Origin of the sequence: Mycobacterium gordonae (assembly GCF_002101675.1) — a bacterium.
GTDB classification, from domain to species: domain Bacteria; phylum Actinomycetota; class Actinomycetes; order Mycobacteriales; family Mycobacteriaceae; genus Mycobacterium; species Mycobacterium gordonae.
Genome location: NZ_LQOY01000025.1, coordinates 1 through 57,671, shown reverse-complemented (window position 1 = coordinate 57,671; position 57,671 = coordinate 1). Strand labels below are relative to the sequence as shown.

Genomic DNA, 57,671 nt, shown 5'->3' with positions numbered 1-57,671 from the left:
TTCCGGTGCCGTTGACGCCGACGACGAGCAGCACCGAGGGATGGTCGGCGTGCGGCAGTGCCCGAATCGAGCGATCCATCTCCGGGTGGAGTTCCTTGATGAGCACGTCACGCAACACCGCGCGGGCGTCGGCTTCGGTACGGACGTTGCTGCTGGCCAGCCGGCCGCGCAGCGCAGACACGACCGCCTCGGTCACCACCGGGCCCAGATCCGCGACCAGCAGGGTGTCCTCCACGTCCTGCCAGGAGTCCTCGTCGAGGTCGCCGCCACCGAGCAGACCCAGCATGCTGCGGCCCAGTGCGTTCTGGGAGCGGGCCAGCCGGCCGCGCAGCCGCTCCAGCCGCCCTTCCGGCGGCTCGATGGCTTCGATCTGCGGCGCTTCGGGTTCGGGCTCCGGTACCGGCTCCGGTTCGGGTACCGGCTCCGGTTCTACCTCCGGTTCGGCCTCTAGTTCGGGAAGGTGAACCTCGGAGATCGGGCGTTTGGGCGCGTCGCGGGGGATGGTGGCGTCGTCGCCGACGGCGGGCAGACCGGTGGTGTCGATCCGCTCTTTCGGCAGCGTGGGGGTCTGACTGAACGTGATGCCCGACGATGCGGTGTATCCGCCTGAGCGGTCCAGCGCCTCCGGCGTGGCTTTGGGAGCCAGCCTGATCCGGCGCTTGCGGTAGCGCACCAGGCCGAAGACCAGCGCGGCGATGATGGCCAGGGCGGCGATGACCGCAATGGCGATCCATAGTCCGTGCGACACAGTGCCATCCTTCCAGGACGACCGTGCAGCGCTGACAGGCCCCGCAGCAGCGGGCTCCGCCGGCCGGTCACCACCGCGGTCCCCGACGCACGCCCCGCGAGCTCCCGGCTGGTGCGGACGGGGGCTTCCGCGCAGAAGTCCCGTTTATGAAGATTTATTCAGAAACTCTTGACGAATGCCTCCCGTCATCTGAAGATATCTTCAACTCCTGCCGCCCAGCTCGCATTGACTGCGCTACGCGCCACCGCCACCAGCAGATCTGGCTACCAACGAAGGGAACGAGAAAATGACGACGACGTCTGGCCTCACTTACACCGAACCGCCGCAGCGGATAACCGAAGCCCTGCAAGACGGCTTGGCCGCCGCCGTGATGTCCGCCGAACAACGGGTCAGCGCGCTGGGCGACATGGCACCGGCTCACCCCAATCACGACGGTGAGACCGAAAAGCTCGGTGACGTGGACGTCATACACCGATTCGTCGATGCGCCCGGCGACAGCGAAACGGTTCGCTGGCACCTCGTGGAATCCGGGTCTCCCTCGAACCCCACGGTGGTGCTTCTGCACGGCCTGCCCGACTCGTGGTGGCAATGGCACTACGTCCTGGAGGCCCTCAGTGCGCGCTACCACTGCCTGGCCATCGACCTCAAGGGTTACGGCCAGTCCGACAAACGCAGCGGCGACTACCGCCAGGCCGGCGTTGCGGAGCAGCTCGCCTCCCTGCTCGACACGCTGCAAGTCGGCGAATTCACCCTCATCACTCACGACCGCGGCACCCCCATCGGTGACCACCTCGTTGCTACGATGGGCGACCGCGTCCGCGGCTACGGCCGTGGGCAGCAACACTTCTGGCATCTGCACCCACGTCTGCACCCACAGCAGCAGCTGATGCAGTCACCAGACGCACCGGCCATGCTCACTGAGGCCCGCCGCTTCGTCCTGACCGTGTACTCGTGGCTGACCGAGCGGCCCGTCTCCCAAGAGGATCTGCTGCGCACCTGTGCAGAATTCAGCTACCCGGGAATCGCCACCGCGGTGCCCCGCTACTTCCACTCGTCGTCGTTTCGTCAGGAGTGGGTAGACCGGCGTACCCGGCTGATTCGGTCTTGGACTGCTCCGGTGCTGCTGCTGCAGGGCGCCCACGACCCCCTGCAGCCACGCGAATTCTACGAAGACGCAACGCTACTGGGCATGCTGCCACCGGGTAGCGACCTGCACCTGTTCGACACCGGGCACTTCTGGCCGTTCGAGGCGCCGCAGGAAACGGCTCGCGTCGTCGCCGAGTTCTGTGACCAAGCGTTCTCGACGCGACCGGCCCAGATCGCGAGCCGCTAACGTCAACCTGTCGTCATTGTGGCAGGCGAGGGCACGGCCGAAGGCGGCGGCAACGGAGGCTGAACGGCCGCCTGCAACTGGCTGAATCCATCGCCAAGTGGCAGGGAGCACAGGCGGTGAGCCTCGGTTGCCGACATCCCCCACATCCGCAACAGGTCTTCGGTGACCTGGTCGGCGGTCTGCGCGACGTCGCGTTCCGGTTCGGCCTGCAGTAGTTCGCCCAGGCCCAGGATCACTCCGGAGGCGACGGCCATCGCCAGTTTCGGGTCTGCCACCCGAAGCCTGCCCGCGGTCGCCGCGGCCGCAATGTCACGCTGCGCGCGCGGCGCGAGCCCTCGTTCCGCGTTGATCAAAGCCAACCCGTGATTGAGGACGATGCGACTTTCTGGCTGACGAAACATCCGCCCGGTCAGCCGGAAACTGAAAGCGAACTTCTCTGCCGGATCTTCAATAGATGCGGTGAGTGCGTCGAGCAGTGCCCCGTGTGCGTCCAAGATCTCGTTCATGGCCGTCTCGAACAACTCTTCTTTGGTTTCGAAGTGGTTGTAGAACGAGCCGACTCCGACGTCGGCGTCTTGGCTGATGTCCTGGATCGGTACGTTGAGTTTGCCGGCGGCCATGAATCTTTGCGCCGCCGCGATAAGGGCGGCGCGGGTGCGCTGCTTCCGCCGCTGCAGGCGGTTGGACGGGTTGTGGACGTCTGCCACTCGTGGTCTCCCCTGTCTCCGGCGGAAAACGCAGAACCGTAGTCTACCTCGGTTCTGAAGATTCCCTCAGACAAACGGGGGCTTCGTGCGGCTGGCCCTTCAGATGGGCATCGGCGAAACTGCTGGCGGGCGCATGCTCAGCCGGGCGGTCAATGGGAGCTATTAGCCACCAGCCGGTCCACCTGCTGACCGCGAATGCGTTGCGAGATGACGGCGGTGATTCCGTCGCCCTGCATCGTCACCCCATACAGCGCGTCGGCCACCTCCATGGTGGGCTTCTGGTGGGTGATGATGATCAGCTGCGAACGGTCCCGCAGCATCTCGAACAGGCTGATCAGCCGGCGCAGGTTGGTGTCGTCGAGCGCGGCCTCGACTTCGTCCATGATGTAGAAGGGCGAGGGCCGGGCCCTGAAGATGGCGACCAGCATCGCCACCGCCGTCAACGCCTTCTCGCCACCGGAGAGCAAAGACAGCCGGGTGACTTTCTTGCCCGGTGGGCGGGCCTCGACCTCGATGCCGGTGGTGAGCATGTCGTCGGGCTGAGTCAGCCGCAGGCGCCCCTCGCCACCGGGGAAAAGCGTGGTGAACACCGTCTGAAATTCGCGCTCGACGTCGACGAACGCTTCGCTGAACACCTGCAGGATGCGGGCATCGACGTCCGCGACGACGTCGAGGAGATCTTTGCGGGCGGCCTTGACATCCTCGAGCTGGGTGGACAGGAAGTTGTAGCGTTCCTCCAGGGCAGCAAACTCCTCGAGGGCAAGCGGGTTGACCCGGCCCAGCTCGTTGAGCTCCCGCTCGGCGCGTTTGGCCCGCCGTTCCTGGGTCATGCGGTCGAACGGCATCGGGGCCGGGGCGACGACCTGCTCGCCCCGCTCACGGGCCTGTTCGAACTCGGACATCTCCAGCTCGGTCGGCGGCAGCGGGACATCAGGGCCGTATTCGGCGATCAGGTCGGTCGGTGCCATCCCGAACTGCTCCAGAATCATCTGCTCGAGCTGCTCGATCCGCAGCGCCGCCTGTGCGTTCGCCACTTCGTCGCGGTGCAGCGAATCGGTGAGGGCTGCCACCCGAGCGCTCAGCTGGTTGGTTTCTTCGCGTACCGCGGCCATCGCCGCAGCCCGCTGCTGCCGCTCGGCGGCCAACTCGTCGCGCATCAACGACGCCGCGTCCACGACCCGGTTGAGCCGCCAGGCCAGCAGGCGACCCGACTCGGCCACGGCTGCGGCCACCGCCGCGGCACGCAGCCGAGCCGCCGCCGCCTGTTCGGCCCGGATACGCGCCTCCCGTTCGGCCGCCGCCGCGCGACGCAGCGAATCGGCCCGTCCCCGGACCGCGTTGGCCCGCTCCTCGGCGGTACGCACGGTCAGCCGGGCCTCGACCTCGAAGCTGCGGGCCTCGTCCGCGGCAGCCGCGATCTCCTGCCGGTTGTCCGGCTCGGCGTGTTGGACGTGCTCCGTCTCTTGGGCATTGCGTAACCGGGTCTCGAGTTCCACGACCTCGTCGAGGGTCCGCGCCCGCCCGGCTTCCAGCTCCTCGCGCTGCGCCAGCAGCCGGCTCCACTCCTCTTCGGCCGTCCGGGCTTCCTGCCCCAACCGGCCGAGCTGGTCGTACATCGCCGAGATCGCGGTATCCGACTCGTTCAGGGCGGCCAGCGCCTGCTCCGCGGCGTCCTGACGGGCGGACTGCTCGGTCAGCGCGCCGGATAGCGCCGCGGTCAGCTGCGCCACCTGCAACTCCGCGGCGGCCAGTTCGTCACGCGCCTTCTCGATCTCCGACGCGATCTCCAGGGTGGACACCTTGCGGTCGGATCCGCCGCTCACCCAGCCGGCACCCACCAGATCGCCGTCGAGTGTCACCGCCCGAAGCTGGGGATTGGCGGCGACCAGATCCAGGGCCGCGCCCAGGTCGCCGACCACCGCGACACCCGACAGCATCGCCACCATCGCCCCACGCAACCGCGGCGGCGCCTCGACCATGTCAAGCGCCCACACCGCCCCGCCGGGCAGGCTGATCGGCGGGTGCGGCGAAGCCGGCCAATCGCCGAGCACCAGCGCCGCGCGGCCGCCGTCGGCCTGTTTGAGTGCAGCGACCGCGGTTCGAGCGGCACCCAAGCTATCCACGGCCAACCCGTCGGCCGCCGACCCCAGCACCGTGGCCAGCGCCGCCTCGTAACCCGATCGCACCTTGACCAGTTCCGCGACCGAACCGAAAAGCCCTGCGGCACTGTGGTTTCGCGCCAGCCAGGCGGTGCCGTCCTTGCGCTCCAAGCTCACCGACAGCGCGTCGATACGGGCCCGCAACGACGCCACCTGCCGTTCAGCGGCACGCTCGGCGGCCTGCAGTTCGGTGACGCGTTCGTCGGTCAGGCGCAGCGCGGCCATCGTCCGCTCGTGCTGATCGTCGAGGCCGACCTCACCCTGGTCCAGCTCACCGACCCGGCTCTGCACTCCTTCGAATTCAGCACGAGTCTGCTGCACCCGGGCGGCAGCGTACTCAATCCGCTCGGACAGCCGCGCGACGCTGTCGTCGATGGATTCAACGCGTGCCCGCATCGTCTCTACCTGGCCGGCAAGCCGGGCCAGGCCCTCCCGCCGGTCGGCTTCCGCGCGGACCGCCGCCAGGTGCGCCCTGTCGGCTTCCACCGCACGACGCTCCCGCTCGGCCAACTCGGCCCGCGCCGCGTCCAGTCGGGTGCGGGCCTCGGCCAGTTCGGCCAGCAGCTGCTCTTCGAAGAGTGCCACCTGCTCGGCCTCCGCTTCCAGCGCATCGGGGTCGGTGTCGCTGGTCCTCGACGGCTCGATATCGAGGTGGTGGGCGCGTTCACTGGCGATGCGCACAGTCGCGCCGACCCGTTCGGCAAGGGCCGACAACCGGAACCACGTCTGCTGTATCGCCTCGGCGCGTTGCGACAGCTCGGTCAGCGATTCCTCGTGCGCGGCCAGCTCCTCGGAAGCCACCGACAGACGGGCGGCGGCCTCGTCGTGCTCGCGCCGCATGGTGGTCTCGGTGTCGAAGATGGCCTGCCGCTCGGAGCGCCGGTTGACCAGGTCGTCGGCGGCCAGCCGTAGGCGGGCGTCACGCAGGTCGGCCTGGATGGTCTGAGCGCGACGAGCCACCTCGGCCTGGCGGCCCAGCGGTTTGAGTTGGCGTCGCAGTTCGGTGGTGAGGTCGTTGAGGCGGGCCAGGTTCGCGGCCATCGCGTCGAGCTTGCGCAGCGCCTTTTCCTTGCGCTTGCGGTGTTTGAGAACGCCCGCGGCTTCTTCGATGAACGCCCGACGGTCTTCGGGACGCGATTGCAGGATTTCGTCCAACTTGCCCTGGCCGACGATGACGTGCATCTCGCGGCCGATCCCAGAGTCACTCAGCAGCTCCTGCACATCCATCAAACGGCAACCGCTGCCGTTGATTTCGTACTCGCTGGCGCCGTCACGGAACATCCGGCGGGTGATCGAGACCTCGGAGTAGTCGATCGGCAGCGCATTGTCGGAGTTGTCGATGGTGACAGTCACCTCAGCCCGGCCCAGGGGCGCGCGCGACGAGGTCCCGGCGAAGATGACGTCTTCCATTTTCCCGCCACGCAGGGTCTTGGCGCCCTGCTCCCCCATTACCCAGGCCAGCGCGTCGACCACGTTGGACTTGCCCGATCCGTTGGGCCCGACGACAGCGGTGATGCCCGGCTCGAAACGCAGAGTCGTTGGCGCGGCGAAGGACTTGAAGCCCTTGAGCGTCAGACTCTTGAGGTACACGAGGGGCCAGATTACCGGTGCGGGCGTTCGCGTCTTCCCGCTCGGGGCGTGTCAGAGGAGGGTCTTCAACCCCTTTCACACCCCTGGCCAATCGGGTCGCTCTGACCCCATCCGCACCAGGCGTCAACGCTCCACGAAACCGGTGAACTCCTCGGTGGGCTCTGACCAGTCGGCGACCACCTTGTCCACCCGGCCCGGCGTGCTGTCACCCCGTAGCAGTTCGAGCAGCCGTTCGCCCGCTTCGCGCGGCCCGTTGGCGACCACCAGCACCCGGCCGTCGGCCTGGTTGGCCGCATAGCCCGTCAGACCCTGCTCCAGTGCCCGACAACGGGTCCACCAACGAAATCCCACGCCCTGGACGTGACCGTGCACCCAGGCCGTCAACCGCACCTCAGGCATCGACCACCTCGAACGTGACGCTTGTTCCGGCCTTCAAGGTGCGCCCGACGGTGCAGACCGCGTCGATGGCCCGGTTGACGACCGTGATCAGGCGCTCCTTCTCCTGCTGCGTCAGGCCGGACAGGTCCAGCTCGAGTTTCTCCTCGAGCAAGGGATAGATTTCGTTGTCCCGATCCGCGGCGCCTGACACTTTGACCACCGCCCGGTAGTCGTCCCCGAGGCGGCGGGCCAGTGGCTGATCGCTGGACATCCCACTGCACGCGGCGAGTGCGATCTTCATCAACTCACCAGGAGTGAACACGCCGTCGACGTCCTCGCCGCCGATCAGCACCTGCGCCCCACGCGAGCTTCGACCGGTGTACCGGCGCGTGCCGGTGCGCTCCACCCAGAGTTCCGTCATGGGTCCCTTTTTACTGGGTGCGGTTCTGTGGCCGTGCGCCGAGCATGCACCAAATGCCGGCCGCAGCGGCGTGTCGACGTACCGGAGCGCACCCTCGTCGCGAGCGGGGTGCGGCCGCAGTTCGCGAGCGTCCGCAAAATGCCAGCCGCAACGGCGTGTCCCCGGCAACACGCGGACGCTCACCAAGCTGGGGGTCGAGCGGCCCAACACCCCACGTCGCGAGCGTCCGCAAAATGCCAGCCGCAACGGCGTGTCCCCGGCAACACGCGGACGCTCACCAAGCTGGGGACCGGCCGCTAACCCCGGGGCCTCGGCTGACATCGCGGGCAGTAGAACGAGGAGCGGTTCATGAACTTCTCCCGGCGCATCACCGCTCCGCACCGACGGCAGTTCTCGCCTTCCCGGCCGTAGGCGTCCAGCGAACGATCGAAGTAGCCCGATTCGCCGTTGACGTTGACGTACAGCGAATCGAACGACGTGCCACCCTTCGCCAGCGCCTCGCGCATCACTTCGGCCGCGGCGTCCAGCACGGCCGTCAGCTTGGGCCGCGACAGACTGGCGGCGATCCGCGCGCCGTTGACCTTGGCCCGCCACAGCGCCTCGTCAGCGTAGATGTTGCCGATCCCCGAGACGACCTGTTGATCCAGCAACTGACGCTTGATCTCGGAGTACTTGCGCCGCAACACATTAACAACGGCTTGGGTGTCAAATCGGGGGTCGAGCGGATCACGGGCCAGGTGTGCGACGGGTTCGGGAACCACGCTGCCATCGATGGCCACCAGGTCGGCCAGCATCCACCCGCCGAAGGTTCGCTGGTCGGCGAAGCTGAGCACCGTCCCGTCGTCCAGCAACGCGGATATCCGGACGTGCTCCGCCCGCGGCACCACGCCCAGCAACATCTGCCCACTCATGCCCAGGTGTACGACGAGCGCCATGTCAGGCTCGGCCTCTTCATCATCTCCGGTACCCAGGGTCAGCCACATGTACTTGCCGCGCCGATCGGTTCCGGTGATGCGGGCGTCGAGAAGGCGCGCCGCCAGATCCGCAGGGCCGGCTTCGTGCCGACGCACGGCGCGGGGATGGTGAACCCGGACACCGGTGATCGTCTTGCCCACCACGTGGGTCTGCAGACCGCGCCGCACCACCTCGACTTCAGGCAGCTCGGGCATCTAGTGATGATCGCAAGCGCGGCGAAGCCGGGCGCAGCGGGTCAGCACCATCGAACCCGTGATGATCGCAAGCGCGGCGAAGCCGGGCGCAGCGGGTAAGCACCATCGGACCCGTGATGATCGCAAGCGCGGCGAAGCCGGGCGCAGCGGGTCAGCACCATCGGACCCGTGATGATCGCAAGCGCGGCGAAGCCGGGCGCAGCGGGTCAGCACCATCAACTGCGTCACGCCGACGATTTCTCCGCAGTGTTCAGCGCTTCCACAGCTTCCAGCGCCTTATACGCCGCTGAGGCGGCCTTCTGCTCGGCCTCCTTCTTGGAGCGCCCCACCCCTGACCCGTATTCGGTCTCCATGACCAGGACCACCGCGGTGAACTCCTTGTCGTGGTCGGGGCCGGTGGAAGTCACCAGGTACGACGGCGGCCCCAGGGCACGAGCCGCGGTCAGCTCCTGCAGGCTGGTCTTCCAGTCCAGTCCGGCACCCAGCGTCGGCGCCGCGTCCAGTAACGGGCCGAACAGCCGCAGGATCGCTTCGCGCGCCACCTCGATTCCGTGCTGCAGGTAGATCGCTCCCAGCAGGGATTCCATCCCGTCCGCCAGGATGCTGGACTTGTCGGCGCCGCCGGTGTTTGCTTCGCCGCGGCCCAGCAGCACGTATGCACCCAGTCCCTCCTCGGTCAGGGTGCGTGCTACATCGGCGAGTGCGTGGGTGTTGACGACGCTGGCGCGCAGTTTGGCCAGGTCACCTTCGGAACGGTCGGGGTGCCGGTGATACAGCTCATCGGTGATGGTCAGCCCCAGCACCGCGTCGCCGAGGAACTCCAGCCGCTCGTTGGTGGGCAACCCACCGTTCTCGTAGGCGTAGCTACGATGCGTCAGCGCCAGTGAGAGCAGCTCGTCCGCGAGATCGACCCCGAGAGCGTCGAGCAGTGTCTGTCGCGACTGGGTCACTGCTCACCTCGCTGTTCGGTGCCCTGGTCGTCCCGATCCGGCAACATCTGAGCCAGCTTGGCCCACCTCGGGTCGAACTGTTCGTGCTGATGGCCGGGCTCAGCGGCGAGCGACACCCCGCACTGCGGGCACAGTCCCGGGCAATCGGGCGAACACACCGGTGAGAAAGGCAGCTCAAGGCCAACGGCATCGATGATCGGTTGCTCGAGGTTGATCGTCTGGTCGACGACGTGGCCCACCTCGTCTTCCTCGGTGGTGGCCTCGGTGGCGCTGTCCGGATAGGCGAACAGCTCGGTCAGCCCAACCTGCACCCGCCCCTGGATCGGCGACAGACACCGGGAGCACTCGCCTGAGGTCGGAGCGTCCACCGTGCCCGTCACCAGCACGCCTTCGGACACCGACTCCACTCGCAGGTCCAGGGCCAACGGCGCACCGGGCCGGATGGCGATCAGCTCCACACCGATGCGCAAAGGGCTGTCCACAGTGTCATGAATCTCGAACATGGAACCGGGCCGTCTGCCCAGCCGGGCGACGTCGATGGTCAACGGTGTGATGGCGCGTCGCTGCGCCGTCTGGCCGTGCTGCCTTGCCATACGGGAATCCTACGGCGCGCAGCGCCCAGGTCCACTGCTTATGGCCGCCGGGGGCTACCGGGTCACGTAGTCGTGCGTTCCCGCCGCGGTGCGAAGCTGGTGACGGCCCCGGCCGACCGAACGCAGCGTGCCGTTGAGGAACTCCTCGAATTCGGCCAGCTTGTTGTCGACATAGATGTCGCATTCGCCCCGCAACCGGTCAGCCTCGGCGTGCGCGGTGTCGATCAGCCGGGTGGATTCCGCATGGGCGGCCTGAACCACCTCGTTCTGCGACACCAGCCGCTGCTGCTCCTTGATGCCCTCCTGCACGGCCTTCTCATAGGAGATGTTGCCGTTCTCGATCAGCCGGTCGCATTCGGTCTTGGCGCGGCTGACGCTGGCCTCGTATTCGCGCTTCGCCGAGGCGGCGATCCGCATCGCCTCCTCGCGCGCTTCACCGACCATCCGCTCGCTGTGCTGACGGGCCTCGCTGACCATCCGGTCGGCTTGAGCCTTCGCGTCGGAAAGCAGCCGGTCGGCCTCCGCACGGGCGTGATTGACCATCGACTCGGCTTCGGTGGTCGCCGAGGACACCATCGAGTCCGCGTGCGACTTTGCGTCGTGCAGCATGGAGTCGCGCGCGTCCAGCACATCCTGTGCATCGTCGAGCTCGCCCGGGATCGCGTCCTTGATGTCGTCGATCAGCTCCAGCACATCGCCGCGGGGTACGACGCAGCCCGCCGTCATAGGAACGCCACGGGCTTCTTCGACAATGGCGCTCAACTCGTCCAGCGCTTCAAAGACTCGGTACACGGCCATACCCTCCTGGCGTCAACTGTTGTTACCAGTGTGCCTGGTGTTACGTCTGTGACAGCGGTGATGCCGCCGGTGTGTCGGGCTCAATTTTTGGCCGCTCGTCGTGCTCACAGTCCCCATGGCCCGCAGACGATCCCCTACTCACCTGGTCTGCCCTTCAGCCTATCGCCGCAGATCCGACCAGGCAGCACCTTGGCGGCCCCCACTTCGCGCCGAGCCTGATTCTCGAACCACGCTATGCTGGCTCGGTGCACGGAAGTTCGACAAACAGCAACAAAGGTGAAAATAGCGATAAACCTACGCTGTATATTTTTCCGCACGCCGGTGGTACCGCCAAGGATTACGTTCCCTTTTCCCGCGAGTTTTCCGGCAGCTTGACGCGCATTGCGGTCCAGTATCCCGGTCAGCGAGACGGAGCCGGACTGCCACCGCTGTCCAGCATTCCCAGTCTCGCCGACGAGATCTTTGCGATGATGAAGCCGGCCGCCCGCCCCGATGTTCCGGTCGCCTTTTTCGGGCACAGCATGGGTGGAATGCTTGCATTCGAAGTGGCATTACGTTTCCAGTCGGCCGGTTATAACGTATTGGCTTTTTTCGTCTCGGCATGTTCGGCACCCGGCCATATCCGGTACAAGCAGATCAAAGGAATGTCCGACAACGAGATGTTGAATTTGATCGCTCAGATGACGGGCATGAACCCGGAATTCTTCAACGACGAGGAATTTCTGGTGGGAGTGTTGCCGACGCTGCGGGCGGCGCGTGCTATCGCCGCCTACGACAGCCCGCCGGAGACGAAGCTGGCGTGTCCCATCTACGCCTTCATCGGCGACAAGGACTGGATAGCGACCCAGGAGGACATGGCGCCATGGGTCGACCGAACGACGTCCGAGTTCGCGCTTCGCGTGTTTACCGGCGACCACTTTTATCTGAACAGCAATTTGCCGGAGCTGGTCGACGACATCGAGACCAAGACGCTGGAGTGGGCCGACTGAACTTAGCCGTGCAGTCAGGACGGCCTGCGCATGACGGCTATCTCTTCACGACCGATACCCCGGTGGCAAAGTACACCCGCACCGGCAGCGACCCCACTGCCCGCTGCGGCCCGCAGTTGTGCGAGCCGGGCGGCCGGCGCCGATCCAACAGAAGCCGTCCGGCCACCCGCATCCGAGGTGTTACTCTCGTCACAACGGGACGCCGGTCCCAAAAATCGGCCGGTAGCGGGATCGAGAACATCAGGCTCAGAACTCACGACACCAACATCTGCCACCGATGTATCACAAGTCACATCAGTCACAGTACCTGGCAGGAGTGAATAAGATTCAGCGCAGATCAGCCAACTGCGCCGCAAAGCGACGGACCTCTGCGATCGCTGTGGGATGCGTGTGGATTTTCCAATAATGCCCCCGCCCGTACCGGGAGATGATTACCGTTGAACACGCGACTAGTTGTTTGGGGAGCGGAATTAGTCCAGGGGCGATCATCAGGCGGCACACAGTGGTGCTTCGGTGGGGACGGAAGTAATCGTCGACGCGGACTAGGCAACTCAAGCGTGCGGTTTTTCGGCACTGGACGCACCGCTATGCGGCCCCACTTCTTGCGAAGTGAGGCCGCAATAGTGCACAAGGGCAAACGTTCGAACGGGAGTGTAAAGCGATGCCGGTGACTGACGGGTCCCTACCCGCTTTGCTGAAGCAGCGGGCCGATCAGCAGGCCGATACCGCGGCGTACACATTTATCGATTACGGATTGGATCCGAACGGCTTTGCTGAGACGCTGACCTGGTCCCAGGTTTACGGGCGGGCTTGCGTCATCGCCGAAGAACTGAAGCTGTGTGGCGCGCCGGGTGACCGGGTCGCGATTCTGGCCCCGCAGGGCTTGGAATACGTCATCGCATTCCTTGGCGCCCTGCAGGCCGGATTCATCGCCGTCCCATTGTCGACGCCGCAGTATGGGATCCACGACGACCGCGTCTCCGCGGTGTTGCGCGACTCCAAACCGGTCGCCATTCTCACGACGTCGTCCGTGGTGAGTGACGTGACGAAATACGCGACCGCACAGAACGGCCAGTCCGCTCCCTTCATCATTGAAGTCGATCTGCTCGATCTGGACTCGCCCCGGGACTTATCGGCCGTCCCCCGGCCAGCCAGTGGGGCGGCCTATCTCCAATACACATCCGGGTCCACCCGCACGCCGGCCGGTGTCATTGTGTCGCACAAGAATGTCATCGCAAATGTGACGCAGAGCCTGTACGGCTATTTCGGGGACCTGGCCAAAATTCCTAACGGAACCGTGGTGTCGTGGCTGCCCCTTTTCCACGACATGGGCCTGATACTCGGAATCTGTGCACCGATGGTCGCCGAGCGCAGCGCGGTGCTGCTGAGCCCCATGGCATTTCTGCGCCGCCCGGCCTGCTGGATGCAACTGCTTGCCAGTAACCCGTCGCCTTTCTCCGCAGCGCCGAATTTCGCTTTCGAATTGGCCGTGCGCCGAACGTCCGACGAGGACATGGCGGGCCTCGATCTGAGCGACGTGGTCGGCATCGTCTCCGGCAGCGAACGAATCCACGTGGCGACCGTGAAGCGTTTCACCGAACGATTCGCCAAGTACAACCTGAGCCCCACCGCGGTGCGGCCCTCCTACGGCCTGGCCGAAGCGACGTTATACGTGGCCGCACCCGAACCCGGGACCGCACCCACCACCGTGCGCTTCGACTACGAACACCTGACCGCAGGCCAGGCCAAACGCTGTGGCTCCGAAGGATCGGTCGGCACCGAACTCATCAGCTACGGCTGCCCCGACCCGTCTGCGGTACGGATCGTCAACCCCGACACCATGGTCGAGAACATGTCCGGCGACGTCGGCGAGATCTGGGTGCACGGCGACCACGTCGCCCTGGGTTACTGGCAGAAGCCCGAGCAGACCAACCGCATCTTTAACGCCCGCATCGTCGACCCGGCGCCGGGCACCCCGGAAGGGCCGTGGCTGCGCACCGGGGATCTGGGCGTGCTGTCCGAAGGCGAGCTGTTCATCATGGGCCGCATCAAGGACCTGCTCATCGTCGACGGCCGCAACCACTACCCCGACGACATCGAGGCGACGATCCAGGAGATCACCGGCGGCAGGGTCGCCGCGATCTCGGTGCCGGACGACATCACCGAGCAGCTGGTGGCGATCATCGAGCTCAAACGGCGTGGCGCTTCGGCAGAGGACGCGATGCTCAAGCTGCGCTCGGTCAAACGTGAGGTCACCTCCGCGATTTCGCGCTCACACAGCCTGCGGGTCGCCGATCTGGTCTTGGTGTCCCCCGGCTCCATTCCCATCACCACCAGCGGCAAGATCCGACGGTCGGCCTGCGTTGAGCGATACCGCAGCGACGGGTTCAAGCGGCTGGACGTGACCGTATGACATCCGGCATCAGCGGCGAGGCTGACCTGCGTCACTGGCTGGTCGATTACCTGGTCACCAACATCGGATGCCGGCCCGACGAGGTCGACCCGGATCTGTCCCTGGCGGACCTCGGCGTGAGCTCCCGCGACGCGGTCGTACTGTCCGGTGAACTGACCGAGTTGCTGGGCAGGACGGTCTCCCCCATCGACTTCTGGGAGCACCCGACGATCAACGATCTGGCCGCGTACCTCACCGCCCCCGAGCCCGAACCCGACGCGGGTGCCGCGCTGCACCGTCCGGGCCGCAACTCACTCGACGAGCCGATCGCGGTGATCGGCATCGGATGCCGCTTCCCCGGCGGCATATCCGGGCCAGATGCGTTGTGGGACTTTCTTTGCGAGCGACGTTCGTCGATCGGGAAGGTACCGGACGAACGGTGGGAACTCTTCGACGACGGCTCCGCGGAAGCCAGGGCCGTGCTCGCCCGGACTACGCGCTGGGGTTCGTTCCTGCCCGACATCGAGTCGTTCGACGCCGAATTCTTCGAAATTTCCCCCAGCGAAGCCGACAAGATGGACCCGCAGCAGCGACTGCTGCTCGAAGTGGCATGGGAAGCGTTGGAGCATGCCGGAATTCCGCCCAGCTCGCTGCGCCGCTCCCAAACCGGGGTGTTCGCCGGATCGTGCCTGAGCGAATACGGAGCCATCGCCTCCACCGACCTTGCGCAGATCGACGGGTGGAGCAACACCGGGGGCGCGATGAGCATCATCGCCAACCGGTTGTCGTATTTCCTTGACCTGCGCGGTCCTTCGGTAGCAGTGGATACCGCGTGCTCGTCGTCGCTGGTGGCGATTCACCTGGCCTGTCAGAGCCTTCGTACCCAGGACTCCCAGCTGGCGATCGCGGCCGGCGTGAACTTGTTGTTGTCCCCGGCGGTTTTTCGCGGTTTCGACCAGGTGGGCGCGTTGTCGCCGACGGGTCACTGCCGCGCCTTCGACGCTGCCGCCGACGGGTTCGTCCGCGGCGAGGGCGCCGGCGTGGTGGTGCTCAAGCGGTTGACCGACGCGCAACGCGACGGCGACCGGGTGCTGGCGGTCATCTGCGGCTCGGCCGTAAACCAGGACGGCCGGTCTAACGGGTTGATGGCGCCGAACCCGGCCGCGCAGATGGCGGTGCTGCGGGCCGCGTACGCGAATGCCGGCATGCAGCCCACCGAGGTGGACTACGTCGAGGCGCACGGCACCGGAACCCTGCTCGGCGACCCGATCGAGGCGCGCGCTCTGGGCACCGTGTTGGGTCGTGGACGCCCCGTTGAGGCTCCCCTGCTGCTGGGTGCCGTCAAGACCAATCTGGGGCACACCGAGGCCGCGGCCGGGATCGCCGGTTTCATCAAGGCCGTCCTTGCGGTGCAGCGCGGGCAGATCCCGCCGAACCAGCGCTTCGAAAGCCCCAACCCACACATTCCGTTCGCCGATCTGCGAATGAAAGTGGTTGACTGCCAGACGGATTGGCCACTAACCGGGCACCCCCGCCGCGCCGGCGTGTCGTCGTTCGGATTCGGTGGAACCAACGCCCACGTGGTGCTCGAGCAAGGCCAGGACATCGCCAAATCATGCGGGCAGGATCCGGAACCGGCCGTCTCGACGCTGATCGTGGCCGGCAAGACGCCGCAACGCGTGGCCGCGACGGCCGGAGTGCTGGCCGACTGGATGGAGGGCGCCGGAGCCCAGGTGCCGTTGGCCGACGTCGCCCACACCCTAAATCACCACCGGTCGCGTCAGGCCAAGTTCGGCACCGTGGTGGCGCGTCGCGGCGCTGAGGGCCGCGAGCAGGCTATCGCCGGTTTGCGCGCGCTCGCCGCGGGCCAGCTGGCAGCCGGTGTGGTCGGCCCCAGGGACGACTCACCCGGTCCCGGCACGGTGTTCGTCTACTCCGGCCGAGGGTCGCAATGGCCCGGAATGGGGCGCCGGTTGCTGGTCGACGAACCGGCCTTCGCCGCGGCAATCGTGGACCTGGAGCCCGATTTCGTTGCGCAGGCCGGCTTCTCGCTGTACGACGTGCTGGCGGACGGCAAGGAGCTGGTGGGTATCGAGCAGATCCAGTTGGGTCTGATCGGCATGCAGTTGGCGCTCACCCAGTTGTGGCGTTCCCACGGGGTGGAGCCCGACCTGGTGGTCGGGCACTCGATGGGCGAGGTGGCCGCGGCCGTGGTCGCCGGGGCACTCACCCCGGCCGAGGGCCTGCGGGTCACCGCCACCCGGGCCCGCTTGATGGCGCCGCTGTCCGGACAGGGTGGGATGGCGCTGCTGGAGCTCGACGCCGCGGCCACCGAGTCGCTGATCGCTGACTACCCGGCGGTGACCCTGGGAATCTTCAACTCCCCGCGCCAGACCGTGATCTCCGGGCCCACCGAGCAGATCGAGGAATTGATCACCCGGGTACGCGCCCGGGACCGGTTCGCCAGCCGGGTCAATATCGAAGTGGCGCCGCACAACCCGGCCATGGACGCGCTACAGCCGGCGATGCGTGCCGAGCTCGCCGACCTTCAGCCGCGTACGCCGAACATTCCGATCATCTCCACCACGTACGAAACACCGGACATCACGGTGCATTTCGATGCCGAACACTGGGCTGTCAACATGCGCAACCCGGTTCATTTCCAGCAGGCCATCCGGCACGCTGCCAGCGCGGCCGGGGGCGACCACAAAACCTTCGTCGAGATCAGCGCCCACCCACTGCTCACCCAGGCCGTCGTCGACACCCTGCACAGTGCCCAGCACGGCACCCACTACACCAGCGTCGGCACCCTGCAGCGCGACACCGACGACACCATCACCTTCCGCACCAACGTCAACACCGTCCACAGCGCCCACCCGCCGCATACTCCACACCCGGCAGAGCCGCACCCGCCACTGCCCAGCACGCCCTGGCAACATTGCCGGCACTGGTTCAACCCCAGACGCGTTGCCAACTCGGTGGCCGCGGCGCCGTCAGCGGGCACGCTGCTCGGTCCGCACAGTACGGTCACCGCTGTGTCCGGCGGTCGGCCGTCGCACCTGTGGCAGGCCCGGCTGGCCCCGGAGGCCAAGCCGTACCGCGGCCGGCACCGCTTCCACGGTGTCGAGGTGGTGCCGGCGTCCGTCGTCCTGTACACACTGCTCTGCGCCGCAGACCAATCGGGGTATCCGGCGCTGTCGAAAGTGCGATTCGACCAACCCGTCTTCGTTGATCAGCCACGCCTGATCCAGGTGGTGGCCGACGACCAGTCGATCAGCCTGGCCTCGCGCCCGGCCGACACCGCGTCGGACCACTGGACACACCACGTCACCGCGCAACTGTCCGCGGCGGCACCGGAGCCCGCCACGAAGGTTCCCCAGCACAGCCGCACCCTGGTCGACGACGACATCCCGGACATCACCGAACAACTTGCGCTCCGCGGGGTGGACGGCCTGCCGTTCAAATGGACCCTGGAATCCTGGGAGCCGACCCCCACCGGCCGCTACGCGGCGATCGCACTGCCCGACGCACTGCCCGACGGTTCGACCGGACCGCTGTTGGACGCCGCCGTGATCGTCGGGGCGCTGTCTGACAGCACCGATGCACGCCTCTACGTGCCGGCCGGCATCGAGCGGGTATGGCTGCGGGACAACGGACCCGAGGCCCAAGGCGCGGTGCTGCTCAGCCGCACCGGAGGTGACGGGGAGGCCATCACCGTCGACATCACGGCCGGGGCGCCCGGGGGCGCACCGTGCCTGTCGATGCACTCGCTTCGCTACCGCGCGCTGGACTTCGACGCCGCCCCAGCCGTCGAGCCTTCGGACACGCGCACATTCGCCCACACCCTGGACTGGCAGCCGCGTGTCGGCGCCACCGAACCACTGGGTCCGGGGACCCTCGCGATCCTCGGCGACGAAGGCTGGACAACACGGGACCGTTTGCCGCAGTTCGGTTTCGGGCCAGGCACTTTGGCCGACGCGCGGTACGTGTTGTACGTCGCGGAGGCCGAGCCCGCCGATGACGGCGACGTCGACTTCGCCGTGCGGGTCTGCGCGGAAGTCAGCGCCGCCGTCCGTGCCCTGGCGCAGCGGACCGACTCCGTCACCTTCTGGATCGTCACCCGCGGCGTACACGAGGCGGCGACCGCGTCGGCGCTGCGCCAGAGCTTCCTGTGGGGTCTGGCCGGCGTGATCGCCGCCGAGCACCCCGAATTGTGGGGCGGGCTGGTCGATCTCGCCGATTCAGCGGACGGTTCCGCGCCGGAACTCGCCGACCTCATACAGCACCCGAGTAAGTCGATCCTGGTGCTGCGTGCGGGTGTCGCGCTCACGCCGGCGTTGGCGGCGTTGCCCGGTGAACCGGTGCGCAAGCCGGTGGCGTGCCGACCCGAAGCGGCCTACCTGATCACCGGCGGCATGGGCGCGCTCGGCCTGCTGATGGCGGGCTGGCTGGCCGACCGCGGCGCCCGGCGTTTGGTGCTGACCGGCCGGACCGCGCTGCCGCCGCGACGGGACTGGGACACCGACACCCTGGACGCCGGACTGCGGCGCAAGATCGACGCGATCCGTGCGCTGGAAATGCGCGGCGTCGCAGTCGAAGCCATCCCCGTCGATGTCGGAAACCGCGACCAGTTGCGGGCCCTGCTGGATCGGCGCGACGCCGACGGCGCCGCCCCGATCCGCGGGATCATCCACGCGGCCGGCGTCACCAATGACCAGTTGGTGACCACCATGACCGACGATGCCGTGCGCGACGTGGTGTGGTCCAAGATCGGCGGCGGCCAGGTGCTGCACGATGCGTTCCCCCCGGGCAGCGTCGACTTCTTCTTCCTGACCTCCTCGGCCGCAACGGTTTTCGGCATCCCGGGCCAGGGCTCCTACGCCGCGGCCAACTCCTATCTGGACGCGCTGGCGCGCTCGCGGCACCAGCAGGGCTGCCACACGATGAGCCTGGACTGGGTGGCCTGGCGTGGCCTCGGGTTCGCCGCGGGCAATCGGATCGTCGGCGACGAGCTGGCCCGCCTCGGCTCGCGTGACATCACGCCGCAGGAGTCGTTCACCGCGTGGGAGCACGTCGACGGCTACGACGTAGCGCAGGCGGTGATGCTGCCGGTGCCTGCGACCGCGGACGGATCGGTGATCGAGGACCGCTACCTCATTCCGGCTCGGGACTGGTCGGCGCTGTCGGCGGCGGAGGTGCGAGAGGAGTTCGAGAACGGGCTGCGCGGCATCATCGCGCGCGAGCTCCGGTTGCCCGAGACCGACTTGGACAGCCACCGACCGTTCGCCGAACTCGGTCTCAATTCGCTGATGGCGATGGCGATTCGGCGTGAGGCCGAGCAGTTCGTGGGCATGGAACTGTCGGCGACCATGCTGTTCAACCATCCGACCGTGTCGGCGCTGGCGACCTACCTGGCCAATCGGGTAGCACCCGAACAGGATTCGGGTGAAGACGAGATGGCAGCGCTGTCCGCGTCGGCGGGCAGCGTGCTGGACAGCCTCTTTGACCGCATCGAGTCGACGTCGTCTGAGGCCGAAAGGTCCTCGTGATGCGAACGGCTTTCAGCCGGATCTCCGGTATGAGCGCGCAACAACGCGCCACCCTCTCAGGCGAGTTCGAGAAGATCTCGCGGATCGTTGTGGCCGAGCCGATCGCGGTGGTCGGGATCGGCTGCCGCTTTCCCGGTGAGGTGGTGGGGCCGGACAGCTTCTGGGACCTGTTGGTCCAGGGCCGCAACGCGATTTCGCCGGTGCCCGCCGACCGTTGGGACGCCGAGGAGTTTTACGACCCCGACCCGTTGACACCGGGACATATGACCACCAAGTGGGGCGGGTTCGTCCCCGACATCGCGGGGTTCGACGCCGAGTTCTTCGGCATCACGCCGCGCGAAGCCGCGGCGATGGACCCCCAGCAGCGGATGCTGCTCGAAGTGGCGTGGGAGGCTCTCGAGCACGCCGGCATACCGACGGATTCGCTGTCGGGCACCCGCGCCGGCGTCATGATGGGCGTGTACTTCAACGAGTACCAGTCCATGCTGGCCGCCGACCCCGACGCCGTGGACGCCTACACCGGTACCGGTAATGCGCACAGCATCACCGTGGGCCGCATCTCGTACCTGTTGGGCTTGCGCGGCCCGGCGGTGGCAGTGGACACCGCCTGTTCGTCCTCGCTGGTGGCCGTGCACCTGGCGTGTCAGAGCCTGCGACTGCGGGAGACCGATCTGGCACTGGCCGGCGGCGTGAGCGTCACGCTGCGTCCGGAAACCCAGATCGCCATTTCCGCGTGGGGCCTACTGTCCCCGCAGGGCCGCTGCGCCAGCTTCGACGCCGCCGCCGATGGTTTCGTGCGTGGTGAGGGCGCCGGCGTGGTCGTCCTCAAGCGGTTGACCGACGCGGTGCGCGACGGCGACCGGGTGCTGGCGGTGGTCCGCGGATCGGCGGTCAACCAGGACGGCCGCTCCAACGGGGTCACGGCGCCCAACACGGCCGCGCAGTGCGATGTGATCGCGGACGCGCTGCGCTGTAGCGACGTGGCGCCCGAGAGCGTCAACTACGTCGAGGCGCACGGCACCGGAACGGTGCTCGGTGACCCTATCGAATTCGAAGCGCTGGCAGCGACTTACGGTCTGGTCAAGGGTCAGGGCGGTGACGCGTGCGCGCTGGGCGCCGTGAAGACCAATCTGGGCCACCTCGAGGCGGCGGCCGGGATCGCCGGCTTCATCAAGGCAGCGCTGGCCGTCCAGCGTGGCCAGATCCCGCCCAATCTGCACTTCTCGCAATGGAATCCGGCGATCGATGCGGCGGCGACCCGATTCTTCGTGCCCACCGAAAACACGCCATGGCCCGGCACCGACGGCCCGCGCCGGGCGGCGGTGTCCTCATTCGGGTTGGGGGGCACCAACGCGCACGTCATCATCGAGCAGGGCCCCGACCTGGCCCCGGCAACCGGGTCCGACACCGGCGTGTCGACGCTGGTGGTGTCGGGCAAGACGCCGCAGCGAGTGGCCGCGACGGCCGCAACGCTGGCCGACTGGCTGGAGATCACCGACGTCGCCGTCGCGGACGTCGCCCATACGCTGGGCCACCATCGCACCCGGCACAGCAGGGTGGCGCACGTGGTGGCCCGCGACCGCAAGCAGGCCGTCGACGGATTACGCGCCCTGGCGGCGGGACAGCACGCCGCGGAGGCCTGCCATGACGCTCCGGGGCCGGGCATCGTCTTCGTGTACTCCGGGCGCGGCTCGCAGTGGACCGGCATGGGCCGCCGATTGCTCTCCGACGAACCGGCTTTCGCGGACGCGGTCGCCGAGCTGGAGCCGGTTTTCTCCCAGCAGGCCGGCTTCTCGCTGCACGATGTGCTGGCGAGCGGCCGTGAACTGGTCGGCATCGAGCAAATCCAGCTGGGCCTGATCGGCATGCAACTCGCGCTGACGCAGCTGTGGCGCTCCCACGGAGTGCATCCCGACCTGGTGATCGGGCATTCGATGGGCGAGGTGGCCGCCGCGGTGGTGGCCGGCGCGCTCACGCCCGCAGAAGGCCTGCGGGTCACCGCAACCCGGTCCCGGCTGATGGCGCCGCTGTCCGGGCAGGGCGGGATGGCCATGCTGGGGCTCGACGCCGAGGCCACCGAGGCGCTGATCGCCGACTACCCGCAGGTGACGCTGGGCATCTACAACTCACCGCGCCAGACCGTCATCTCCGGGCCGACCGCGCAGATCGACGAACTCATCGCCACGGTGCGCGCCCAGAACCGCTTCGCCGGCCGGGTCAACATCGAAGTGGCGCCGCACAACCCGGCCATGGACGCACTGCAGCCCGCAATGCGCGCGGAGCTGGCGGACCTGGCACCACGCAGCCCGACCCTGCCGATCATCTCGACCAGCTACGAAACCCTGGACAGCACACCGGCGTTCGACGCCGAGCACTGGGCCACCAACATGCGCAACCCGGTGCGATTCCAGCAGGCGATCACCGCGGCAGCCGAGCAGCACCACACTTTTATTGAGATCAGCGCGCACCCACTGCTCACCCAGGCCATCTCCGAAACCGTGCCAGCCGCGGGCTATCGCGCCCTGGGCACGTTGGCGCGCGACACCGATGACACCGTGACATTCCGCACCAACCTCTACACGGTGCGCGCGCCGGAGATCCCGCACCCGCCCGAGCCGCACGCGGCCGTTCCCACCACGCCGTGGCAGCACACCCGCCACTGGATCGACATTGACGTGGTACGTCCGGAACGCTTGAGCCGCAACCGCCTTCAGCATCAGGGCACCGGAAGCACCGTCGCGGACTGGAGTTACCAGCTGGACTGGCCGGTGCGCCCCGCACCGGACGCGGAGCTGGCTGCCGACGCAACCTGGCTGGTGGCAGCCGAACCGGCACTGGCCGACGCCATGGTCGCGGCCGCGGGTGCCCGGGTGACTCCCGAAGACGCCGTCGACCTGGACGGTGTGGACAACGTGCTGTACGCACCGCCGGTGGCCGGTGAACCGTTCGACATTTCGGCGGCCTACCGGGTTTTCCGCACCGCACGTCAGCTCGCCGCGAAGATGGTGGCGACCGGTGCGCCGCAGAAGTTGTTCATCATGACCCGCAACGCACAGCCGGTCGCCGAAGGCGATCGGGCCAATCCCGGCCACGCGGTGCTGTGGGGTCTGGGCCGCTCGCTGGCCCTCGAGCATCCCGAAATCTGGGGCGGCCTGATCGACGTCGACGACACGATGCCCGCGGCGCTGGCCGCCCAGCACGTGCTCGCGGCCGCCGGGCGCCCAGACGACGAAGACCAGGTGGTGTACCGGTCGGCGAATCGCCATGTCCCCCGACTGCACTGGCGACCGCAGAACGCAGAAGCAGCGGAGACACAGCTGCGCGGCGACACCAGCCAGCTGGTCATCGGCGCCACGGGCAACATCGGGCCGCAGCTGATCCGTCAGCTCTCCCGGATGGGCGCCACGACGATCGTCGCGGTGGCGCGCAAACCCGGCGCGCTGCAGGCGCTGGCCGATGAACTGCGCACGGCCGGAACCGATCTGGTCGAGGTGGCCGCCGACGCCACCGACGCCGCGGCGATGGGCGCGCTGTTCGACCGGTTCGGGGCCGACCTGCCGCCGCTCGAGGGGATCTTTCTGGCCGCGTTCGCCGGCGGCCCGGTGCTGCTGAGCGAGATGTCCGACGACGACGTGGCCGCCATGTTCGGTCCCAAGCTGGACGCCGCAGCACTGCTGCACCGGCTATCGCTACGGCACCTGACCGACGTGCGGCACTTCGTCCTATTCTCCTCGGTCTCCGGCCTGCTCGGTTCCCGCTGGCTCGCCCACTACACCGCAACCAGCACCTTCCTGGACACCTTCGCCTACGCGCGGCGCGCCATGGGGCTGCCGGCCACCGTCGTCGACTGGGGGTTGTGGAAATCCCTGGCCGACGCGCAGCGGGACGCCAGCCAGCTCAGCGCCGAATCGGGGCTGGTGCCCATGGACGACGAGACCGCCATCGGGGCGCTGCCGATAGTGATGGCCGCGGGCGCCGCGGCGCGCACCGCGGTGGTCGCCGCCGACTGGCCATTGCTAGCAGCGGCATTCCGGACCCGCGGATCGCTGCGCATCGTCGATGACCTGCTGCCGGCGCCCGACGATGTCGCCCTGCCGGAGAGCGAGTTCCGCAAGGCATTGCGGGCCGCCGACGCACACCGCCGCCACGACATGCTGCTCGATCAGGTGAACGCGCTGGCCGCGACGGTGATGGGCATGCCGGCCACCGAGACGCTCGATCCGTCCACCGGGTTCTTCCAGCTCGGCATGGACTCGTTGATGAGCGTGACGCTGCAGCGTGCGCTGTCCGATACCCTCGGCGAATACCTGCCTGCCTCAGTCGTTTTCGACTATCCGACGGTGTACGGGTTGACCGACTACCTGGCTACCGTGCTGCCGGAGTTTGCCGAGCTGGCGGTCGCGGAAGTCGAACAGCCACCAGACACCTACGACGACCTGAGCGAAGACGAGTTGCTGCGGCAACTTTCAGAGAGGCTGAGCTGACCGCTGTGACCAGTCAGACTGCCCCGACACCGGACCGCCGGGCGATCATCACCGAGGCGTTGCGCAAGATCGACGATCTCACAGCGCGCCTGGAGATCGCCGAAGCGGCCAACAGCGAACCGATCGCCGTCGTCGGCATCGGCTGCCGGTTCCCCGGCGGCGTGAGCACCCCGGAGGAGTTCTGGAACCTGTTGCGCGACGGCCGAAGCGGCATCATCCGGGTGCCCGGCGAACGCTGGGATGCCGACGCCTTCTACACCGACGACCACACCGTGCCCGGCACCATCTGCAGCCGCGAGGGCGGCTTCCTCACCGGCTGGCAACCGGAGGAGTTCGACGCCGAATTCTTCGCGATCTCCCCGCGCGAAGCGGCCGCGATGGACCCGCAACAGCGGCTGCTGCTCGAAGTCGCCTGGGAGGCGCTGGAGAATTCCGGTGTTGCGCCGCACACCATCCGCGGCACCCAGACCTCCGTCTTCGTCGGCGTCACCGCCTACGACTACATGGTCAGCTTGGCCGGCCGGCTGCGGCCCGAGGACCTCGACGCCTACATCCCCACCGGCAACGCACTCAACTTCACCGCCGGGCGGCTGGCGTATTTCCTTGGCGCACAAGGGCCCGCGGTCGTCATCGACACTGCCTGCTCGTCGTCGCTGGTGGCGATCCACCTGGCGTCGCAGAGCCTGCGGTCCCGGGAGAGCGACATGGCGCTGGTCGGCGGCACCAACCTGCTGCTCAGCCCCGGACCGAGCATCGCCTGCTCGCGGTGGGGCATGCTGTCCCCGGAAGGTCAGTGCAAGACCTTCGACGCCGACGCCGACGGATACGTGCGCAGCGAGGGCGCCGGGGTGGTGATGCTCAAGCGGCTGGCCGACGCGCAACGGGACGGCAACCGCATCCTGGCCGTGGTCCGTGGTTCGGCGGTCAATCAGGACGGCGCCAGCAGCGGCGTCACGGTACCCAACGGGCCCGCGCAGCAGGCGTTGCTGCGCAAGGCTCTCGCCTCGGCCAAGCTGACACCGGCCGACATCGACTACGTCGAGGCGCACGGCACCGGGACCCCGCTGGGTGACCCGATCGAACTCGACTCGCTGAGCAAGGTGTTCAGCGACCGTGACGGCCGTCAGCCGCTGGTGCTCGGCTCGGTCAAAACCAACCTGGGCCACCTGGAGGCCGCGGCCGGCATCGCTGGTTTCATCAAAACCGTTCTGGCACTGGGCCACCAGCACATCCCGGCGCACCTGAACTTCCGGCAGCTGACACCGCACGTCAGCGAGGGCGTGTCCCGGATGCGCATCGCCGCAGCCGGTATGGACTGGCCGGCCACCGAAGCGCCCCGCCGGGCCGGCGTGTCCTCGTTCGGCGTCAGCGGCACCAATGCGCATGTGGTGCTCGAGCAGGCGCCCGAACCAGTTGCGTCACAAGCCGTCCCGCAGCCGCCCGTCTGCACCCTGGTGGTGTCGGGTAAGACGCCGCAGCGGGTCGCGGCGACCGCTTCGGCCGTAGCGGACTGGTGGGAAGGACCCGGCGCGGAAACGCGGCCGGCCGATGTCGCGCACACGCTCAACCACCATCGCGCCCGGCAGGTCAAGTTCGCGACCGTGGTCGCCCGGAATCGGGCGCAGGCGATAGCGGGGCTGCGCGCAGTGGCTGCCGATCCGGTCTGCAATGACGGTTCCGTCGGGCCGGGCACGGTGTTCGTCTACTCCGGCCAGGGTTCGCAGTGGGTCGGCATGGGCCGCCAACTGCTGGCCGATGAGCCCGCGTTCGCCGCGGCCGTCGCGGACCTGGAGCCGGATTTCGTTGCCCAGGTCGGCTTTTCGCTGCAGCAGACCCTTGGCGAGAGCCGCGAGGTGGCCGGTATCGAGAACATCCAGCCGGTGCTGGTCGGCATCCAGCTGGCGCTCACCGCGCTGTGGCGGCATTACGGCGTGAAGCCCGACGCCGTCATCGGCCACTCGATGGGCGAGGTGACGGCGGCCGTGGTAGCCGGGGCGCTGTCCCCCGCCGACGGCCTGAAAGTGATCGCCACCCGCTCGCGGCTGATGGCCGCGCTGGCCGGACAGGGCGCCATGGCGCTGCTGGAACTCGACGCGTCAGCCACCGCGGCGGCGATCGCCGGCTACCCGGGGCTGACCCTGGCGGTGCACGCCTCGCCGCGCCAGTCAGTGATCGCCGGACCGCCCGAACAGGTGGACGCCGTGATCGCCGCTGTCGCGGCCAGGGACCTGCTGGCCCGGCGCATCGACGTCGACGTGGCCTCACACCACCCCATCATCGACCCCATCCTGCCCGAATTGCGCTCCGCGCTAGCCGATCTGAAACCCAAGCCGCCCACCATCCCGATGCTGACCACCGCCGTCCAGGGGCCGACGCCGGCACTGCTGGACGCCGGGTACTGGGCCGCCAACCTGCGCAACCCAGTTCGGTTCCACCAGGCCATCAGCCTGGCCGCGCAGAGCCACCACACCTTCGTCGAAGTCAGCCCGCACCCGCTGCTCACCTACGCCATCACCGACACCCTGGCCGATGCCGGCGCACGGGTGCTGGGCACCTTGCAGCGGGACACCGACGACACCGTCACCTTCCACACCAACGTCAACGCCACCCACGGCACCCGCCCGCCCGACACACCGCACCCACCCGAACCGCACCCGCTGCTGCCGGGCACCCCGTGGCAACACACCCGGCACTGGATCGATGCCGACTCGACCGCGGGGACACACGCCCATCCCCTGCTCGGCGTCGGCGTCGACGACCCGACCAACGGCACCCGGGTGTGGGAATGCCCGATCGGTCCCGGCCTGCTGTGGCTGGGCGACCACTGCGTCGACGGCGTCTGCGTCCTCCCCGGGGCGGCCTACGCGGAGATCGCGCTGGCCGCGGCAACCGACACCTTCGCCGGCGCGTCCTGGACGATCAGCGAACTCACTCTCGAGCAGCTGATGCACGTCACCGACAGCACGGTGATCGCCACCACGCTCACCGGTGACGAGATGTCCTGCCGGGTCGAAATACGCACGCGCAGCACCGGTTCCGGCTGGATCAAACACGCCACAGCCACACTAGTGCCTGCAATCGCGCCGGGCGAGCCGACGGCACCGGAATCCACCGAAGGCGCCAGCGCTCTCGAGCCTGAGGAGCTGTATCAGCGGCTGCGCGCCGCCGGTCAGCAGCACGGACCCGCGTTTCAGGGCATCGTCGGTCTGTCGGTGTTGCCGTCCGGCGCCGCCCGCGCGCAGGTGCAATTGCCGGCGTCGGCCAAAGCGGGCGCCCGCAAGTTCCTGCTGCATCCGGTGATGATGGACATCGCGATGCAGACCCTCGGCGCGACCGGGCCGGCCACCGAGCTGACCACCGGCGGCCGGCCGGCCATCGTGCTGCCGGTGGGTTTCGCCGGTGTGCGGGTGTTCGGCGATGTGGTGAGCGGGACGACAGCGATCGCGTCCCTCGCCCCGACCGACGACCCCGACCGCCTGGCCGGCCGGGTGTCGTTGACCGACGCCGACGGCCGGCCGGTGCTGGAGATCGACCGCGTCGACATGGCGGTGTTGCGGTCCCCCAGCGGCGCACGGGAACTCGGCAACCGGCTGTTCTCGGTCCAATGGGAGCCCGCGGCGCTGGAGGGGCAGCCCGCGGCGCCCGCGGCGCTGTTGCTGGTCGGCTCCGATGAGCTCGGGCTGCAGTCCGCGCTCGCCGCCCGGATCGGCCGGTGCGACGTGGTTTCCGACGACGAGTCCCTGCACACGGCGATCGGCCAGCGCGACATCGCCTGGGACGGCATCGTGGTGGTCTGCCCGCCCCGCACGTCCGATGAAGCCGAGCCGATCCCGGCCCAACTCGACCTCGCACGCACCCGCACGCTGCGCATCGCCGACATCGTCAGAACGGTGTCGCGGGTGGGTGCCCGTAACAGCCCGCGGCTGTGGATCGTCACGCGCGGTGCGCAACAACTCGACTCCACCGAGTCGGTCACCCTGGCGCAGACGCCGCTTCGCGGCATCGCCCGGGTGCTGACCTTCGAACACCCGGAGCTCAAGACGACTCTGGTCGACCTCGACCCGGACGGCACCCAACCGCTCCCCGGCCTGGTCGACGAGCTCCTGTTCGGCTCCGATCAGGACGAGGTGGCGCTGCGCGCCGGACATCGGTACGTCAGCCGCCTGGTGGCCCCGCCGATGACGTCCGGCCAGCTGGATCCCGAAACCCGCTTCACCACAGTCGATCTCGATGCCGGCGGCGCGTTCACCATGGACCGCGACCTGCAGATGCGGGCGACCACCCGAACCGAGCCCGCCGCCGGCCAGGTCGAGATCCGCGTGCTCGCCGCCCCGCCCGCGAACGGCGATGGCCTCACCGAATGCCTCGGCGTGGTGACTCGCGGGCCGCAAACCGGCACCCGCGTCATCGCCTTCGGCAGCGGCGCGGTCGGCTCCTCCCTCACCGCGGACGCCGAACTGGTCGTCGAAGTCCCCGACGCGTTGTCCGACACCCAGGCGGCCGGCTTCGGGCTCCCCTACGTGACGGCCTGGCATGCGTTGTGCACGGTCGGGCAGGTGGCACCCGGTGAGAAGGTGCTGATCCACCGCAGCGGCGACGGCGTGGACCTGGCCGCCGCCGCCGTCGCGACGATGCTCGGCGCGCAGGTGTACACCAGCGCACCAGCCGACGCCCAGGTTGATGTCGTCATCAATTCGGCACCGGGAGAATCTATTCGGTCCGGCATGCAGTCACTCGCGCCGGGTGGGCGGTTCATCCAGCTGGGCGCGCCCGACACCGCGATCGATCTGTCCGCGCTGGCCCGCGATGCCTCCTTCGCGGCCGTGCGCCCGCAGCCCAGGCGCTACCGCGCCTACCTCGAAGAGATCCTGCAGCACGCTGTCGCGGGCCGGTTGGCGCCGCTCCCGGTGACCGAGTTCGCCCTTGCCGACGCGGCGGAGGCGTTGCGAGTCCTGCGATCGGGCGAACACGCCGGCCGCGTCGTCATCTCCCTGCCACAGACAGGCAGCATCACGGCACTCGCGCCGCCCCCGGCCCAGCCCCTGGTCCGGCCGGACGGGGGCTACATCGTCGCCGGCGGACTGGGCGGTCTGGGCTTCGTGACGGCCCAATGGCTGGTCGAGCGGGGCGCGGGTCTGGTTGTGCTGAACGGGCGTTCGGCCCCGGGGCCCGAGGTGCAGGCATCGATCGACGAGCTGAACAACGCGGGCGGGCGCGTCGAAGTGGTCACCGGTGACCTCGCCGACCCGGAAACCTCGCGCCGCCTGGTGGCCGCCGTCGACGACGCAGGCTTGCGTTTGGCCGGGGTGGTGCACAGCGCGATGGTGCTGGCCGACGAGATCGTGCTCAACATGTCCGACTCGGCGTCGGCGCGGGTGTTCGCCCCCAAGGTGGCCGGTGGCTGGTGGCTGCACGAGGCGACCAAGGATGCGGACCTGGATTGGTGGGTGTCGTTCTCGTCGGTCTCCTCCCTGGTCGGCGCGCCCGGGCAGGGGTCGTATGCCTCGGCGAACTCCTGGATCGACGGGCTGGTCGCCTACCGACGGGCCATGGGGCTCCCCGCGACCGGAATCAACTGGGGCCCTTGGGCGCAAGTGGGCCGCGCCCAGTTCTTCGCCGACCTCGGCGTCTCGATGATCACCCCGGCCCAAGGGCTGGCCGCGATGGAGTTGATCCTCTCGGCGGACCGCGCCCGCACCGGTGTGTTCGCCCTCGACGCTCGGCAGTGGTTCCAGTCGTTTCCTGCCGCAGCGGGATCGTCGTTGTTCGCCACGCTGCAGGAGTCGATCACGGTCGAGCAGCGGACCGGCGGTGGCCGGATCCGCGCCGAACTGGACGCGACCGATCCCGCCGCGCGCCCGGCACGGCTCGCCACCGCCATCGCCGACGAGATCCGGGCGGTGCTGCGCTCGACCGACCCGATCGACCACGACCGGCCGATGGAGTCACTGGGGCTGGACTCCCTGATGGCCCTGGAACTGCGCAACCGGCTGGAGGCGAGCCTGGGCACCACCCTGCCGGTGGCCCTGGTCTGGGCCTACCCGACCATCACCGACCTGGCCGGCGCGCTGTGCGAACGGCTGGGTTACGAGTCACCAACCCCACCGGCCGAGGACCCCGAGGACGAGCCCTTGTCCGATGAGGAAATGGATTTGCTGTCTGACCTGGTTGCGGCCAGTGAGCTGGAAGCGGCGACGGAAGGCGCGGAGTAATGACGAGTCTGGCCGAACGCGCCGCCCAAATGTCACCGAAGGCCCGCGAGGTCCTCGCGCGCGAACTCGTGCGGGCGGGCACCGCATTCCCCACCGACGTCGCCGAGCCGATCGCGGTGATCGGGATGGGCTGCCGGCTGCCGGGGAAAGTGCAAGGGCCGCAAGACTTCTGGCGACTGCTGCTCGACGGCCGGGACACCATCTCAGAAGTGCCCGCCGACCGCTGGGACGCCGACGCGTTCTACGACCCCGACCCCGAGACACCGGGCAAGATGACCACCAAGTGGGGCGGTTTCATCGATGACGTCGCGGGCTTCGACGCCGACTTCTTCGGGATCACCCCCCGCGAGGCCGCCGCGATGGACCCGCAGCACCGCGTGCTGCTGGAGGTGGCCTGGGAATCGCTGGAACACGCCGGGCTGGCACCGGATTCGCTGAGCGGCAGCCGAACCGCCGCGATCATGGGCTTGTCGACGTGGGACTACACCATCGTCAACATCGAGCGTCGCGCGGAGATCGACGCCTACCTGTCCACCGGCACCCCGCACGCGGCTGCGGTGGGCCGCATCGCCTACCTGCTCGGGCTGCGTGGGCCGGCGGTGGCGGTGGACACCGCGTGTTCCTCGTCGCTGGTGGCGGTGCACCTGGCCTGTCAATCGCTGCGGTTGCGGGAAAGTGACGTGGCGCTGGCCGGCGGGATACAGCTGGCGCTGTCACCGTTCGCCGCGATCGCGGTCTCGAAGTGGTCGGCCCTGTCGCCGACCGGCCGCTCAAAGGCCTTCGACGCCATGGCCGATGGCTTCACCCGCGGCGAAGGCTGCGGGGTGGTGGTGCTCAAGCGGTTGTCCGACGCCACCCGCGACGGCGACCGGATCCTGGCGCTGATCCGTGGCTCCGCGATCAACCAGGACGGCCGGTCCAACGGCATGACCGCCCCGAATGCATTGGCTCAGCGTGACGTCATCACCACCGCGTTGAAGCAGGCCGACGTGCCCGCCGAGAGTGTGCATTACGTCGAAGCACACGGCACCGGAACGATTTTGGGCGACCCGATCGAGTTCGAGTCGCTATCGGCCACTTACGGTCGGGGCGAGGGCCGGTGCGCGCTCGGAGCGGTCAAGACCAACATCGGTCACCTGGAAGCGGCGGCGGGTGTTGCCGGGCTGATCAAGGCGATCCTGGCGGTGCAGCACAGCTACGTCCCGCGCAATCTGCACTTCACCCGGTGGAATCCGGCGATCGACGCGTCGTCGACCCGGCTGTTCGTTCCGACCGAAGGCACCCCGTGGCCCGACGGCGCCGGTCCGCGTCGGGCGGCGGTGTCCTCGTTCGGGCTCAGCGGGACCAACTCGCATGTGGTGATCGAGCAGGCACCGGAAGTCGTTGCGGTGCAACCGGCTACCGCTGCCGCGGTGTCGACGCTGGTGGTCTCCGGTAAGACGCCGCAGCGGGTGGCCGCCGCGGCCGGCGTGCTGGCCGATTGGATGGACGGCGTCGACGTGCCGCTGGCTGACATCGCGCACACTCTCAACCACCACCGCGCCCGGCAGGCCAAGTTCGGCACCGTGATCGCCCGCGACCGGGAACACGCCGTTACGGGGTTGCGTGCGCTGGCCGCCGGCAAGCCGGCACCGAATGTGGTAGGCCCTTCGGGCGCCATCGCCGGTACGGGAACCGTGTTCGTCTACTCCGGTCGCGGTTCGCAGTGGGCCGGTATGGGCCGGCGGCTGCTGGCCGACGAGCCCGCTTTCGCCGCGGCTGTCGCCGATCTGGAGCCCGATTTCGTCACCCAGGCGGGTTTTTCGCTCCATGATGTGCTGGCCGACGGCACCGAACTGGTGGGTATCGAGCAGATCCAGCTGGGCCTGATCGGGATCCAGTTGGCGCTGACGGCGTTGTGGCGTTCCTACGGGGTCGAGCCCGATCTGGTGATCGGGCACTCGATGGGTGAGGTGGCCGCCGCGGTGGTCGCCGGAGCACTGACCCCCGCCGAAGGATTGCGGGTCACCGCCACCCGGGCCCGGCTGATGGCGCCGCTGTCCGGGCAGGGCGGGATGGCGCTACTCGAACTCGACGCCGCGGCCACCGAAGCCCTGATCGCCGACTACCCGCAGGTGACGCTGGGCATCTACAACTCACCGCGCCAGACCGTCATCTCCGGGCCGAGCGACGACATCGACGCGTTGATCGAGCGGGCGCGGGCCCAGGACCGCTTCGCCGGCCGGGTCAATATCGAAGTCGCCCCGCACAATCCCGCCATGGACGCGCTGCAGCCGGCGATGCGCGCCGAACTCGCCGACCTGGCACCGCGCACCCCGAGCATCCCGATCATCTCGACCACCTACCAAAGCCCCACCGAAAGTCCTAATGCCACGGCGTTGTTCGATGCCGAACACTGGGCCGTCAACATGCGAAACCCGGTGCACTTCCAGCAGGCCATCACCACAGCCGGCGAGCAGCACCACACCTTTATCGAGATCAGCGCCCACCCGCTGCTGACCCACGCCATCACCGAAACCCTTGACAGTTCTGGTTATCACGCGGTCGGGACGCTGCACCGCGACACCGACGACACCGTCACCTTCCGCACCCATCTCGCGCAGGTCACCAAGAACCCACCGGCGACCACCGGTGGCCGGCTGGCCGACCTCCCCACCACGGCGTGGCAGCACGAGCAGTTCTGGGTGCAGGACCGCTCCTCGATGGCCGAACTGGTGATGAACCACCCACTGCTGGGTGTGCACGTGGAGGTGCCGTCCAGTCACGATCACGTGTGGCAGGCCGACGTCGGGACCGACGTCTCCCCCTGGCTCGCCGACCACCGCGTGTTCGGCCAATCGATCATGCCGGCCGCGGGATACGCCGAAATCGTGCTCGCTGCAGCCAGCGAAGGCCTGGGCCTGCCCGCCGAGAGCTTGTGCATCAACCAACTCGAGGTCGAGCAGATGCTCACCCTGGACAAGCACACCCAGCTGACCACGCAGTTGATCCGCAACGGCGACAGCAAGATCCGCGTCGAAGTTCACTCCCGGGCTCCCGGCGGAGATTGGACGCGACACGCGCTGGCCAGAGTCGAAGCGACGCAGGGCGGCCCCGGATCGGTGCCCGCCAGCGCACCGTCCCAGGCCGCGGTGTCGCCGGCCGATTTCTACTCGCTGCTGCGCCAGACGGGTCTGCACTACGGTCCGGCCTTCGCCGGCCTGACCCGCATCGACCGGTTGGCCGACGGCTCGGTGGAAACCGAGATCACCCTGCCCGACGAGGCGCCCCGGCACCCCGGCTACCGCATTCATCCGGCCCTGCTGGACGCCGCGCTGCAGAGCCTCGCGGCCGCCATGCCCGCCGATGGAGCTACCGAAGCCAGTTACCTGCCGGTCTCTTTCGAGAGTGTGCGGGTGTACGGCAACCCCGGTCGGTATGCCCGCTGCCGTGCGACCCTGACCAGCCTCGACGCGGGCGGCACCGGCAAGCTCGGCCGGATCGTGCTGATGGACGCGGCGGGCAATGTGACCGCGGAGATCAACGACATCTTCCTTCGGTCCGTCGAGCGGCGCAGCGTGCCATTGCCGTTGGGACAGAAGATCTTCGAAGCCGCATGGGTGGACCAACCGCTTTCCGCCGCAACCGCCCCGTCCGCAGCGGGCAGCTGGCTGGTGCTGGCTGCCGGGGCGGCCAAAGCCTCGGCCGAGGAGTTCGCCGCCGGCTGGCGGTCCGAACTTCGTCGGGTGCTCACCGCCGATCTCGACGACGAACCCGCGCTGCTGGCCACCTTCGCCGACGCCGCGGGTGACCCCGACCACCCGCCCGCCGGCGTCGTCGTCTTCGTCGGGGACGCGCCGGACGTAACCCGGGCGCGCGATCTGGTGTGGTCGATCAGCACCGTGGTCCGCGCGATCGTCGGCGGCTGGCACGGCGAACCGCCGCGGCTGTGGCTGGTCAGCCGGGGCGGTCTGGCGGTCGGCCACGAGACCGGGCAACCCGCGGTCGGCGCACTGAAGGGTCTGATCCGGGTGCTGGCCTACGAGCATCCCGAACTGCGGGCCACACTCGTCGATCTCGACAACGACCTCAGCGCATTGAATGCGGAACTCAGCGCACCCGATAGCGAACTCCTGACCACGGTCATCGCCCACCGCGGTGAGCACCGCTACGCCGAACAGCTCACCCGCGCCACACTTGATGGCGCTCAGCGCAATCCGGTGATCCGACCCGGTGCCAGCTACATCATCACCGGCGGCCTGGGTGGCCTGGGCCTGGTGGTGGCGCGCTGGCTGGTGGACGGTGGCGCGGGCCGGGTGGTCCTCAACGGCCGCAGTGAACCCGGGGAGGAACAACGCAAGGTGCTGGCCGAACTGGAGAGCCGCGCCGAAATCGCCGTCGTCCTCGGCGATATCGCGACTCCCGGCGTGGCGGAACGACTCGTCGCGGCGGCCGAGGACGGCAACCGAGGGCTGCGCGGCATCCTGCACTCCGCCGCCGTTATCGACGACGCCCTGCTGTACTCCATGACCAAGGACAGCCTAGACCGGGTCTGGGAGCCGAAAGCCGTTGGCGCGCAACGGCTGCACGAGGCCAGCCGCGGGCGCGAGCTGGACTGGTGGGTCGGTTTCTCCTCGACCGCGTCGCTGCTCGGTGCGCCCGGTCAGGGTGCCTACGCGTGCGCGAACGCGTGGCTGGACGCACTTGTCGCCACGCGCGCCGCGGCCGGGTTGCCCGCCGCGGTGATCAACTGGGGTCCCTGGTCGGACGTGGGTATGGCCCGGACCCTGGCCAGCAGTGTGCTGGATCCGATCACCCCCGCCGAGGGGCTCGCGGCCATGGAATCGTTGCTGGCCAGCGACCGCAGCCACACCGGCGTGGCCCGACTGCGCGCGGACCGCGCCCTGATCGCCTTCCCCGAAATCCGCAACCACGACTTCTTCTCCGCCGTGGTGCGCGAGCTGGAAGCCGCTGGCGGCGGCGATGATTGGGCCGGCCCCGACTCGCTGCGCGACCTGGACCCGGCCGAGGTTGCACGCGTGATGACCGACCTGCTGCGGTCCCGGATCGCGGCGGTGATGGGTTATGCGGACAAATCCGCCGTCGACCCCGGTCTGCCGTTGCTCGACCTCGGCATGGATTCGCTGATGGCCGTGCGGATCCGCAACACCGCCCGCGCCGACTTCGGCGCCGAGCCGCCGGTGGCGTTGCTGCTGCAGGGGGCGACGTTGCACGACCTGACCGCCGACCTGATGCGCCAACTCGGGCTGTCGAGCCCCGATCCGGCCACCGAAACGAGTACCACCGTCCGCGACCGCGCTCAGCAACGCGCGGCGGCGCGACAGAACGCCGCACAGCGGCGGCGGAATCGATGAACTACACGGAGGTTAGACCAGTGAGCATTCCCGACAACGCGATCGCGGTGGTCGGCATGGCCGGCCGGTTCCCCGGCGCCAAAAACGTGTCGGCGTTCTGGGACAACCTGCGGCGCGGCAAGGAATCCATCGTCACGCTCTCCGAACAACAGCTTCGCGACGCCGGCATCAGCGACAAGGCATTGGCCAATCCGTCCTATGTCCGGCGCGCGCCGATCGTCGACGGTGTCGACGAGTTCGACGCCGACTTCTTCGGCTTCCCGCCTTTGGTCGCCCGGTCCCTGGACCCGCAGCACCGGTTGTTCCTGCAGTGCGCGTGGCATGCGCTCGAAGACGCCGGCGTCGACCCGGCCCGCTACGACGGGTCCATCGGCGTGTACGGGACCAGCTCTCCCAGTGGCTATCTGCTGCACAACCTGTTGTCGCACCAGGACCCGAACGCCGTGCTGGCCGAGGGCCTGAACTGGGACCAGCTCAGCATGTTCCTGCAGAACGACAAGGACTTCCTGGCTACCCGCATCTCGCACCAGTTCAACCTGCGCGGGCCCAGCCTCGCGGTGCAGACGGCGTGCTCCTCGTCGCTGGTGGCGGTGCACCTCGCGTGCATGAGCCTGCTGTCCGGCGAATGCGACATGGCGCTGGCCGGTGGCGTGTCACTGTGCGTCCCGCACCATGTCGGGTACTGGCATTCGCCGGGCCAGATGCTCTCGGCGGTCGGGCACTGCCGGCCCTTCGACGTGCGCGCGGACGGCACGGTCTTCGGCAGCGGCGTCGGCCTGGTGGTACTCAAGCCGCTGCAGGCCGCCCTGGACAACGGCGACCGGATCCACGCCGTCATCCGCGGGTCGGCGATCAACAACGACGGCTCGGCGAAAATGGGCTTCGCGGCCCCCAGCGCGTCCGCGCAGGCCGACTGCATCGCCGAAGCCCACGCCGTCTCCGACGTCGACGCCTCGACCATCAGCTACGTCGAAACCCATGGCACCGGAACGCCGTTGGGCGACCCGATCGAAATCCAAGGGCTGCGAACGGCGTTCGAAGCCGCCGAGGAGCCGCGGTCGGCGCCGTGCGTGATCGGGTCGGTCAAGTCCAACATCGGTCACCTCGAGGTCGCCGCCGGCATCGCCGCGCTCATCAAGACCATCCTGTGCCTGAAGAACAAAGCGATTCCCGCGACGCTGCACTACACCAGCCCCAACCCCGAGCTCCATCTCGACGAGACGCCGTTCACCGTGCAAAGCCGTTACGGCGCTTGGGAATCCGACAGTGTGCGCCGCGCCGGGGTCAGCTCGTTCGGCATCGGCGGCACCAACGCCCACGTCGTGGTGGAAGAAGCCCCGCACGTGCCGGCCCAGCCCGAGCCGGAAGGCCCGCAGGTGCTGCTGCTCTCCGCACGCACGGCCGACGCCCTCGGCGAGGCGCGGACCGCGCTGGCCGCCGCGCTGGAACGCCCCAACGCCCCGGTCCTGGCCGACGTCGCCCACACGCTGGCCGGACGCCGCAGGCACCACATCACCCTGGCCGCCGTCGCCCCCGACCGGGCACAGGCGATCACCCTGCTGCGTGCCGCCGAACACGACAACGTCTTCGTCGGCGAGTCCCCGGCTGACGGTCAAGACGCGACCACCGACCAGGTCGTCTTCCTGTTCCCCGGCCAAGGTGCCCAGCATCCCGGCATGGCCAAGGGCCTCTACGACACCGAGCCCGTCTTCGCCGAGCACTTCGACGCGTGCGCCACCGCGTTCCAAGCGGAACTGGGCCTGGACCTGCATGAGGCCATATTCGGCGGAACGGCCGCGGATCTGGAGCGCATCGACCGCTCCCAGCCCGCGCTGTTCACCGTCGAGTACGCGCTGGCGAAGCTCGTCGACAGCTACGGCGTGCGGGCCGGTTCCTACATCGGTTACAGCACCGGCGAATACATCGCGGCCACCCTGGCCGGCGTCTTCGACCTGCAGACCGCCGTCAAGACGGTGGCCCTGCGCGCCCGGCTGATGCACGAGTCGCCGCCCGGAGCCATGGTCGCGGTCGCACTCAGCCCGGCCGACGTCGCTCAGCACCTGGTGCCCGGGGCCGAGGTGTCCGCGGTCAACGATCCGGGCAACTGTGTGGTCGCCGGGCCCAAGGACGCGGTCCGCGCGTTCACCCAGCGGCTGGGCGAGCAGGGCATCCCGGTGCGCCGAGTACGCGCCACCCATGCCTTCCACACCAGCCAGATGGACGGCATGCTGGGCGAATTCCGGGAGTTTTTGGCCGGCCAGCAGCTCAAAGCTCCGCAGACTCGCCTGTTGAGCAACCTCACCGGAACGTGGCTGACCGACGAGCAGGCCACCGATCCGGACACCTGGACCCGCCAGATCAGTTCCACCATCCGTTTCGCCGACGAGCTGGACGCGGTTCTGTCCGCTCCGAATCGCATTCTGGTCGAGGTGGGCCCTGGAGGCAGCCTGACCGGTTCGGCAATCCGGCACCCCAGGTGGTCGAGCGGCAACCGCTCCATCCGGCTGATGCGCCACCCCATTCAGCAGGCCGACGACCGCGACACCTTCCTGCGCGCACTCGGCGAACTGTGGTCGGCCGGCGTCGGCGTCGACTGGTCACCCAGACATCCGGTAGCGCCACGGCTGGTCTCGCTGCCCGGCTATCCGTTTGAACGGCAACGGCATTGGATCGAACCCAAGCCTACGGTCTGGGAGCCGGCCGCGACGACCAACAACGGCGTGTCCGTCGCTCACCACACCGAACCCGCCGTCGAGGCCGCCGGGCCGTCGCAGACCGGCATCACCCTGCAACGCGTCTGGCAGCAATGCCTCGGGGTGCCCTCGATCGACCCGAACGCGAATTTCTTTGATCTGGGCGGTGATTCGCTGATGGCCATCAGCATCGCGATGACCGCCTCCAACGAGGGCCTGAGCATCACCCCACAGGACCTCTACGAGCACCCGACCCTGGCGTCTCTCACGGCCGCAGTGGATGCCGCCTTCGCGGCCAGTGGTCTGGCCAAACCGCCCGAGCCCGAGGCGAACCCGGCGATACTGCCCAACACCACCTACTTCCTCGAGCACGGCCTGCACGACGGCGGCCGCTGGCGGGTGCCGCTGATCCTGCGATTGGACCCGAAGGTGAGCCCGGACGACATCCGGGCGGTGCTGACCGCGGTGTGCAACCACCATGACGCGTTGCGGCTGCAACTGGTCGACAACGCCGGCGTCTGGGAACAGCACATCGGCCCGCACACCGATTTCACCGCGCTGGTGACCCGGTCGCTGCCAGAGGGCACCGAACCTGTGTCGGTGCTCACCGAAGTGGTTGGCGAGCAGGGTGATTCGACCGCGCCGCTGATCGCCGTGCACATCACCGGCAACTCCGGCGGCCCGAACTATCTGGGGCTGGGCGTGCACGCGATGGTCGCCGACACCGCCTCACACCAGATCCTGGGCAGCGACATCGTCGTCGCGTTCGGTCAGCATCTGGCCGGCGCCGAGATCACCCTCGAACCGCCCGCCACCGGGTGGCGGGAATGGTCGCAGCGGACGGCCGCCCTGGCGACACACCCGGCGGCGCTGGAGACCCGACAGTTCTGGACTGACAACGCCGCCAAGGTGACCCGCTGGCTGGCCGAGCCCGCCACGACGCCGCCTACCGGGGCCGACCTCATCAAGGTGTCCGGCGCCCTCGACGCCGAGCAAACCTCCGAACTCGACGACGCCCGGCGCAGGTTCCGGCGCTCGATCCAGGAGATCCTGCTGACCGCACTGGGCCGCACCATCGCCCAAACCGTCGGCGACGGAGTGGTCGCCGTGGAACTCGAAGGCGAGGGACGCTCGGTGCTGCGGCCCGACGTCGACCTGCGCCGCACCGCCGGGTGGTGCACGACCTACTATCCGGTGCCACTGGCCTGCGCCGGCGGTGAGGGCTCCGCGGTGATCGAACAACTCGACGCCGTACACAAGACCCTGAAAGCAGTGCCGCACTACGGCATCGGCTACGGGCTGCTGCGCTACCTCTACGCGCCGACCGGGCGTGCGTTCGGGGCGCAGCGCACACCCGACATCCATTTCCGTTATGCCGGAACGATTCCGGAGCTTCCGCCCGTCGACGCGCCGGTGCACTTCGAATCGGACGTCACCATGCCGGTACGCGAAACCATCCCGGGGCTGGGGCATGCCGTCGAGGTGCGCGTGTACCGGTTCGCCGGCTCCACGCATCTCGACTGGTGGTACGACGCCCGGCGGATCGCCGCGGACACGGTGCAAGCCCTGGCGCGGACATTCCCGCAGGCACTGCGCGAGCTGATCCAGGAGGGTATCGCCGCCGAGCAGCTGGAGAGCGAGATCGCCGGCGTGACCGAAGCGGGTGCCCTGGTGGACCTGTCGAGCCTTGACTGAGGAGACTGGGATGTCAAGTGATGCAGCGGTAGTCGTCAACGGGGTCGGTAAGACGTTCGGCAGCCGGTCCGGACAGGTGGTGGCTCTCGACGACGTCAGTTTCGAGGTCGGCCGCGGAGAGGTGATCGGCCTGCTCGGCCCCAACGGAGCCGGCAAGACCACCATGGTGGACATCCTGTCGACGCTGACCCGGCCCACCACGGGGTCGGCGACCGTCGCCGGCCACGACGTCGTCTCCGACGCGGCGGGCGTGCGGCGTTCCATCATGCTCACCGGACAGCAGGTCGCCCTCGACGACATGCTCTCCGGCGAGCAGAATCTGGTGATGTTCGGCCGCCTGTACGGTCTGTCCAAGTCCGCCGCCCGCGCTCGCGCGGCCGAACTGCTCGAACAGTTCGACCTGGTGCACGCCGCCAAACGGCGGGTGAGCACCTACTCGGGCGGCATGCGCCGCCGCATCGACATCGCCTGCGGCCTGGTGGTGCAACCGCTGGTGGCGTTCCTGGACGAACCCACCACCGGCCTGGATCCCCGCAGCAGGCAAGCCATCTGGGACCTGGTGGGCAACTTCAAGAAACTGGGCATCGCCACGCTGCTGACCACGCAGTACCTCGAGGAGGCCGATGCGCTCAGCGACCGCATCATCCTGATCGACCGGGGCACCATCATCGCCGAAGGCACCGCCAACGAGCTCAAGCACCGCGCCGGTGGCACCTTCTGCGAGATCGTGCCCCGCGACGTCAAGGAGCTGCCGGCGATGGTCGCCGCCCTGGGACCGCTGCTGCCCGAGCATCAGAGGGGCATGCTGACCGCCGAGTCCGACCGGATCATCATGCCGGCCGCCGACGGCACCAGCACGCTGATCGAGGCCGTACGACTGCTCAATGCCGCACACCTGGAGCCGGCCGACATCGCGCTGCGCCGGCCGTCACTCGACGACGTATTCCTGTCCATGACCGCAGATCCCAGCGAGTCGCGGGCGCTGAGCCACCTCACGCCTGAGGCGGTGCGATGAGCAGCGCGGTGCTGGCCAGGCCGCAGCCGTCGATGCGCCAGCAGTGGTGGGTGCTCACCACCCGCTTCATCGCGCCGACCCTGCGCAACGGTGAGCTGATCACCGCCATCGGCGCCTCGCTGTCCTTCGCGATCGGGTTCTATGTCCCGTTCTCCATCCCCTGGAATCACTACGTGGGCGGTGCCAGCAGCGGCATCGCGAGCAACCTGGGTCAGTACATCACGCCGCTGATCACGTTGCAGGCCATCGCTTTTGCGGCCATCTCCTCGGCGTTCCGGGCCGCCACCGACTCACTGCACGGGGTCAACCGGCGGTTCCGGTCGATGCCGATCGCGCCGGTGACGCCCGTGCTGGCCCGCGTGTCGGCGAGCGTCTACCGGTGCTGTGTCGGGCTGATCGTGTCGCTGATCGCCGCGCACGTCATCGGCTTCCGGTTCCACCACGGCGCGCCCTACATCGCGGGATTCTGCCTGCTGGCGATCGTGATCGGGGTGTTGTTGTCGTTCGGCGCGGACCTGATCGGCACCGCCACCCGGAACCCTGACGCCATGCTGCCCCTGCTGACCATGCCGATCCTGATCTTCGGACTGCTGTCGGTCGGTCTGCAACCGCTGAAGATGTTTCCGCACTGGATTCAGCCGATCGTGCGCAACCAGCCGATCTCCCAGCTGGTGATCGCGCTGCGCGCGCTGGCCGGCGACACCGTCAAGTCTCCGGTCCCGGTGACGTGGTCGGTGATGACGCCGCCGCTGCTGTGGCTGGCCGGTTTCGCGGTGTTCCTGGTGCCGGTGTCCGTCCTCGTCCTGTCCCGGCGCCCATGACGGCGGCTACTGCTGTCCGGGCGCCGGAAAGCTCGGTGCGGCTGCTGATGACGCAGACGCTGGTGCAGACCCAACGCATCCTTACCCGGTGGGGACGGGACCTGGTCACCGTGATGGAAGCGCTGGTGCTGCCGGTCGCCTTCATGCTGGTGCTCTACATCGTGCTCGGCAACCTGATCTACGCCATGACCCACGACAGTGCGCTGTACAGCATCGTGCCACTGCTGGCCCTGGGCGGGGCGGTGAGCGGTTCGGCGTTCGTCGCGATCGACCTGATGCGTGAGCAACAGAGCGGGCTGCTGACCCGGCTGTGGGTGATGCCGGTGCACCGGGCCTCGGGCCCGCTGGCGCGCATCATCGCCGAGGCAGTCCGGATCCTGGTCACCACCGCGGTGATGCTGGGAGCGGGGGTGGCGCTGGGTTTCCGCTTCCGCGGCGGCGCGCTGGCGACTCTGATGTGGCTCGGCGTGCCGGTGATTCTGGGCATGGCGTTCGCGGCGCTCACCACGACCATCGCGCTGTTCACCTCCAAAACCCTTGTGGTGGAGGCGGTTGAACTGTGGCAGCTGCTGCTGATCTTCTTCTCCACCGGCTTGCTGCCGCTGAACCAGTACCCGCACTGGATTCAGCCGGTCGTCGCCCATCAGCCGGTCAGCTACGCAATCACGGCCATGCGCGGGTTGTCGGCCGGCGGCCCGGTGCTGTCGCCGATGATCGCGACGCTGTTGTGGAGCGCCGGGATCGCCGGCGCCTGCGCCGTCCCCATGGCCATCGGTTACCGACGAGCCAGCACGCACTGACACGAAAGGCTGGATTTCTCACGTGTTTCCCGGGTCGGTGATCCGAAAGCTGTCCCGCAGTGAAGAAGTGTTCGCCCAGTACGAGGTGTTCACCGCCGTCACGGTGCAACTGCGCGGTCGGGTCGACGCTGATGCGCTGTCCGAAGCGTTCGACGCCCTCGTCGACGCGCATCCGATTTTGGCCAGCCACCTGGAGCCGGCTGCGGGCGGCGGATGGAACCTGGTGGCCGACGATATGCTGCACGCCGGAATCGTGGTGCAGGACGGCGCCGGTGAGGCCCGCGAGATCGCGTTGGATCAGAGCCAGACACTGCTGAACATGCGGCTGACGCTGCACGAGGACCGCTCGGAGCTGACCATCTTCCTGCACCACAGCATCGCCGACGGCCACCACGGCGCAGGCCTTTTCGACGAGTTGTTCTCCCGCTACACCGATGTGGTGACCACCGGCGACCCCGGCCCCATCAACCCGCAGCCCGCGCCGCAACCGCTCGAGGTGGTGCTCGAACAGCGCGGCGTCAAGAAGCTCGGCATGACCGGCGTCGAGCGATTCCTCCCGGTGATGTTCGCCTACGACCTGCCACCCTCGGTCAAGCCGACGCTGGTCGCGACTCCTGGCCTCCCGCAACCTGTTCCGGTCACCCGGGTCCGGCTCACCGAGCAGGAAACCGCCGATCTGGTGGAATTCGCGCGGGAGAACCGGGTCAGCGTCAACACCGTGGTGGCCGCGGCGATCCTGATGACCGAGTGGCGGCTGCGGGAGACCCCACACGTGCCCATCCCCTATGTCTACCCCGTCGACCTGCGGTACTTCCTGAGTCCGCCGGTGGCTCCGACCGAAGCCACCAACCTGGTGGGTGTGGCCACCTACCTGGCCGAGGTTGGGCCGGACACCGACATCGTCGATCTGGCCACCGATATCGGCGCCACCTTCCGCGCCGACATCGCCGACGGCGTCGTACAACAGTCCGGGCTGAACTTCGGCGTGGCGTTCGAGGGAACACCGGCCGGGCTGCCGCCGCTGGTGTTCTGCACCGACGTCAGCGCTCTGCCCAGCGTGCGGATGCCGTCCGGTATCGAGTTGGAAGGCTTTCGCGGACAGTTCTATTGCTCGATCACGGTGCCGCTGGACTTCTATGGCTGCGGGATGTCGGGGGACTACCTGGTGATCGAGAACCACGGCCATTCGCCGCAGCGCAAGGATTCACTCGAAGCCATCCGCGAGGTGCTGTGCACCGCGCCGTCGGACTACGGCTGGGCCGTGGAGTAAGGGTGGCGAGCAGACGCTAAAGCCCCCATTTCGGCACGAAATTGGGGCTTTAGCGTCTGCTCGCCCCACCTAGCCGGCCGAGCCCTCCTCGGCCAGCGTCTGCGCCAGGTGCTCGGCCAGCGCCCGCGCGGTGTTGTGAGTCGCGATCACTTTGGGACTCAGCCGGATTCCGGTCTCGGTCTCGATATGGGTGCGCATTTCGAGCATGCCCAGCGAATCCATGCCGTACTCCACGAAGGGCCGGTCGGCGTCCACGGTACGGCGCAGGATCACGCCGACCTGCTCGGTGATCAGGCGGCGCAGCCGCCCCGCCCACTCCTCCGGCGGCATTGTCATCAGCTCGGCGCGGAACTTGCTCGGGCCCCGTGTGCTCTGCCCGCTGGACTTGAACATCTCGCCGAACGGGCTGCGCCGCACCACGTCGTCCAGCCAGGGCGCCCCGATGATCGGGATGTAGCCGGTGTAGGCGCGGTCGTAACGCAGCAGCGTCGCGAACGCGTACGCGCCTTCGTCGGGGCTGATCATCAGCTGGTTGCCGCCTTCGGCCAGGAAAGTGGCCCGGCCGACCTCGGCCCACGCGCCCCATGCGATCGTGGTGACCGGAAGCCCTTGCGCGTGGCGCCAATACGAGAAGGCGTCCAGCCAGCTGTTGGCGGCGGCGTAGGCGCCCTGGCCGGGCGAGCCCAGCAATGAGGCACCCGAGGAGAACAGGCAGAACCAGTCCAGGGGCTGCCCGAGAGTCGCCTTGTGCAGGCCCCATGTCCCGAAAACCTTGGGCGCCCAGTCTCGGTCGATGATCTCGTCGCTGATGTTGGTCAGCGTGGCGTCTTCGACCACCGCGGCCGAGTGCACCACACCGCGCAACGGAAGGCCGGTGGCCGTCGCCGCTTCCACCAGCTTGGCGGCGGTGTCCGCTTCGGCGACGTTGCCGAGTTCCACCACCACATCGGTGCCGGCCTTGCGTAGACGTTCGATCATCTGCCGCGCCTTGGGGTTCGGCTGCGACCGCGCGGTCAGCACCAGCCGGCCGCAACCGGCGGCGGCCAGTTTGGAGGCGAAGAACAGACCAAGTCCACCAACCCCACCGGTGATGATGTAGGCGCCGTCGCGGCGGAACACCGGAACCTGCTCCGGCGGCACCACCACGCTGGCGCGCCCACTGCGCGGCATGTCCAGTAGCAGCTTGCCGGTGTGTTCGGCATTGCTCATCGCCCGCACCGCATTGGCCGCTTCGGCCAGCGGGTAGTGCGTGGTCTGCGGCGCCACCAGCACACCCTCGGCCGTCAGCCTGAACACGGTCTCGAGCAGCTCCCGCACCCGCTGCGGCTGCAGCACCGACATCAGTGCCAGGTCCAGGTAGTAGAACGTCAGGCCGCGCCGGAACGGGTACAAACCCAGCCGGGTGTTGCCGTACACGTCAGCCTTACCGATCTCGACGAACCGTCCACCAAAGGCCAACAGCTCCAGTCCGGCCCGTTGCGCGGCACCGGTCAGCGAGTTCAGCACGATGTCCACGCCGTAGCCGTCGGTGTCGCGCCGGATCTGCTCGGCGAACTCGACGCTGCGCGAATCATAGACGTGCTCAATACCCATGTCGCGCAACATCTGTCGTTTAGCGTCGTTGCCGGCGGTGGCGAAGATCTGCGCCCCGGCGTGCCGCGCGATCGCCAGTGCCGCCTGCCCCACCCCGCCGGTGGCCGAGTGGATCAGCACCTTGTCGCCGGACTTGATGCCCGCCAGATCGTGCAGCCCGTACCAGGCGGTGGCGTTCGCGGTGGCCGAGGCGATCGCCTGCTCGTCGCTCAGGCCCGCGGGCAGGGTGATGGCCAGGTTCGCGTTGCACGTCAGGTAGGTGCGCCAGCAGCCGCCCTCGGAGAAACCGGCGACACGGTCACCGACCCGGTGGTCGGCGACACCCTCCCCCACCGCGGTCACCACACCGACGAAATCCATACCCGGCTGCGGCTCGCGGTCGTCGACGACCGGGAACTTGCCGAACGCGATCAGGACGTCCGCGAAGTTGATCGTGGACATCGCGACCGCGACCTCGATCTCACCGGGACCGGGCGAAACACGTTCGCAAGCAACGAGTTCCATCGACTGCAGATCCCCCGGCGCGCGTACCTGCAGACGGATGCCGTCCGTCTCGTGGTCGATCACCCGGGTGCGGCGGTCGTTGTGCACCAACGGGGTCGGGCACAGCCGCGCGGTGTACCACTGGCCGCCCCGCCAGGCGGTCTCGTCCTCGGGCGACCCGCTCAGCAGTTGGGCGGCAACCTGCTCGCCCTGGGTGTGCTCGTCGATGTCGATCTGCGTGGTACGCAACAGCTGGTGTTCACTGCCGATCACCCGCAACAGACCACGCAGTCCGGCGTGCTCGAGATTGACGTCGTCGCCCGAGCACACCCACTGGGCCTGCCTGGTCACCACGAACAGCCGGGGCAGTTCCCCTTCCAGCTCGGGCAGTTCCCGGGCCAGCCGCACCAGGTGGCGCACCTGCTCCCGGGCCTGCGCCAGACCCCCTTCGTCGGGTGCGAGTCCGACCGGGCCGCACAACACCACCACGCCGGTGAAGGACCGGGCACGCAGTTGGGCACGCACCGGCTCCACGTCGCCACCCCGCGCCAACGGCACGTTGAAGCATTCGGCGCCTTGGGTTTTCAGCGCATCGTTCAACGAGCCGACCAGCATTTCGGTGGCCTCGGAGGTGTCAACCAGCAGCCACGAGCCGGCTTCTTCGACGTCGATGTCGGGCAGGGTGCGTTGCTGCCATTCGCAGGTCAGCAGCCGCTCGTTCAGCACCCGGTCCCGTTCGCCGCTTTCGGTGGTCCCGGTGCCCAGGCGCAGCCCGCGCACCGCCAGCAGCACGGCGCCGTGCTCGTCCAGCACGTCGAGGTCGGCTTCACCACCCGTCGCGTCCGCGCGCGTCACCCGCGTATAGCAGTACTGGGCATTGCGCAGCGGACCGTAGGCGCGCAGCCGCTGCACACCCAGCGGCAGCAGCAAGCCGTCACCGCCACCGGCGCCCACACCGGCCGCCACCGATTGGAAGCAGGCGTCCAGCAACGCCGGGTGCACCTGGTAGGCGGCGTGCTGGAAACGTATCGACGCGGGCAGCGCGACCTCGGCCAGCACCGTGTTCCCGCCGGATTCCGCGGTGTGCGCGGTGGACAGGCCGCTGAAGGCGGGGCCGTGCTGCACACCGCGCTCGACGAACGACTCCCGCAGTTCGGAGCCCTTCACACTGCCCGGATGCGCGGCCAGCAGCGCGACGATGTCGTAGCCGGGCGGCACCGAGTCGTCCTGCGCAGCGCACAGCGACGCGGTGGCGTGCCGGGTGGTCTCGCCGTCCAGTGCGGACTCCACCACGAAGTCGATGACGCCGGGCGCCTGCACCGTCGCGACCGCGTCGATCGGGGTCTCCTCGTCGAGCAGCAGCATCTGCTCGAACACGATGTCGCGCGCTTCCAAACTCGTTCCAGGGCCCTCGCCGAACACCTCCGCCGCCGCGGCGAGAGCCATCTCGCAGTACGCGGCGCCGGGCAGCGCGGCCACGTTGTGCACCTGGTGGTCGTCGAGCCACGCCAGCGTCGCCGTCCCGACATCGGTCTGCCACACGTGCCGTTCCGGCTCCTCGACCAGCCGGACATGGGAACCGAGCAGCGGATGCACCGTGATGGTGCACGCGCCTTGCACTTTGCTGTCGCTGCCGTCGGCATCGATGAACAGGTGCCGATGGCTCCACGCCGGCAGCGGTGCGTCCACCAACTGCCCGGCCGGATAGAGCACGGAGAAATCGATCGCAGCACCGGCGCTGTGCAGATCGGTCAGGAAGCCGCGCAGCCCGTGCGGCAGCGGTTGCTCCCGTCGAATCGCGGCCAGGGCGGCCACCGTCATGTCCAGGCTCTTGGCATTCTGGTCGACGGCGTGCGTCAACAGCGGATGCGGCGACAGCTCGGCGAAAACCCGGAAACCGTCGTCCAGCGCGGCCTGGATCGCGGCGGCGAACTGCACGGTGTTGCGCAGGTTGTCCACCCAGTAGTCGGCGTCGCACACCGGACGCTCGCGCGGATCGAACTGGGTGGCCGAGTAATACGGAACCTTGGGTTCCATCGGCTCGAGATCGGCCAGCGCCGTGGCTAATTCGTCGAGGATGGGGTCGACTTGCGGTGAGTGGGATGCCACGTCGACGGCCACCTCGCGTGCCATCACATCGCGTTGTTCCCAGCGGGCGACCAGGTCGCGCACCTGCTCAGTGGCTCCGCCGATCACCGTGGACTGCGGTGACGCCATCACCGCCACCGCGACGTCGTCGATTCCGCGTGCCATCAGCTCCGAATTGACTTGCTTGGCAGGCAGTTCCACCGATGCCATGGCGCCCGAACCGGCGATGCCGGCCATCAGCTTCGAGCGGCGGCAGATCACCCGGGCGCCGTCGTGCAGCGACAGCGCCCCGACCACGACGGCCGCCGCCGTCTCACCCATCGAGTGCCCGACCACCGCGCCCGGCCGCACCCCGTAGGCGCGCTCCATGGTGGCCGCCAGGGCCAACTGGATGGCGAAGATCGTCGGCTGCACCTTGTCGATGCCGGTCACGGTCTGCGGCGCCGTCATCGCCTCGGTGACCGAGAACCCCGACTCGGCCAGGATCAACGGCTCGAGTTCGGCGACAGTCGCGGCGAACACCGGTTCGGTCGCCACCAGATCGGCGCCCATCGCCGCCCACTGGGACCCCTGACCGGAGAACACCCACACCGGGCCCCGGTCGTCGTGCGCCACCGCGGATTGATACCGGGTGTCCGAGCCGTCGGCCACCTCACGCAGCCGTTCACCGAGTTCGGCCAGGCCGTCGGCCACCACCAGGGTCCGCACCGGCCGGTGCGCACGCCGGCGGGCCAGCGTGTACCCGAGATCGCCGGGATTCACCTCATGGGTTTCGACCCAGTCGGCAAGCCGCCCTGCGCTCGCCCGCAGACCGTCCGCCGACGAAGAGGACAGCGCATAAACCAGCGGGCCCTGCGCCGCGGCCGCGGTCGCGGCTTCCGGTTCCGGGGCTTGTTCGACGATGGCGTGCACATTGGTGCCAGACATCCCGAACGACGACACCGCCACCCGTCGGGGCCCGTCACCGTTTGGCCACGGCGTAACAGACTGCGGCACAAAGATTCCCGTGTCGATCGCGGTCAGTTCCTCGGGCAGCCGGTTGAAGTGCAGCAGCGGTGGCAGCACGCCGTGCCGCAGCGACAGAATGGCCTTGATCAGTCCGACCGCACCCGCCGCCGACTCGGTGTGACCCATGTTGCTCTTGGCCGACCCCAGTGCGCAGCGGCTGCCGCCGGTGCCGTAAACCCGGGTGAGTCCGCGGTATTCGATCGGGTCGCCGACCGGGGTGCCGGTGCCGTGCGCCTCCACCGCACCGATCGTTTCGGCGGCGACGTCCGCGGCCGCCAGGGCCTTGCGGTACACCGCGACCTGCGCGTCCTCTGACGGCATCGTTAGCGTCTCGGACCGGCCGTCCTGGTTGGTCGCCGTCCCGCGCACCACGGCAAGGATGCGGTCGCCGTCGCGCAACGCATCGGGCAGCCGCTTGAGCAGCACCATCGCGCAGCCTTCGGAACGCACGAAACCGTCCGCGTCCGCGTCGAAGGAATGGCACCGGCCGGTCGCCGAGAGCATGCCCTGCGCGGACGTCGCAACGCTGCCATCGGGTTCCAGCAGCAGCGCGCAACCGCCGGCGAGCGCGAGGTCGCTCTCGCCGTCGTGCAGGCTGCGGCAGGCCAAATGCACGGCCATCAGGCCGGAGGAACACGCGGTGTCGAAGGTCAGGGCGGGACCGTGCAATCCCAGCGCATGCGAGATCCGCCCGGAGGCCACGCTGTTGTTGAGGCCGGTGACCGCGTACGGGCTGGCCAGACCGCCGGAACCCTTCGTGAGCAGCAGGTAGTCCTCGTGCGTCAGCCCGGTGAAAACCGCCGTCGCCGACCCGGCCAGCGACGCCGGATCCAGCCCGGCATGCTCGATCGTCTCCCAGGCGGTCTCGAGCAATAGCCGGTGCTGTGGATCGATCGAGGTCGCTTCCCGCTCGCTGATGCCGAAGAACTCGGCGTCGAAGCCGGCCACGTCGTCGACGAACCCGCCCCATCGCGACACGCTTCGCCCGGGAACTCCCGGCTCCGGGTCGTAGTAGGCGTCGGCATCCCAGCGGTCGGCGGGAATCTCGCAGACCAGGTCGTCGCCGCGCAGCAGCGCTTCCCACAGCTTCTCGGGGGAGTCGATCCCGGCGGGCAACCGGCATCCCATACCGATCACCGCAATGGGGGTGAACTGTCCTTCCATCCCTCTACCAACCTCGTTCTCAGCTCAACCGGCGCGGCCCGACGCAGCACCGGATAGGGGTACGGGCAGCGGGATAGTGCAGCACCGGTCTGGCAAGCCCCCGGGCTGACGGGACCTCGACACCGTCTCGGGTGCCGAGCTTAGACGTCCCAGCTGGGTGGGGTGCACAAACTCAGCTAATTCCCAGGTGAATGCCTGCTGCCGAGCGGCTGACCAGGGCCGATGCAGTCGAGCCGGACCGGCGCAGCCCGGCGGGGCCGCCCATCGATTGCATTCGGCGCCTGCACCTGCGGCGCGCCGGTACCGTCTTGCCTATGAATGCGCGTTCCCTCCCCGCTGTGCTGCGCACATGGGCCCGTATCCAGCCGAATGACCCGGCTTTCACCTTTATCGACTACGACCGGGACTGGAACGGTGTGCCGACGACCCTGACGTGGGCACAGCTGTATCGGCGCACCCTCAACGTCGCCAAGGAATTGGCTCGCATTGGTTCGACGGGTGATCGCGCGGTGATCCTGGCACCGCAGGGCCTCGACTACATCGTGGCGTTCCTCGGCGCGATGCAGGCCGGCCGCATCGCCGTTCCGCTGTCCGTGCCGCAGGGCGGCGCCAGCGATGAACGTGTCGATTCGGTGCTGCGCGATGCGTCCCCGGTCGCCGTCCTCACCACCTCTCCTGTGGTAAGCGAAGTCGCGCAGCGTGTTTCGGCCCAAGACAGCGCCTCCCCCACCCCTTCTATCATCGAGATCGATCGGCTGGACCTGGACGCGCCCAACCGATCTGGCGCTGGCGACGACCATCCCGCCACCGCGTATCTGCAGTACACATCGGGATCGACGCGTGAGCCGGCCGGCGTCGTCATCACCCATGACAACCTTCGGATCAACTTCGAGCAGCTGATGGCCGGCTACTTCGCCGCGGACGACGGCGGCGTGCCGCCACCGGGCGTGACCATCGTGTCGTGGCTGCCCTTCTACCACGACATGGGCCTGGTCGGCGGAATCTGTACGCCGATCCTGGCCGGATTCTCCGCTGTGGTCACCAGCCCGGTGGCGTTCCTGCAACGGCCGGCCCGGTGGATGCACATGCTGGCCGACAATTCCCGATCGTTCTCGGCGGCACCGAACTTCGCCTACGAGTTGGCGGCGCGCAAGACATCCGAGGAGGATATGGCCGGGCATGACCTCGGCGACGTGCACACCATTCTCAGCGGGAGTGAACGGGTGCAACCCGCGGCTCTCAAACGTTTCGCCGATCGATTCGCGCGCTTCAATCTCGACCACAAGGTGATCCGGCCGTCGTACGGGCTCGCCGAGGCAACAGTGTTCGTGGCGACCGGCAGCCCGAGCGAGCCACCTGAACTGGTCAACTTCGACTCCGAGAAACTGGCCGCCGGGCAAGCGATCCGGTGTCCCGCCGGGAGCGGCACACCGCTGGTCAGCTACCTCATACCGCAAGCGCCGGAGGTCCGGATCGTCGACCCCGACACCTGCACCGAATGCCCGGAGGGGACGGTCGGCGAAATCTGGGTGCACGGCCCCAACGTCGCCAGCGGCTATTGGCAGCGACCCGACGAGAGTGAGAACACTTTCGGCGCAACGATTTTCCAGCCCGCCGACGGCACCCCCGAGGGCCCTTGGCTGAGAACCGGCGACTCGGGGTTCTTCTCGGACGGCAAGATGTTCATCATCGCCCGTATCAAGGACCTGCTGATCGTCTACGGGCGCAACCACTCTCCCGACGACATCGAGGCGACCATCCAGGAGATCACCCGCGGCCGGTGTGCGGCCATCGCGGTTCCCGGCGACCGCAGTACCGAGCAACTGGTCGCCATCATCGAATTGCGCAAGCGCGGCGAGTCGGACCACGAGGTGATGGACCGGCTGGGCGAGATCAAGCGGGAAGTCAACTCGGCGCTGTCGAATTCGCATGGTCTCAGCGCCGCGGATCTGGTCTTGGTACCACCCGGCTCGATCCCGATCACCACCAGCGGCAAGGTCAGACGGGCGGCCTGTGTCGAGCAGTACCGGCAGCACAAGTTCGCCCGATTGGACGCTTAGCATCATCGTGTCCCGGCTGGTCAAGCAACTTCTCGTCGTCGCGGCGTGGATCGCGTTGGCGGTGGGCACCAATGTGCTGGCTGTCCTGAGCGCGCCGGGCGCCCACCGGGCGGGGTCCGCGCTGCCGGCGCCGGACGCCGAAGCCGTCACTACCAATAACCGCATCGCCCAAGCGTTTCCGGGCACCGGCACCGACGCGATCGCCTACCTGGTGCTGGACGGCCGCGATCCGCTGGGCGACGCCGACCGGCCGTACTACGACGACGCCGTCCGCGCCTTGCGCGCCGACACCGCCCACGTGGGGTCCGTCCTGGACTGGTGGTCGGACCCGCTGACGGCCCCGTTGGGCAGCAGCCCCGACGGGCGGTCCGGCGCCGCGGTGATCTGGCTGCGGGGCGAGGCCGGCTCCGCCAAGGCTGCCGAATCACTGGATGCGGCACGAGCGTTGGTGCGCAAGCTACCGCCGAGCGCGGGATTACGCGCCCGCGTCACCGTCCCGGCCGCTGCGCACAGCACCGGGCTGGGGTTGGCGCCGTGGCAGGCCGCGGCGATCGTCGCCGCGGCCTTGCTGGTCGCCGCGCTGTTCTTCCTGCGCCGGGGACTGTTGTCGGGTGCGGTCATGGCATTGACCGCCGGGTTGTCGCTCGCGGCGGCCTGGCCGCTGGCCGCGCTGTTCGGCCTCTTCTGCTGGACGGTGGCCGCGGTGCTGATGGTCGGGGTGATTGCCGCGTCCGCGCTGTTGTTCACCGCGCAGGAGCAGCGTAGTTTCCGCGCGGAGCTGGGCCAGCTGGCTGCGCCCGGCGCGGGTGTCGTGGCACTCACCGGCCCGCTGCTGCTCGCGCGCACGCCGGCGGTGCATGCCGTGGGGCTGGCCGGCCTGGGTGTCGTTGTGGCACTGGGTGCTTCGCTGACATTGCTGCCCGTATTGCTGACGAAGACCGCGGCGCCGCCGGCCCGTACGTGGGGACGTGCGGTTCGCAGCCCTGTCGTCGTCGTCGCACTGATAGCCGCGATCTGCGCGCTGCCCGTCCTCGGAATGCAGTGGGGCACGGTCGATGCTCCGGCCCGCACCGCCAGCGCGCACTTCACCCCCACCAACCGCCTGCCCGATGTCGTCATGGTCACGGCCGGCCACGACCTGCGCGACCCGGCCGGGCTGATCGCCGTCGACGCCGTCAGCCGCCGGCTGATGGAGATCCCCGGCGTCCGCAAGGTGCAGTCGGCGGCCTGGCCGGGCGGTGTTCCCTGGACGGACGCGTCGCTGAGTTCGGCCGCGGGCAGGCTCAGCGATCAGCTGGATCGTCAGGCCGCCACCTTCGTGCCGCAGGTCACCGCCGTCAAGACACTGGGCAGGGTGCTGGACCAGGTGTCGGGATCGGTCAACGAACTCGAGGCGAGTGTCAGCGCCGGCGTCGGCGGGCTCGCCCAACTGCAGCAGGCCATCAACTCGGTGGTGTCCGGCACCCGGAATATCAAGGACACCGCCGCCGAGGTCTCCGGCTATCTCGACCCGGTGCGCGGCTGGATGGGCGGCGTCCAGGATTGCGCGGCCGACGTGCTGTGCTCGGCCGCGCGGAAGGCGATCGACCCCTTCGACCGCGTGATCGCCGACGTCACGGTGCTTTCCGACGGTGCTACCCGGCTGGCCGCAGGATCGGCGCGGACCACCAGCGCCCTGGCCGGGACGCCGCGCGCGGTGGCCGAGATGCGCTCAGCGCTGGATCAGCTGCGTTCGTTCGTGCCGACGTTGCAGACGACCATCGAGAGCACCATCCCGCAGGTCGTTCAGTTGTCCGCCTTCTTGAAGAACCTCAGCATCGACTTCGCCGACACCGGTGAGGGCGGCTTCTACCTGCCGCGCAAGGCGCTGGCCGATCCGTCCTACCAGCACGTGCGCCAAACCATGTTCTCCGCCGACGGCACCGCTACCCGCTTCCTGGTGTATTCCGACCAGACCGGGGTCGATGTGGCTGCGGCGTCCCGCGTGGATCAGATCCAAGCCGCCGTCGGGAACGCGACCAAGTACGGCAGCCTCGTCGACAGCGAGGTGTACGTGAGCGGCGGCGCGCAGGTGGCCGCGGCCGTTCGGGGTGCGCTGGAGCACGACGCGATCCTGCTGGTGTTGGTGGTGGTGGCGGTGGCAGCTCTGGCCGGGATGTGGCGCGGCGCGCTCGGCGGGCTGTCGGTCGCGCTGGCGCTCCTGGGTTCCTACCTCGCGGGCCTGGGGGTAACCGTCGGGGTATGGCAATACCTGCTGCACGGGTCCGTGGCTGCCGCCGCAGTGCCCGCGTCGTTCGCCGTCCTCGCGGCTTGCGGTGTGCCGTATCTGATGGCCGCCCTGGTGCCGATCCAGCGTGGGGCCGCACCGTTGGCAGCGGCCGGCGGAGCCCTCGGCGCTGGCCTGATGCTGCTCGGTTCGTCGGTCGCCCTGGCTCAGACTGGCACGGTTGTCCTGGTCGGAGTGGTTGTGCTGGCGGCGATGGCGCAGCTAGTCGACGTTGACCGGCTCATTCCACTTCGACAGCGTGACCTGGACGGAGCCTGAGCCCAGATCGACACTGGCGCGCACCAGTCGATGCGAACCGTCCTGCGCGATCCACACGGTCGCCGGCCGGGACTGTCTGGCGCCTGGATCGATGATCTTGACCGTCTCGGTAGGCAGTGTGCCGGAGATCTTGCTGGTGTTGACTCCGTCGATCACCTCGGAGCCCTGGGCTTGCAGGTTGGTAACGCCGGACAGCATCTTCGCCACGCCATTGGCCGGGTCGAGCAACCGCGTTGCGGACAGGTCGGATACCGAGCCGAGGTTGGTCCAGTCGTCGAACAGCTTCACCGAGATGGCGTCGTCCTTGATCCGGAACGGGACGTCGGCCTGGCCGTTGTAGGTGCACGAGCCTTTTGCGGTGAGCGGGTTGGCGCGCAAGTCGACGTCGGCATTGGTAATGCCGAGCATGCTGTCGACCTGACCATTGGTACGCACCGACAAATGGGCGCTGGTCAATGCCTTGGTGGCATCCACCGACTGCCGGACATCGGCCATCAGTGGCGAATCAGTGGTGGTGCCGGTAGCCGGCGGAGCCTCGGATTCCTTTGGCGCAGAGGCGCACCCGGCCAACCAGAGCGCCAACGAGGCGGTGAACGCCAGCAGTAGAGCCGATGCTTTCGGCACTTTCACGCGTGATTCCATCGTTTCCTCGTCTTAGCTGAACTGGTGTGCGGAGCCTTGCTCCCAGCGCACGAACCGCCAAGCTTAGTGGCCCGCGCCGGGAAGGACGCCCAAAGCTGTCATTCTGCTGACTGTGCGCTGGATTGACATATACCCCCATGGGGTATATGTTCCTGGATACTGACGCGAGTGATCGGAGATCTTCATGGCAGACAAGGTGCTCAGTGCCCTCGGTCACGCTCTGGCGCTGACCGGTTCGATGACGTGGGAAATCCTGTGGGCGCTGATCCTGGGCTTCGCACTGTCCGCCGTCGTCCAGGCGGTGGTACGTCGCTCGACGATCGTGGGCCTGTTGGGCGACGACCGGCCGCGGACCCTGGCGGTCGCGGCCGGACTCGGCGCGGCGTCGTCCTCATGCTCGTACGCGGCGGTGGCGCTGGCCAGGTCGCTGTTCCGCAAGGGCGCCAATTTCACCGCCGCCATGGCGTTCGAGATCGGGTCGACCAATCTGGTGGTGGAGCTGGGCATCATCTTGGCACTGTTGATGGGGTGGCAGTTCACCGCGGCCGAGTTCGTGGGCGGTCCACTGATGATCATCGTCCTGGCGTTGTTGTTCCGGTTGTTCGTGCGTCAGCGACTGCTCGACGCCGCCCGCGAACAGGCCGAGAAGGGACTCGCCGGTTCGATGGAAGGCCATGCGGCCATGGACATGTCGATCCAGGGCGACGGTTCGTTCTGGCGGCGGTTGTTCTCCGGAGCGGGCTTCACGTCGGTGTCGCACGTGTTCGTCATGGAATGGTTGGCGATCCTGCGCGACCTCGTCATCGGCTTGTTCATCGCAGGTGCCATCGCGGCGTGGGTGCCCGAAACCTTCTGGCAGGAATTCTTTTTGACCAACCACCCGACGTGGTCGGTGGTGTGGGGGCCGATCGTCGGGCCGTTCGTGGCGATCGTCTCGTTCGTCTGCTCGATCGGTAATGTGCCGCTCGCCGCGGTGCTGTGGAACGGAGGCATCAGTTTCGGCGGGGTCATCGCGTTCATCTTCGCCGACCTGCTGATCCTGCCCATCCTCAACATCTACCGGAAGTACTACGGCACCAAGATGATGCTGACGCTGCTCGCCACTTTCTACGCGGCGATGGTGGCGGCCGGGTATCTGGTCGAATTGCTTTTCGGGACAGCGGGGCTCATTCCCGCTACGCGCAACGCCATGGTCATGTCGTCGGGCATCACGTGGAACTACACCACCTGGCTGAACATCATCTTCCTGGTGATCACCGCAGCGCTCGTCGCACGGTTCTTCACCTCTGGTGGTATGCCCATGCTGCGGATGATGGGCGGTTCGCCGGATGCCGAGCATCAGCACGGTGGGCACGGTGCGGGGTGCCACTAAGGGTGCGTGGGCGGACTCAAAGCCTCTTATCATGTTCGCTGTCAAGGTGATTGGCTGTGTCGTCTGGCCCGTCCCAGGCGACACATCAGTAACACCAGCAAGGTGGCACTAGGCTCTAGAATGTGATATCACCGGCGATATCAACGTAATTGGCTATTCTTGCTGGCCCGTCCCAAGCGACACATCAGTAACACCAGCAGGGTGGCACTAGGCTCTAGAACGTGATATCACCGGCGATATCATCGTGATTGGCTATTCTTGCTGGCCCGTCCCAGGCGACACATCAGTAACACCAGCAGGGTGGCACTAGGCTCTAGAAAGTGATATCACCGGCGATATCAACCCGATTCGCTGTGTCGTCGCCATCCGAACTTGTCGGTGGTCCCTCGTAAAATTCTGGTATGGCAGCGTGCGCGCGTGAGGAGATCGTCGAGGCGTTTGACGCGTCCGACGATGCCCAGGACCGGTTGTGCGCGTTGACCTTTGCGGCAATGACCACCCCGGAGCTGATGCGGTTGCTGGAGCGCGAGGAACGCCGGGAACGCCGAGAGCGCTCCGTGCGCCACGCCTTGATCAACCAACTCGCCACCCAGGCC

Annotated in this window: 26 protein-coding genes and 1 pseudogene (1 of these 27 running past the window's edge); 16 read left to right on the top strand and 11 right to left on the bottom strand. The window is 68.2% G+C overall.

The genetic code is table 11. The features are described 5' to 3' along the window. A protein-coding gene (gene ftsY / locus AWC08_RS04775; protein ID WP_069434713.1) for a signal recognition particle-docking protein FtsY crosses the window boundary here: on the bottom strand, positions 1–748 show its 5' portion. Its footprint begins 563 nt before the window's first position; 748 of the gene's 1,311 nt are visible here — the first part of the coding sequence; it begins with the start codon at positions 746–748; its stop codon lies beyond the left edge, outside the window. 286 nt (positions 749–1,034) lie between these two features. Between ftsY and AWC08_RS04770 the strand changes: the two genes are divergently transcribed. Then, positions 1,035–2,081: an alpha/beta fold hydrolase gene (locus AWC08_RS04770; protein ID WP_069434714.1), complete on the top strand. Its 1,047-nt coding sequence runs from the start codon at positions 1,035–1,037 to the stop codon at positions 2,079–2,081. 2 nt (positions 2,082–2,083) lie between these two features. On the opposite strand, the gene AWC08_RS04765 is transcribed toward AWC08_RS04770, so the two are convergent. The 8 genes from AWC08_RS04765 to sepIVA all read right to left on the bottom strand — a co-directional run bounded on the left by AWC08_RS04765 (position 2,084) and on the right by sepIVA (position 10,840). After that, on the bottom strand, positions 2,084–2,788 hold the full coding sequence (locus tag AWC08_RS04765) for a TetR/AcrR family transcriptional regulator (RefSeq protein ID WP_065136131.1): 705 nt from the start codon (positions 2,786–2,788) through the stop codon (positions 2,084–2,086). A 149-nt stretch (positions 2,789–2,937) separates the two neighbouring features. After that, positions 2,938–6,537, bottom strand: a complete 3,600-nt coding sequence (smc, locus tag AWC08_RS04760; RefSeq protein ID WP_069434715.1) for a chromosome segregation protein SMC — start codon at positions 6,535–6,537, stop codon at positions 2,938–2,940. 123 nt (positions 6,538–6,660) lie between these two features. Continuing rightward, a complete protein-coding gene (locus AWC08_RS04755; RefSeq protein WP_065136129.1) occupies positions 6,661–6,936 on the bottom strand; it encodes an acylphosphatase in 276 nt (91 codons plus the stop codon). Further along, complete coding sequence (locus AWC08_RS04750; RefSeq protein WP_065136128.1) at positions 6,929–7,336, bottom strand: OsmC family protein; 408 nt, start codon at positions 7,334–7,336, stop codon at positions 6,929–6,931. The genes AWC08_RS04755 and AWC08_RS04750 overlap by 8 nt, the downstream gene beginning before the upstream one ends. 296 nt (positions 7,337–7,632) lie before the next feature. After that, positions 7,633–8,505: a DNA-formamidopyrimidine glycosylase gene (mutM, locus tag AWC08_RS04745; protein WP_069434716.1), complete on the bottom strand. Its 873-nt coding sequence runs from the start codon at positions 8,503–8,505 to the stop codon at positions 7,633–7,635. A gap of 224 nt (positions 8,506–8,729) precedes the next feature. Continuing rightward, positions 8,730–9,455, bottom strand: coding sequence for a ribonuclease III (gene rnc / locus AWC08_RS04740; RefSeq protein ID WP_065136126.1), 726 nt, complete (start codon positions 9,453–9,455; stop codon positions 8,730–8,732). Beyond that, positions 9,452–10,048: a YceD family protein gene (locus AWC08_RS04735; RefSeq protein ID WP_082986617.1), complete on the bottom strand. Its 597-nt coding sequence runs from the start codon at positions 10,046–10,048 to the stop codon at positions 9,452–9,454. Before AWC08_RS04735 ends, rnc begins: the two co-directional genes overlap by 4 nt. Before the next feature lie 54 nt (positions 10,049–10,102). After that, positions 10,103–10,840 (bottom strand): cell division protein SepIVA, encoded by a 738-nt coding sequence (sepIVA, locus tag AWC08_RS04730; RefSeq protein WP_069434718.1) that lies wholly within the window; start codon positions 10,838–10,840, stop codon positions 10,103–10,105. 221 nt (positions 10,841–11,061) lie between these two features. On the opposite strand from sepIVA, the gene AWC08_RS04725 reads away from it, so the two are divergent. The 11 genes from AWC08_RS04725 (at position 11,062) to AWC08_RS04675 (ending at position 44,120) form a co-directional block, all read left to right on the top strand. Beyond that, the gene (locus AWC08_RS04725; RefSeq protein ID WP_142283413.1) at positions 11,062–11,835 is read left to right on the top strand and encodes a thioesterase II family protein; all 774 of its coding nucleotides are present in this window, start codon (positions 11,062–11,064) and stop codon (positions 11,833–11,835) included. Between the two features lie 661 nt (positions 11,836–12,496). Next, positions 12,497–14,248: a long-chain-fatty-acid--AMP ligase FAAL26/FadD26 gene (fadD26, locus tag AWC08_RS04720; protein ID WP_065136906.1), complete on the top strand. Its 1,752-nt coding sequence runs from the start codon at positions 12,497–12,499 to the stop codon at positions 14,246–14,248. Beyond that, positions 14,245–19,776 carry a type I polyketide synthase gene (locus AWC08_RS04715; protein ID WP_085087418.1) on the top strand — a complete coding sequence of 1,844 codons (5,532 nt, stop codon included), beginning with the start codon at positions 14,245–14,247 and terminating at the stop codon, positions 19,774–19,776. The genes fadD26 and AWC08_RS04715 overlap by 4 nt, the downstream gene beginning before the upstream one ends. Beyond that, the gene (locus tag AWC08_RS04710; RefSeq protein WP_142283410.1) at positions 19,773–24,260 is read left to right on the top strand and encodes a type I polyketide synthase; all 4,488 of its coding nucleotides are present in this window, start codon (positions 19,773–19,775) and stop codon (positions 24,258–24,260) included. Before AWC08_RS04715 ends, AWC08_RS04710 begins: the two co-directional genes overlap by 4 nt. A gap of 44 nt (positions 24,261–24,304) precedes the next feature. After that, positions 24,305–30,472 (top strand): type I polyketide synthase, encoded by a 6,168-nt coding sequence (locus AWC08_RS04705; protein WP_232008045.1) that lies wholly within the window; start codon positions 24,305–24,307, stop codon positions 30,470–30,472. Then, positions 30,472–35,826, top strand: coding sequence for a type I polyketide synthase (locus AWC08_RS04700; protein ID WP_085087415.1), 5,355 nt, complete (start codon positions 30,472–30,474; stop codon positions 35,824–35,826). Before AWC08_RS04705 ends, AWC08_RS04700 begins: the two co-directional genes overlap by 1 nt. A gap of 20 nt (positions 35,827–35,846) precedes the next feature. Beyond that, positions 35,847–40,214 (top strand): type I polyketide synthase, encoded by a 4,368-nt coding sequence (locus AWC08_RS04695; protein WP_142283409.1) that lies wholly within the window; start codon positions 35,847–35,849, stop codon positions 40,212–40,214. Between the two features lie 10 nt (positions 40,215–40,224). Next, positions 40,225–41,229 (top strand): daunorubicin/doxorubicin resistance ABC transporter ATP-binding protein DrrA, encoded by a 1,005-nt coding sequence (locus tag AWC08_RS04690; protein WP_065135829.1) that lies wholly within the window; start codon positions 40,225–40,227, stop codon positions 41,227–41,229. Further along, positions 41,226–42,050: an ABC transporter permease gene (locus tag AWC08_RS04685; protein ID WP_065135830.1), complete on the top strand. Its 825-nt coding sequence runs from the start codon at positions 41,226–41,228 to the stop codon at positions 42,048–42,050. Before AWC08_RS04690 ends, AWC08_RS04685 begins: the two co-directional genes overlap by 4 nt. Further along, positions 42,047–42,850 carry an ABC transporter permease gene (locus tag AWC08_RS04680; protein WP_065135831.1) on the top strand — a complete coding sequence of 268 codons (804 nt, stop codon included), beginning with the start codon at positions 42,047–42,049 and terminating at the stop codon, positions 42,848–42,850. The genes AWC08_RS04685 and AWC08_RS04680 overlap by 4 nt, the downstream gene beginning before the upstream one ends. 22 nt (positions 42,851–42,872) lie before the next feature. Beyond that, the gene (locus AWC08_RS04675) at positions 42,873–44,120 is read left to right on the top strand and encodes a phthiocerol/phthiodiolone dimycocerosyl transferase (protein ID WP_069434782.1); all 1,248 of its coding nucleotides are present in this window, start codon (positions 42,873–42,875) and stop codon (positions 44,118–44,120) included. A 69-nt stretch (positions 44,121–44,189) separates the two neighbouring features. Here the strand turns inward: AWC08_RS04675 and pks2 are convergent, their stop codons facing one another. Beyond that, entirely contained in the window at positions 44,190–50,456 is a 6,267-nt protein-coding gene (gene pks2, locus AWC08_RS04670) for a sulfolipid-1 biosynthesis phthioceranic/hydroxyphthioceranic acid synthase (RefSeq protein ID WP_069434781.1), read from the bottom strand. 314 nt (positions 50,457–50,770) lie between these two features. Between pks2 and AWC08_RS04665 the strand changes: the two genes are divergently transcribed. After that, a complete protein-coding gene (locus AWC08_RS04665; RefSeq protein ID WP_069434783.1) occupies positions 50,771–52,516 on the top strand; it encodes an AMP-binding protein in 1,746 nt (581 codons plus the stop codon). A 7-nt stretch (positions 52,517–52,523) separates the two neighbouring features. Continuing rightward, positions 52,524–55,061 carry an MMPL family transporter gene (locus AWC08_RS04660; protein ID WP_069434780.1) on the top strand — a complete coding sequence of 846 codons (2,538 nt, stop codon included), beginning with the start codon at positions 52,524–52,526 and terminating at the stop codon, positions 55,059–55,061. On the opposite strand, the gene AWC08_RS04655 is transcribed toward AWC08_RS04660, so the two are convergent. Continuing rightward, a complete protein-coding gene (locus tag AWC08_RS04655) occupies positions 55,005–55,703 on the bottom strand; it encodes an LppX_LprAFG lipoprotein (RefSeq protein ID WP_069434779.1) in 699 nt (232 codons plus the stop codon). The genes AWC08_RS04660 and AWC08_RS04655 overlap by 57 nt on opposite strands. 184 nt (positions 55,704–55,887) lie before the next feature. On the opposite strand from AWC08_RS04655, the gene AWC08_RS04650 reads away from it, so the two are divergent. Then, positions 55,888–57,075, top strand: coding sequence for a permease (locus tag AWC08_RS04650; protein ID WP_069434778.1), 1,188 nt, complete (start codon positions 55,888–55,890; stop codon positions 57,073–57,075). A 401-nt stretch (positions 57,076–57,476) separates the two neighbouring features. Next, positions 57,477–57,671, top strand: a pseudogene (locus AWC08_RS04645) (hypothetical protein); the annotation flags it as partial.

Bases quoted from the DNA above. Each gene is read 5' to 3' on its own strand.
- fadD26 (WP_065136906.1), top strand. From the start codon at position 12,497: ATGCCGGTGACTGACGGGTCCCTACCCGCTTTGCTGAAGCAGCGGGCC.
- AWC08_RS04750 (WP_065136128.1), bottom strand. From the start codon at position 7,336: ATGACGGAACTCTGGGTGGAGCGCACCGGCACGCGCCGGTACACCGGT.
- AWC08_RS04715 (WP_085087418.1), top strand. From the start codon at position 14,245: ATGACATCCGGCATCAGCGGCGAGGCTGACCTGCGTCACTGGCTGGTC.
- AWC08_RS04735 (WP_082986617.1), bottom strand. From the start codon at position 10,048: ATGGCAAGGCAGCACGGCCAGACGGCGCAGCGACGCGCCATCACACCG.
- AWC08_RS04700 (WP_085087415.1), top strand. From the start codon at position 30,472: ATGACGAGTCTGGCCGAACGCGCCGCCCAAATGTCACCGAAGGCCCGC.
- AWC08_RS04665 (WP_069434783.1), top strand. From the start codon at position 50,771: ATGAATGCGCGTTCCCTCCCCGCTGTGCTGCGCACATGGGCCCGTATC.
- AWC08_RS04650 (WP_069434778.1), top strand. From the start codon at position 55,888: ATGGCAGACAAGGTGCTCAGTGCCCTCGGTCACGCTCTGGCGCTGACC.
- pks2 (WP_069434781.1), bottom strand. From the start codon at position 50,456: ATGGAAGGACAGTTCACCCCCATTGCGGTGATCGGTATGGGATGCCGG.
- AWC08_RS04680 (WP_065135831.1), top strand. From the start codon at position 42,047: ATGACGGCGGCTACTGCTGTCCGGGCGCCGGAAAGCTCGGTGCGGCTG.
- AWC08_RS04685 (WP_065135830.1), top strand. From the start codon at position 41,226: ATGAGCAGCGCGGTGCTGGCCAGGCCGCAGCCGTCGATGCGCCAGCAG.
- AWC08_RS04655 (WP_069434779.1), bottom strand. From the start codon at position 55,703: ATGGAATCACGCGTGAAAGTGCCGAAAGCATCGGCTCTACTGCTGGCG.
- AWC08_RS04770 (WP_069434714.1), top strand. From the start codon at position 1,035: ATGACGACGACGTCTGGCCTCACTTACACCGAACCGCCGCAGCGGATA.
- mutM (WP_069434716.1), bottom strand. From the start codon at position 8,505: ATGCCCGAGCTGCCTGAAGTCGAGGTGGTGCGGCGCGGTCTGCAGACC.
- AWC08_RS04755 (WP_065136129.1), bottom strand. From the start codon at position 6,936: ATGCCTGAGGTGCGGTTGACGGCCTGGGTGCACGGTCACGTCCAGGGC.
- AWC08_RS04690 (WP_065135829.1), top strand. From the start codon at position 40,225: ATGTCAAGTGATGCAGCGGTAGTCGTCAACGGGGTCGGTAAGACGTTC.